Genomic DNA, 57671 nt, shown 5'->3' with positions numbered 1-57671 from the left:
AAAAGTCTGGCCTGAAGGGGTTGATATGGTGCTTGATATGGTAGGTGGCGACTACCTCAACCGTAACCTTAAAATACTGAAGCAAGATGGAAAAGTGGTTTACTTAGCGATGCTGGCAGGGAGATATGCTGATAACCTCGATATGGCTATGCTGTTAGGTAAAAGGGCGTCCATTATTGGCACGACACTTAGAAATCGAAGCGACGATTATAAAGCTGATCTAATTCGTGACTTTACTACCGTATGCTTGCCCGCTTTTGAGAATAAAGAGCTTAGGGTAAATATCGATACTCACTATAGCATTGAAGATATCGGCGAACCCCACGTGCGTTTGGAAAACAACGATACGCAGGGCAAGTTGGTTCTTTCTTGGTAAATGAGCTTTGCAGTAAGCTTATCTAATTGCCAACGAAGCCTTCGTCGGGTTTCGTTGGATTGGCTTCTGCCGCATTGCGGGCCAGGTCGTCACAGCGCTCATTTTCAGGGTGCCCCGAATGGCCTTTTACCCAATGCCAGTTTACCTGATGCTTTTTTACCGCTTCATCTAGTCGCTTCCACAAATCTGCGTTCTTGACGGGTTTTTTATCTGCCGTGCGCCAACCGTTCTTGCGCCAGTTATGGATCCATTGATTAATACCATTTTTTACGTACTGGCTGTCGGTAGTTAATTCAACGTTGCACGGTTCGTTTAAACTATTAAGCGCTTCGATAGGGGCTAATAGTTCCATACGGTTATTAGTTGTGTGGGCAAAGCCGTCGCTCAACTCTTTTCTATGCTGCTTGTAAATCAGTACAGCTCCGTACCCGCCCGGTCCAGGGTTGCCCAAGCACGAGCCGTCGGTGTATATATGAATGGTCTTTTGAGCCACAGCGTTTCCTTTGATTTAACTGGCTTAATTTATATTGCCTTTTCCCTTAGCGGATTGCGAAGGGGTTGATATACTATCAAAAAATGAAAGTGTAATTATAGTAGAGGTTCCATGCGCCAAATTGTTCTCGATACTGAAACCACAGGTATTGACCCCAAAGAAGGCCACCGCATTATCGAAATAGGGTGTGTTGAAGTTGTTAACCGCCGATTGACGGGGAATCACTTTCACGTTTACATCAATCCGGGCCGTCACATTGAACAAGAGGCAATTGAAGTCCACGGTATAACCAATGAATTTCTTGCCGACAAGCCTACATTTTCTCAAGTGGCTCAGGAGTTTGTGAGCTTTATCAAAGGGGCACAGTTAGTCATTCACAACGCGCCCTTCGACGTTGGGTTTATGGATCACGAGTTTGGCATGGAAGCGTCTACCAAAGGCGTTATTACTAACCAAATTTGCGATGTTCTCGATACACTTACTCTTGCTCGCCAAATGCACCCAGGCCAAAAGAACAACCTCGATGCCTTGTGTAAGCGTTATGGTATAGACAATAGTCATCGTACCCTTCACGGCGCTTTGCTGGATGCGGAAATCCTGGCAGATGTTTACCTGTTGATGACCGGTGGGCAAACTAAGCTTAAACTGGCGTCTAGCTCTGGCAGCGACGCAGACTCCACGGCAATTCGCAGGATTCAGCGAAGTGCAAATAAATTAAAGGTTATTAAAGCTACCGCCGATGAGATAACACAGCATGAGGCTCGCCTGGATATTGTTGAAAAGGCAGGAGGCAAATGCTTATGGCGCCCTCAACCTGAAGAGGTGCCTTAGCAGAACATAATCAAACAGAACTAAAATAGCCAAACAATGCAGGAGCAGCGTAGCGTGAGAGTGTGGTTTTATTGGGTAATTTTTTTATCATTGTTTATACACTTAAGCGCTAGCGCTCAGTCGCAAGAAGACGAACGCGACGCTGCAAGGCAGCTTGCTGATAGCGCTGTACAAAATGCTCAATCAAGCAACACAACAATAGATACATCTCCTCTTACAGAGCTTGGTGATGAATACACCAACTCCATTCAACTGTTACAAAACCGCTTTCGCGTTGACTATAACGTTAAAGAAATCACCATGGTTTTCTTTAGGGAGTACGGTTCTGCCCCTGTAGTGCTGGTTAGACCCGATGGTTCAAAGCTATTTCAAGGGCGCGTCGACGAAGAAAAGGTGCAGTGGTACGACGCTGATACCTTTGACATGATCACCATCAAAGATCCTGTGCCAGGACCTTGGCAAGCTGTAGGTCAAGTATTACCGCAAAGCCGTGTAATGGTTTTGTCTAATGTTGAACTTCATGCTGAGCCGTTACCGAATGTGCTGTTTGCCGGCGAAATACTTAAATCCACAGCCTATTTAACCAACAACGGCAAGCCTATAGAAAACAAACAGTTCAGAGATGTCGTCGACTTAGAGATTGAGTTTAAGAGTACCAATAACCCTAACTACGGCAACTTTGGTACAAATGACCAGCGCATAGCGACATTTAAAGACGATGGGCGAGGGATGGATGAGCGACCAGGAGATGGCGTTTTTACTGGCCAGTTCAACTTGAAAATACCGGCTGGTGAATGGAAGCCTATTTTTCGCGTAAGCACACCAATGTACACCCGCGAGCAAATAGGCGAACTTATCGTCTTACATGAAAATCCCGTGTCTATTGATGTTGAAATGGATGGAGGCGGAGAGGGATATCATAAAATTATCATTGATGTAGACCGTGAATTAGTCGACATCGAGTCACTGTTAGTCGATGGCAAAGTGAAGTTTCCTAATTCCGATATGCAGAATTTTTCGCTAACAGAAGGCGGTGTGGATCCTCGAGAGCACTTAATTGTCGCCTACGAAGAAGGAATTTTTAGGGTAAAACTCACTGCTTACGGCACGACAATGGATGGGCGCGATTTTATATTAGATGTCCCTGAATATAGTTTTGTGGCAGAGGGACCTGCCGAGCCTGAGGTTGAAGACCCTTTAATCAATGGAAAAGATCCTATCGTTGATGGCAGTGCACCCTCAATAACGCAACCTGAAGTGCCACAAGACGATATGCAGCCAAATTCGGTAGAAGATGAAATGGATGATGGGACGCTAACCCTCATTCTGGTGGCCGTAAATGGGTCTATAGTGCTCATCGGAGTAATCGCTGCTGCTGTAATTATTATTATGCGAAAAAAGGCGTCTGCGCCTAAGCAAGCAAATAGTATTGCAAAGCCATCCGGAGAAACCACCGATGCTGACCTTACTATGGAATCTGAACCTAAGGGGTTTAAAAAACTGTTAGGGCTATTCAAAAAGCGTGAAAAAGCTGAAAAGGAATAGCAGGGAGACCAGCGCTTCAGTTTAAGGCGTCGCTAATTTGTTCAGTTTGAATTTTATTTCGACATAATGCCTATTTAACAGGCAAACAAACCGCAGATGACAATTTTATTAATAAAAAGCGTTGACTCCACATAGGGGAATACGTATTATCTGCGCCGCAGTCAGGGGACAGGGCAACAACAGCCAAGTCAACTCACTGATAACATTGAAGATGTGGAGCGGTAGTTCAGTTGGTTAGAATACCGGCCTGTCACGCCGGGGGTCGCGGGTTCGAGTCCCGTCCGCTCCGCCACTCTTTCAATGGTATAACTAAAAGGTCTTCGGAGCGGTAGTTCAGTTGGTTAGAATACCGGCCTGTCACGCCGGGGGTCGCGGGTTCGAGTCCCGTCCGCTCCGCCATTTAGTTATACAGCGCAATCTCGATTATTTGGAGCGGTAGTTCAGTTGGTTAGAATACCGGCCTGTCACGCCGGGGGTCGCGGGTTCGAGTCCCGTCCGCTCCGCCATTAATCGAATAAAGCGCGCTTCCCATTATGCGGAGCGGTAGTTCAGTTGGTTAGAATACCGGCCTGTCACGCCGGGGGTCGCGGGTTCGAGTCCCGTCCGCTCCGCCATTAATGATAAGCTTTTCTTCTTAGATAATTCCCCCTTCTGGGGAAATTCAAAAAGTTCTCTTTTTACTCTGTCGTTAAAATTGCTATTCTCGCAATCGCACTTTATTTATCCTTACCCTCTTGTCAGTTAGCCATTCAAGAAATTGCTCCATTTCCCAATTGCACAATGTAACACTAGAAACATTATTCCTCTTCGATTAATAGTCTTCTATAAAGTAAAAAAACACCCAACAAACAGTAACATGCCCTAAAGTCGTAGTGTCTTTTTTTTAATTTGTACTAAAGTTAGGTCGTTCACGCTAAAAAAACACGGAAATTATGAATAAAAGCGACCAAAAACAGTACTTTCTTGCTGATAATTTAAAAGCAATTGGGGTGTCATTGCTAAGCGTAGTGGGTGTGACCCTATTACTCGCTATCGTTATGTTTGTGTTTATTCGAGAACAAGAGGAGAGTCGCGCTACAGAAATACTAGATAATGTGCGCGTAGTATTTAGAGATGCTGAGATCACGCTCGATTACCTAAATGCGCTTCCGTATCAAACCTGTGAAATGGATAACTTAGCGGAAATGCGAAAAACCTTGTTTCGCTCTCGATTTGTAAAAGAGATAGGTTTTTATCAAAATAACGAGCTATTGTGCAGTACTTATTTGGGCATTCTAGAAGAGCCCATGAAAGAGGTTAAGCCTGATTTTTATACTCAGCTTGGCGACGCTTTTTGGATAAATACTCCTCTTCAGCTTTTCGATAAACAAGCTACCGGTACTATAGTACAGCGCGGACGTTACAACGCAGTATTGGATATGGATAGTGTCATTGGTTACAGCTACACGCAAGATTGGCAGCTGTTCTACAATGGCGATCAGTTTTATCATATGGCAGGTAATCCTAGCCTTGTCGGTTCTACCCTCAGCCAAGATGACATGGACGCACGCACTGGCTACTTTTCCTTACAATTTATCCAGTGTGATGAACGCTACAATCATACCTGCCTAAAAGTGAAATCTGATCACGGTCGCGTACTAGATTTGCACATGGGCAAGCTGGTGTTGTTTGTGTTTGCTATGTTAATGACAGCAGCGTTGACGCATATGCTTACCTTTAACTATTTAAGACGACGACGTTCACTTGAGTCTCGCGTCAGTAAAGGGCTAAAAGAGCATAAGTTCTATTGCTTGTACCAACCTTTTGTAAACTTGGAATCGGGAAAGGTCATTGGGTGCGAAGTATTGAGTCGATTTGAGGATGAATTTGGGCCGATTTACCCTGACGAATTTATTCCTCAGGTAAAAGAGCAGGATATGACCTGGGAATTTACGGTTGATATGATTATCACCGCCATGAGAGAACTCAACGAAAACCCAGAGATCCCCGAAGGCTTTAAGGTATCGTTTAATCTATTCCCCTTCGATTTTACCCGCGAAGGTTGTTTGGACCTAGACTTTGTACTAGATATGAACGTGAAGAACTTCAAGTTAGTATTAGAGATCACTGAAGATGAGCAAATCGCCACTCATAGTGCGGTGAAGCATATTAAGTCACTGAAGAGTAAAGGCTTCTTATTTGCAATTGACGACTTTGGAGTGGGTTATTCAAATTTAAGCCAGCTTAAAACGCTAAACTGTGATTACCTTAAAATTGACCGCAGCTTTGTTATGGATATGGAAGATAACAGCATTCGTTCATCACTCATCCCTCACATTGTGAGTATTGCCGAAGGACTTAATGTTGATTTGATTGCAGAAGGGGTTGAAAACATTGATCAATGCAATGAACTGAAAGGATTAACCATTGGCTTTGGTCAAGGGTGGTTATTTGGCAAGCCACAGTCTGCGGATGCGTTGGCCAAAAGCGTTCAAGGCACGCAATAATACAGATTCATATTTACGTTTTAGCGCTGTTATTTTTCAGTTGGTGTTGGTAGTGTTTAACGCTACCATTCACCGTCTGGAAATTAAAGAAGAATACTCGCATGCAGGACGTGCTAATTTGCCGCAATATTAATAAAACCTATCAAGATGGCAGTAATGCTACCCCCGTTTTACACGATGTCTCTCTTTCAATAAAAGCTGGCGAACATGTTGCTATTTTAGGTAGCTCCGGCTCAGGTAAAAGCACCCTTTTACATATTCTTGGAGGGTTAGATAAACCTTCTAGCGGTGAAGTCGAATTCAATGGAAAATCACTCGGTCAATTATCTGGAAATGCATTAGCAAAGCTTCGCAATGACGAAATGGGCTTTATCTATCAATTTCATCATTTACTCGGCGAATTCACAGCGTTAGAAAATGTAGCAATGCCGCTAAGAATTAGAGGGCTCTCGACCAAATTGGCCCACGGCAAGGCTCGTGAAATGTTAGATGAAGTTGGGCTTTCTCACCGCGTCGACCATTTACCATCGACCATGTCAGGCGGTGAACGACAGCGTGTGGCAATAGCACGAGCTTTAGTTACCGAGCCATCAGTGGTACTGGCCGACGAACCTACAGGAAATCTTGATGACTCGACGGGTGACCAAATTTATAAACTGCTTACTAGCTTAAGTGATAAAAAAGGGACAGCGTTTGTTGTCGTTACCCATGATATTACCTTGGCCGGGAAAATGGACAGGGTGCTGAAGATAAAGGACGGCAGATTAGCGAGCGATACGTTATTCAAGGAGAGCCAAGATGCTCGCCTTTGAATTGGCCCAACGCTTCAGAAAAACACGTTCAGAACAGCGTTTCATCTCTTTTATTTCGATGTCATCCACCATTGGGATTGCCCTTGGTTGCTTTGTACTAATTGTGTTGCTGAGCGTAATGAACGGGTTTGAAAAAGAGCTTACAAGTCGTATTTTGAGTGTGGTCCCTCATGGTGAATTATATAGCAAGAGCGAAAGCGGAATAGAAAATTTAGACGCGCAGCTCTATCGTTTGTCTCAAGATAGCCGTATTGCCTCTGTCACGCCATACACAGGGATAACCGGAATGTTGCAGTCAAAGGGGGAATTGAAGGCAATTAGCGTTACTGGTATTCCGGTTAACAGTGTTAGCGACAAATATGCTGAAAGAGTCACAAGTGAGGATTGGCAACGTTTTTCGACGCAGAAAAATGGTCTCATTGTAGGAAAGGGTATTTTCGCTTCCATGGACCTTAATATTGGTGACATTGTTCAAATACTCATTCCTCAAACAACTCAGGATCTAACCTTCAAAGCCCCACGTTCAATTACGCTTTCTATTTCTGGAGTGCTATCTGTTGGCGGTGAACTCGATAACCAACTGGGTTTAATGCACTTGGAAACAGCGTCTGAAGCTATTGGTATTTCATCTAAGTCACAAGGAATTCAGTTTACACTTATCGACCCATTTTCATCTTACGACACGATGCGAGATATAGGTTACAGCTACCCTCAGGGTGTTTACATGTCTGACTGGACACGTACCCAAGGCCACTTATATAACGATATTCAGCTAGTTAGAGCTGTGGTGTATATCGCCTTGACGCTGGTCATTGCCGTTGCTTGTTTTAACATTGTGTCGTCACTGGTTATGGCGGTTAGAGACAAACAGGCTGCCATCGCAATATTAAAAACCATGGGAGCGACGGATCGTTTAATTCGCAATACCTTCGTGTTGCAGGGCGTTATCAATGGCGTTATAGGCATTACTGTAGGTGTGGTTTTAGCGCTACTGGTAGCACCTAACCTCTCTGAGATTGTTCGCTTTATTGAGGTGGCGATAGGCATAGAAATTCTATCAGGCGATATATATTTCATCGATTTCCTACCATCTGATCTACATTGGCAAGACGTTGTAGTAACCGTGGTTGTTGCTATGTTCTTGAGTGTGGGCGCTACTATTTATCCAGCGCAAAAGGCAGCCAAGGTATCACCTTCATCAGCGCTTCACTAACTTTAAGCTCAACAGGGTAAGTAATACCAGTCAGCATAGATCATTACCCACTCAGCGAGAGTTAAAATGTTCGTAATCGCGGCGTGTTACCGCAGGTATAGTGGTTCTACATCAAGGTGACACAACAAAGAGTACGGACATTTTAAACTCGCCCTTCGGGAAGGTCTGGCAAGCTTCCTAGCTTCATTCTGGGAATTTGAAAGGGTACAGCCATTCCTGCATTCCCACGCTTTGCTAGGAAGCTTGCCAGCGCCTTCTGAGTGGGCAATTATCTATGCGGATTGGTATAACGGAGCAAGCAACTAACTAAAAAGGCCAGCAATTGATGCTGGCCTTTTTTAGTTTGCGACTGCTTCTGTAAACTCATATGTAAATCGAGCTACAGAAGCTTTTGTAGTCGTTATTTATTCTTTTCAAAATGTTCGAAGTCCACATCTTCCTGCTTCAAACCGGCTTTAGGATCGTTATAAACGCTTTCGTCCAATGCTCCTTCGCTTTTAGCTACAATGCACGACACCATACAGTCGCCTGTAATGTTTACCGCAGTGCGTGTCATATCCAGCAGTCTGTCTACACCGATAATAAGTGCGATCCCTTCAACCGGTAGGTTCACTTGCTGCAATACCATAGCTAGCATGATAAGGCCCACACCTGGCACACCAGCGGTTCCGATAGAAGCAAGGGTGGCGGTAAGTACTACCATCATATAGTCGCCAAGGCTTAAATCGACAGCGTAAACCTGGGCAATAAAGACCGTGGCAACACCTTGCATTATGGCCGTGCCGTCCATGTTAATTGTTGCGCCTAGCGGCAGGGTGAACGACGATACCGAGTTACCTACGCCAAGCTTGTTTTTCGCCGTTTCCATTGTGACGGGCAAGGTAGCGCTACTGCTTGAGGTACTAAATGCGAATAGCGCAGCGTCACGCATTTTCTTCATCAAGATAACAGGGTTTAATCCCGATAAAGCTTTTAGCAGCACTGAGTAGGTTACCAGGCCGTGAAGGATTAACACGCCAAATACTAAGAAGAAATATTTCGCCAGGCTCAGAATTGTTTCGCCACCAATAGTGGAGAAGAGTTTCGCCATCAACACGTACACGCCGTATGGCGCTAAGTTCATGATGATGGTAACAAGACGCATGATTACCGTATTAATATCTTCAAAGATAGCGGTAAGACGCTTGCCCGCATCACCTGTCATCGCCATTGCTATACCAAACAGTACGGCAAACACAATGATCTGTAGCATGTTGCCCTGTGCCATTGAGTTAATTGGGTTGCTTGGGAACATGTTAACGATAACGTCAGACAGGCTAGGGGCCTCTTTCGCTTGGAAGGTAGTTTCTGTTGTTAGATTTAGCCCATCACCCGGAGACACCACTAAAGCTATACTCATGGCTAGTGTTATGGCAATGGCGGTTGTGACAACATAGAGTCCGACTGACTTTGCGCCAAGTCTTCCCAATTTACTAGGGTCAGACAGTGTGCTGGTTCCGCAAATTAAGGAAACAAACACAAGAGGAACCACAAGCATTTTTAAGCTGGCAATAAATATTTGGCCGAGAGTGGAAAATATACCTTCTACAAGAATGTTATACGTTGAGAACTCTAAACCGAATATCGAAAAAGTAAAATCTCCGCTATCATCAAACAATAATTGGAGAAAGACACCAGTCAAGATACCGGCAGCCATGCCGATAAAGATGCGGGCGGTTAAACTATATTTATGTGCAGATGAAGACATTAATGTTCCCTGTGCATTTTTATATTTTTAATCTTTCGTAGTGTGCCAGATTCAGTTGATTTTTAAACATAAAAAACGACGCAATTGTCAATAAAAGAGGTTCAGGAACGAATTATGTCGACATTAGCGAAAACGCTAAGCCTAATTAGCGCATTATTTATGCTAACAGCATGTGGTGGGGGCGGTTCATCAGTCTCTCGAGATAACACGGACAACGGAAGCGGAGACGGCGGTACCACATCACCAACCTATTCAATCGCTTTAACACTGGAAAATGAAAGTGGAGCAAGCGACAACAGCCTTTCTGAAGACAATAGTCTGTTTGTTGTTGCGACCGTGTCAGATCAAGATGGCAATCCGCATGCAGACGCGTTACTAACCTTTACGCTAAGCAATGAACAACTAGCCGAGTTTGGCAACGACACGGGAACGGCGCGTACAAATTCAAATGGTGTAGCCCGATTACGTCTTAATGCCAGCACGGCTTCTGGAGATGGCGAAATTACCGCTGCGCTTGGTAGCGGCGAAACGGGAACTACTACGTTTTCAGCCACAGCGGTGACAAGCACCGACCCAACCACAATAAGTGTATCGCTAGCCCTACAAAATGCAGCTGGGGAAGCAGACAACAGCTTATCTTCTAGCAACGCATTGGTTGCACTGGCAACCGTGACCAATTCTGAGGGTGAGCCTCAAGCCGATTTGCTCCTAACTTTCTCATTGAGCAACGATGATTTAGCGACGTTTTCTAACGATACTGCCACTGCACTGACTAATGCTGAAGGCGTAGCGTCGATCGGTATGTCGGTGGGAAGCGCATCAGGGGATGGTGAAGTAACGGCTACTTTGCCAACGGGTGAAGCGGATTCAACTACATTCAGCTCTACGGGCAGTACAACGGTAAGTGAAGAGCCCGCGTCACTGGAGCTTTATGCTAACAGTATTCAACTCGCCTCAAGCGGTAGTGATGAAGTTGAGTTGATAGCACTGGTTAAAAATGAACAAAGTGTGCTGATGGAAGGGGTAGAAGTAAGCTTCTCTGCCGCATCAGGCGATGGGGTTGAACTTCAATTAACTCAACCAGAAACCGCCGCAGATGGTACAGCGCGCGCAATATTAACGTCTCAAAACGATGCGTCAAACCGCACCGTCACCATTACAGCAGGTGCAGGCAGCCTTACGCAAACAGTTGAAATTACCATTGCTGGTACAGAAGTCACCATCAACGGTGCATCGTCAGTTATTTTGAACGACAGCGTAGATTATACAATTCGTGTTCAGGACTCTGACGGAACATCAATTCTCAACCAAGACGTAGTGCTAAGTGCGGTTAACGGAACGCTTAGCAGCACGACTGTTAATACGGGCGCAAACGGACAAGCGACAGTGTCTTACACTGCATCAACGTCTGGCGAAGATACTATCACTGCGGCAGCACTTAATGCTGAGACAAGCTTTACGGTGCAAGTTCAGCAAGACGAATTTAACTTTGTCAACTTGCCTACAGAGGAAGTGCCGCTAGGGCAGACTCAAACTATTACGGTCCAGTGGCGTCAAGACAACACGCCTGTGGTAGGTCAGAATGTTACTTTTAGCGCGTCACGTGGCGTTATTGCGGGCAACGCAACTGTAGTGACCGATGCAGAAGGGCAAGCAAGTATTGATATCAGTGCGAATAATGCAGGTATCTCTTCAATTACTGCATCAGCGAGTGACGGAAGTGGGAATGTGTTGGTTTCAGCACTCACTCAGATTGAGTTTATTGCTACCACACCTCACACACTGATTGCCGATGCATCACCTGACATCATTGGCCCTGACGGTCAAACCAGTACCATCAGTGCAGTTGTTCGCGACGTTGATGGAAACTTGGTCAAGAACAGTGTGGTTAACTTCTCTGTATCTGACGTATCGACCGGATTTGTATCACCTTCTCAGGCAACCACCGACAGTAAGGGGATAGCGACCACCGTCTTTACTTCAGGCTCGGTATCGACTCAAGACGCAGTAGTGGTTACCGCTTTTGTTGCTGACGACCCAGCCATTGACGACGAGGTTGTGTTAACAGTGGGCGCACGTGCTTTTGATATCTCGCTAGGAACGGGTAATGAGCTTGAAGAAGCCACATCGACTTCTTACCTAAAGCGCTTTGGTGTGTTTGTATCAGATTCTGCAGGTCAGCCAGTCAGTGGCGTCAACCTGACTGCGTCAGTTGCGCCGGTAAAATACGTAAATGGCGGTGAGTATAGAACCGGCTTTTGGGTATTCGACGATGATGCTTCTCAATGGGTTGCAATAGTAAATCAAAACTGTGAAACCGAAGACGTTAACGACAACGGTATTTTGGATACAACACCAAGAGATGAAGATACCAATGAAGACGGTATGTTAACTCCTGGATTAATTGGGACCATCGCGTTTGCCAACGGTGCAGCGGTGACAGATGAGAATGGCTACGCGGAATTGGAATACCGTTATCCTCGCAGCTATGCAATCTGGTATGACGCCGTCATTTCAGTGTTCGGGCAGTCTACAGGCAGTGAAGCAAGTGCGAAGATGCGTTACACCCTAAGTATTTCTGCTGACGACGTGACGGATGAAGGGGCGTCACCGCCGGCTAATCCATTCGGCGTAACTGATCAGTGTACGCTGGTCACACCATAAAGAGTTTATACTTAACAAGTAACAAAAAGCCGGCTTATAGCCGGCTTTTTTTTTCGCTTAATTTTAATCAGACTTAACTTACGCCTGTTGGAATGGGTAAACCGAACCAATTTTAAGGATTTGTGTAAGCTCATCAAGCGCAGTACGAGATTCAATGAGAAGCTGCGGATCGCGCAAGTCATCTTCACCTAATTCATCTCGATAGTGCTTGTCGACCCAAGCGTTTAGGCGAGCGAACTGTGTATCGTTGATTAACGTATTTTGATTAACTGCGGCAAGTTCTTGGTCATTCATCGCAACGCGCAAACGCAAACATGCCGGACCACCGCCATTACGCATGCTTTGTTTAACATCAAAATAATTAACCGACTTAATGGGCGTACCCAGAGTTACCAGCTTGTCTAAATAGCGCTTAACGGCTTCATTTTCCTCACACTCAGTTGGCGCGATGATGGTCATATCACCACTTGGAAGCGTTATAATTTGCGTATTGAACAAGTAGGTTTTTACTGCGTCTTGTACAGAGACTTCAGCGGTCGGCACTTCGATAAAGTGAAGCGGTTCGCTACCGAATTTAGCTTGAAGCTCTTTAAATCCTGCGTCTTTTTGATAAAACGCTTGCTCGTGGAAAAACAACACATTTTGGTTACCAACAGCGATCACATCGTTGTGAAATACGCCCTGGTCGATAACGTCTGGGTTTTGCTGCATGTAAACTACGCCATCGTCGTCTAGACCGTGTAAGCGAGCTACTGCTTGGCATGCTTCTAGCGTTTGGCGAGCAGGATATTTTTTCGGTGCTGGTTTGCTGGTATCAAATGCATGACGACCATAAACAAACAACTCTACGCCTGCCTGACCATAGTTGCGGCAAAGTCGCGTGTGGTTGGCTGCACCTTCGTCACCAAAATGCTCGTTATCTGGCAGGTGCTGGTGATGAGCAAAGTGCTTTTCATTGGCAAATGTACCGCGCAGGATATTGCCTGTAACCTGAGGCTCTAGTGAACGATGGAACTTGTTGGTTAAGTTTGCAGGGGTAAAGTGAACGCGACCATCGGCAGTATCGGCACTAGGAGACACAGTGGCGGCATTTGCAGTCCACATGCTACTGGCAGAACAACAAGCAAGGAAAATCTCGCGAGATTGCTTTGCAGCGCTTTCTAGCACGCGAGCATCAGAGCCTGTAAAGCCTAAACGGCGCAGTGCGGCGATGTCAGGACGCTCTTGTGGGGCCAACACACCTTGAACCATTCCCATATCGGCCAACGCCTTTGCTTTGGCTAAGCCTTGCTTTGCAGCTTGTTTTGGACTGCTCTTTGCGTTTGCGTTGTTCAGGGAAGCGACATTGCCAAACGACAAACCGGCATAGTTATGGGTAGGTCCTACAAGACCATCAAAGTTAACTTCAAACTGCTTCATACTTTCCCTCATTCTTGGAGTTTTGGCGCTTGACCCTATATGTTACTTTTCCATACGCACTGCGATTAATTTAATAGCAGCGGCAACGCTTTCGTTCTTTTACAGGGGCAAACGATGCACTTCTTCACACCTGAACAAGTTGTCAGGCTAGGTTGGAATGGCTGGCATTATACGGCTTTTAAGGCCAATGCCAATCGCACCGCTTATTTATTGTACAGTTTTTGTGCGTGTTTAAAGCAAAGGAAAGAATAAGTATGAAGAAGATCTTGTTTTCCATTCACTTTGTAGATATATGTTAAAAAAGAGCGAGTACCCTATATATAGTGCAAGGTTGCTCCAATTTTCAGAATTTGACGTAAATAGTCATTAAAAATCAATAGGTTTAGTTCAATTATATGGCAAAATCACTGGTCATAGTCGAGTCACCAGCCAAAGCGAAAACGATAAATAAATATCTCGGTAAAAATTTTATCGTAAAAAGTTCGGTTGGCCACGTGCGAGATCTTCCGACGAAGGCTTTAGGCAAAGTAGAGCCTAAAAAACCGGCTAAAGAACTCAAAACTTTAAGCGAAGAAGAGCGTCAAGAATATCTTCGCCGTCACGAATATTTGAAGCTTGTAGACAGAATGGGTGTGGATCCAGAGAAAGACTGGAAAGCCCACTATCAAGTGCTGCAGGGTAAAGAGAAAGTCGTTAACGAACTTAAAAAGCTTGCAAAAGATGCTGACACTATCTATCTCGCGACCGATTTGGACCGCGAAGGGGAAGCGATCGCATGGCATTTACAAGAGCTGCTAGGTAAAAAAGACAAAACTTACCAGCGAGTGGTGTTTAACGAGATTACTAAAAACGCGATTCAAGATGCGTTCTCAGATCCGGGCGAACTAAACATCTCTCGCGTCAACGCGCAGCAGGCTCGTCGATTCCTAGACCGTGTTGTAGGCTTTATGGTATCGCCACTTTTGTGGAAAAAAATTGCGCGAGGCCTGTCAGCTGGGCGTGTTCAATCGGTAGCAGTTAGGCTTGTTGTAGAGCGTGAGCGAGAAATTAAAGCGTTTGTACCTGAAGAGTTTTGGGACGTACACGCAGATTTAACTAGCCAGCAAAAGGCGGCACTACGCATGCTGGTAGCAAAAGACCAGGGCAATGCGTTCAAGCCTAAAAACAAGGCCGAAACAGATAAAGCGCTTGCTGACTTAGAAGGGGCTAACTACACGGTAGAAAGCCGCGAGTCAAAGCCTACACAAAGTCGTCCTTCTGCACCATTTATTACCTCAACGCTACAACAAGCGGCAAGTACTCGATTGGGCTTTGGTGTTAAGAAAACCATGATGATGGCACAGCGCCTTTATGAGGCGGGCTACATCACCTATATGCGTACGGATTCAACCAATTTAAGCCAAGAGGCCTTGGACAGTGCTCGTGCGTACATTTCAGATAATTTTGGTGACAAGTACCTGCCTGATTCGCCAAATCGCTACGGCAGTAAAGAAGGTGCGCAAGAGGCGCACGAAGCGATCCGTCCTTCAAACGTGAGCATAAGTGCTGCAAGTTTGGGCGATATGGAGCGCGATGCACAGCGACTTTATGAGCTTATTTGGCGCCAGTTTGTGGCCTGTCAAATGACTCCAGCTAAGTACGATGCAACCACTATCAAAGTGGCGGCTGGTGATTACGAGCTGACGGCGAAAGGCCGCGTACTTAAGTTCGATGGTTGGACTCGCGTTCAACCTCAGCTTCGTAAAAAAGGCGAAGAAGAGCTCATGTTGCCTGATGTACAAAAAGGCGATCTGCTTGACTTAAAAGCGCTTGATCCTAAACAGCACTTCACCAAGCCTGTAGCGCGGTTTAATGAAGCTTCGTTGGTAAAAGAGCTTGAAAAACGCGGTATTGGTCGTCCATCGACCTACGCCAGTATTATTTCGACGATTCAAGATCGCGGCTATGTGCGCTTAGAGAATAAGCGTTTTTATGCCGAGAAAATGGGCGAAATCGTAAACGATCGTCTGATGGAAAACTTTGACGATTTAATGAGCTATGACTTCACTGCCAACATGGAGCAACATCTTGATGATATTGCTGAAGGCAAGAAAGATTGGAAGGACGTGCTCAACGACTTTTACAGCGGCTTCTACGGAAAACTCCTAAACGCTGAGAAAGACCCTGAAGAGGGCGGTATGCGCTTGAATCAGGCAGTACCTGCAGGTGTTGAGTGCGATAAATGCGGCCGTGAAATGAACGTGAGAACCGCATCAACCGGCGTATTCTTGGGCTGTTCAGGCTACAATTTACCGCCGAAAGAGCGCTGCACAAACACCATGAATTTAACGCCTGGTGATGAAGTCGTGAAAGTGGACGATGAAGAAGAGCTCGAAACGGAAGCGCTTCGTTCTAAAAAGCGTTGTCCTAAGTGCGGCACGGCGATGGACAGTTACTTGGTTGACGAAACCCGTAAACTTCATGTGTGTGGTAACACACCAACATGTGATGGCACCTTAGTTGAAACGGGCACATTCAAGATAAAAGGCTATGACGGCCCCATTATTGAGTGTGATAAATGTGGCAGCGATATGGAGCTTAAAAACGGTCGATTTGGTAAATACTTCGGCTGCACCAACGAAGAGTGTAAGAATACTCGTAAGCTGCTTAGAAACGGCGAAGCTGCGCCGCCAAAAGAAGATCCGGTAGATTTACCTGAGCTTCCGTGTGAAAAGTCTGACGCGCACTTTATGCTACGTGATGGCGCTTCGGGAATTTTCTTAGCGGCGCACAACTTTCCAAAGTCGCGTGAAACTCGTGCACCGAAAGTAGAAGAACTTGCTCGCTTTAGAGATAGAATTTCGCCGAAATTCTACTATCTTGCTGATGCGCCACAAACGGACCCTGATGGTAACCCTGCAATAGTTCGATACAGCAGAAAGACCAAACAGCAATACGTGATGTCTGAAAATGACAACGGTAAAGCAACAGGATGGTCTGCGTGGTACGACAATGGCAAATGGCAGGAACAAGCCGCTAAAAAGCCAGCGACCAAAGCCAAGAAGAAGTAACGCCGTTACATCGGAAAAGGTAAAAATAGTCCTTTAATTGAAATTCACAAGCCCGGCATTGCTCGGGCTTGTTACGTAGTTAAAAGACGGTAAACGTCTGCAAAGCGTATCAATAGAAACAGAGTAACAGAGAGTAATTATGGCCTCCTTACAAGACCAACTACTGAAAGCCGGTTTGGCCGATAAAGCATCTGCAAAGCAAGCGCGTGCAGATAAACGCAAAAAACAAAAGCAAAAGAATAAGCAAAAACAACCTGTCGTTGATGAAGCGACTATTGCTGCTCAACAAGCAGCTGAAGAGAAAAAAGCGCGCTCACGCGAGCTAAACCAGCTTCAACAGCAAGAGCGAGAGAAGCGCTCAATTATTGCGCAGGTAAGGCAGCTTATTACTGTAAACAAACAACCGCGCAATGGCGAAACCTTACTTAACTTTACGCACGACAACGTAGTAAAGCGTCTGTATGTAAGTGAAGAGATGCACAAGCAAGTGACAAAAGGTCGTTTGGCTGTTGTATTGTTAGATGACGCTTATGAACTAGTACCAGCCCCCGTTGCTGACAAAATTGCGCAGCGCGACGAGGCTTCAGTTATTTACCGTGCTGATTTAGATAAGAGCGGAGCCGATGGTAAAGATGAAGAAGAAGATGATTGGTACGCCGATTATGAAATTCCAGATGATTTAACCTGGTAGGCCCTCTAATTCATTCTCGCAGCCGCGCTCTGTATCACAGAGCGTGGTAAGCGGGAAAGTAGACGTAAAAAATTTCAATAATTCGCCCCCTCCCAATACGTCATTGTGCCAATGGCGAACGACTTACGGTTAAGCATTCTCTGTTAAAAAATTCAACACGTTGATCTTTAGTAATTTTTACTTTTGCCGTTAACAAGCAATCTTTCTCATACCTACATACGGTTTTCTCTACTATAGTTTTTTTAGTTCTTACCCTGTTGAGCTTTGAAATACAGCAAAGATAAACAGGCCTACGTTACTCATTTTATTTGCATCGAACGTTTTTTCTTAGTTTTGGAGGGGTGCCATGGGTGTCTCAATTAAGTGGTTCTTCAGTGTTGTGGTGTCGTTGTGTGTGTCTTTTTCAGCAAATGCAGGACTATTCAAAATTTCTATTAACGATCTTGGTGGTTTAACACTTTCACAATCCAGCGTTTTTGATGATGCAATCGCTTATTGGGAGTCTTACTTAATAGGCGTTCAAAGCGAGTTTAATCACAATATTGTTATAGATGCGAGTGGCGTTGCACTTGATGGTGTGGGTGGCGTATTGGGTAGTGCTGGCCCAACGGGTATCACTCAGCTACCAGACAGCACTTTTGTTTATGCAAATAAAGGCCGCATGCGTTTTGATACGGCAGACCTTGCAAGCTTAGAAAGTCGCGGTACGCTTTTTGATGTCATCGTACACGAGATGGCCCATGTTATTGGATTTGGAACATTGTGGACAACCGACTTTTTTATTGCGGGCAGCCAATCTAACTACGCCAGCGGTTCAGGGCGTTACACCGGAGAGTACGCTTTGGAAATTTATCGCCGCGAGTTTGTTGAAAACGCCACATTTATTCCTGTGGAACTAGGGGGAGGAGGCGGCACTGCCAACAGTCACTGGGACGAACCTTGGCCTGGTGGTTCATCAGACCTAATGACAGGGTATTTGGGGCCATATCCAATTTCGTTAAGTGATACCACTGTAGCGTCGTTTGCTGATATTGGCTATTTGACTACGGTTACTCATGCAGTAAGTGAAGCCGCAACGGTATGGCTATTTCTATTTTCAATGGGACTTGTTGTAAGAAGGCACCATCAAAGGTCAACAGGCGCTAGTACACGTCGTCTACAAATTTTTCAGGCGATGTCGGTCTAGCAGCGTTGCAGCGCTTGCGCAGAACAAAATGCTAAATCTATGCTGGGCGAATAATGTTGAGTGATAGTTTCTATCAATCAGCATGTACACATATTTTTGGAATTTTTGGCTTATTCTAAAAACATGCGTTTAATGTACTTACAAGTCAAGCATTCCGTTGGTAGAATCATGATAGAAGCTATCTATCATGATTAAGGTATTGGTCTTTGGATATTCGTCAGCTCCGGTTTTTGGTCGCGTTAGGTGAGACGCAGCACTTCGGTAAAGCGGCTAAGTCGTGCAATGTTACACAACCCACGCTTTCTTCACGTCTTCATAATTTAGAGGATGAGCTTGGCATTCAGTTGGTGGCTCGCAACCACAGATTCCAAGGCTTTACGCCGGAAGGTGAAAGAATTTTGGCATGGGCAAGGAATATCTTAGCGGCGTGTGACGGATTACAAGCGGAAGCTGCATCGTGCAAAGGTGCCTTAGTTGGCCGACTTCGGATCGGTGCCGTTCCTCTAGCGAGTGTCGATCCTATCGACATTATTGACACCCTCTCAAAACAGCACAGTGCACTACAGTTTTCCTTACAAACACATAGTAGTGAGTATATCGTTAACGCGCTACACCGTAACGAACTTGATCTGGGTCTTTGTTACCTTGAAGGCATGAGCGCGCAACACTTCCATATTTTGCCGTTTAAAGCTACACCAATGGTGTTGCTGTATAACCCAAATCATTACTGCTTTGAGCAAGATACCCTAAGCTGGCAGTCTCTTTCATCACTGCCACTTGGGTTATTAACACCTTCAATGCACTTTAGGCAGTCAATCACGTTGAACATGGCAAATGTAGGCGTGAACAATGAACCCGTTATTGAATCAGACTCGGTTCATTGTTTACTTCAAGCAGTGAAAAAGGGGATGTGTTGTACGATCCTTCCAACCAACGTCGCAAAGGCCAATGATGATTTAGGACTCGCCTATGTTACTGTTGACGATGGTAAAACCATTTCGCCTCTAGGGCTCATCATGCGAAAAGGCGAACCCAGCTCTCCCATTGCCAAGCAATGCTTTGAGTTTTTAAAAGGATATGAGGAGATTTTCAATAAAGGAGGCATACGCAGTGAGTAAAGTGAATACGACACTCATCGGTTTAGTGCTTGCGGGTGGCCAATCGCGCAGAATGGGGCAAGATAAAGCACTTATGCGTTATCAGGGCCGTACTCTCATCGATAATGCTTCGTTACTTTTACAGGCAGCGAGTTGCGATAAAGTGTTAATTAGTCGTAACACGCCAGGCTTTTTGAATGACAAAATTGAAGATGCAGGTCCGCTTAGCGGAGTACATGCTGTTTTAGACGCACTATCTCAATCTGATAATCACAATGGCAATCCTTGTGAACTGCTTGTTCTTCCCGTTGACATGCCGCAGATGACGCCCGAGCTTTTGAGAATATTAGTTTCGCGAGGGCGAGAGGCTGAAAAGGCATGTTATGTGGAAAAACGCTTTTTGCCTTTCTATTTACCCGTTACTCAGGACACCAAAGCCCTCTTAGCCAACTATCTAGTTGAGCAAAGTAAAAGACGAGTGGTAGGATTTTTAGAAATTCTCAATGCAGTTTCTCTTAAAGAAGCCGGCCTCAAAAAAACAGCGCGTAAAGATGAAAGCGACAACAAAAAGCGTCTCGCAAATATGTCTAATGAAGATGACGTAGAGTGGTTGAACGTGAATACTCCAGGTGATTGGCCGCATGAAAAGTAACACTGAACAGCACGCATTGGTTTTAGATGCTGCACCCTATACTCAAAAGTTTGCCCTTGCCGAAGAAGTCGCTTTAAGCATTAGTTATAACGGTATTAATTATGCCGTAATGCTGATAACCCCAAACGATATTGAAGATTTCATTGTGGGCTTCAGTTTAAGTAACGACATTATCGAACATCCCCGCCAGCTTTACGGTATTGAATTGACGCATCACAAAGAACACATCAATGCTGAAGTTGAAATTGCCAATCAGGCGTTCTGGAAGTTAAAGGAAAATAAACGGCAATTGGCGGGGGCGTCGGGCTGTGGGCTCTGCGGTGTTGAGGCATTAGACAACGCTTTGCCTCAATTGACGTCTATTAATGTATCGCCTTTGCCTGATGTGAGCTGGTTTAAAGGATTGCGAAGCCTTATATCTAATGCGCAAGCATTAGCTCAGCAGAGCGGTGCAGTGCATGGAGCGCTTTACATTGATGCTAAGCGCAATGTGCTGGCATGCCGAGAAGATATAGGAAGGCATAATGCTTTTGATAAATTAATTGGTGCTATCACCACCCAAAAACTCTTTCAACCTGAAGGTATTGTTGTGCTCACAAGCCGCTGCAGTTTAGAGTTGGTTCAAAAAGCGATAAGAGCTAAATTACCTTTGGTAGTGACGCTATCTGCTCCTACAGCCTTATCAGTAAAGTGGGCAAGCCGTTACGGTCTCACCCTGATCCATGTACCTAAGTATGACCCTCCAAGAGCTTACGCACCGCAAGAAAAGTAGTGCGCAGCGAGCCAGTTAAAAATAAAGGGCCTGTACTGATAAGTACCGGATAAGCAAAGAAAAACTTACACCGCAGAGACTGCTATTCGGCCATCTGATTCAGATTTCGAAAGTTTGATCGCGATAAATTTTGATGTTGGTGTGAACGTGCCATCACCGTAGCTTTCTAGTGGTACTAACGGATTGGTTTCGGGGTAATATGCTGCCGCTTGACCTTGCGGGATGTCGTAAGCCACCAACATAAACTGTTTAACTTGACGTGTTTTGCCGTCGTTCCACATTGACGTAATGTCGACTTTATCGCCATCGTTAAAACCCAGCTTCTTAATGTCACGTTCATTGACAAACAGAACGTCCCGCGCGCCAAACACGTTTCTGTAGCGGTCATCCATACCGTAGATAGTTGTGTTGTACTGATCATGAGAGCGCAGTGTTTGTAAAATGAGGTCCGGCTCTTCACCTTTCGCAACGAGGTCAGCATTTAATAGTGAATCAGGCAGGCCGTTAGCAGCAAACTCGGCTTTGCCCGATGGTGTTAACCAGCGTCTCTCACTTGCTGCATTACCTAAATGAAAACCACCTGGTTGAGCGAGTTTGGTGTTAAAGTCTTTAAAACCGTCTATGGTGTCGGCAATGAGCTCTCGAATATTGTCGTAATCGCTTATTAAGAAGTCCCAGTCTACCGGCGTGTTGCCTAACGTCGCCTTCGCAATACCAGCAATAATAGCGGGTTCAGAGCGAAGTTCGGGCGAGCTTGGCGGAAGTTGGCCATAAGAGATATGGACCATAGAAAACGTATCTTCCACAGTCACGCCTTGTTGCCCGCTAGCCTGCATGTCAATTTCAGTACGTCCCAAGCAGGGTAATATAAGCGCGTCTTTACCTGTGGTTAGGTGGGAACGATTTAATTTGGTGGCGATATGAACGGTTAAGTCGCATTGTGACAGCGCAGCATGAGTACGCGGCGTATCTGGCGTCGCCTGGGCGAAATTACCGCCTAGGCCGATGAAAACTTTGGATTCACCACTTTCCATAGCCTGGATAGCTTGAATCGTATTGTGACCTCTTTCTCGTGGAACGGCGAAGTTAAACTTGTTCTCTAGTGCGTCAAGCAATGCTTTAGGCGGTACTTCGTTAATACCCACGGTTCTATCCCCCTGCACATTGCTGTGGCCACGAACGGGAGAAAGCCCTGCACCAGGCTTGCCCACGTTTCCTCTCAGTAGTTGAACGTTCACTATTTCCTGAACCGTAGCGACTGAGTGCTTGTGTTGGGTGATCCCCATTGCCCAGCACATGATCACCCGTTCTCCACGTTTGTACATGGTTGCCGCGTGACGTATTTCGTCTTTTGATAAACCGCTCTGCGCTTCAATATGCTCCCAGCTCGTCGCTTCAACGACACTCAAATAGTCGTCCATTCCATTGGTATGTGTGTTAATAAAGTCGTGGTCGAATACGGGAGGAGCATTGTTTGCTTTGGCTTCTTGTTCCCAAGTTAACAACCATTTTGCGATGCCGCGCATAACCGCCATGTCACCACCAAGAGCAGGCCTGAAATAGGCGGTATTAGTTGGCTCAGAGCCATTGGTTAGCATTTCAACGGGATGCTGCGGGTTTTGAAATCGTTCAAGGCCACGCTCTTTTAACGGGTTGAAGCATACCACTTGCGCCCCTCTTCGTACTGCTTCACGAAGAGGTTCTAGCATGCGAGGGTGGTTAGTTCCCGGATTTTGGCCGATAACAAAAATGGTGTCTGCTTTTGCAAAATCATTGAACGTAACTGTGCCTTTGCCCACGCCTATCGTAGGTTTCATACCTTGCCCCGACGCTTCGTGGCACATATTTGAACAATCGGGAAAATTATTTGTGCCAAATGCGCGTACGAATAACTGATATAAATAGGCGGCTTCGTTACTCGCCCGCCCGGAGGTATAAAACTCCGCCTGATGAGGGGAATGTAAACCCTTCAAGTGTTTGGCAATAAGTGCGAAGGCATCGTCCCATGATACTGGTTCGTAATGGTCTGCTTGAGCATTGTAGCGCATAGGGTGGGTGAGTCTCCCTTGTGACTCTAGCCAGTAGTCGGTGTGCTTTTTCAGTGAGCCGACCGAATACTTTGAGAAAAATGTTGGGTCTACATAGCGACCGGTAGACTCCCAGTTCACTGCTTTAGCACCATTTTCACAAAACTTCACTAAACCACTTACTGGTGATTCACCCCACGCACAGCCTGGGCAGTCAAAGCCTTTGTCTTGGTTCGTCTTGAGCATGGCTCGTAGATTCTTAAGTGGCTTTTCGCTTTGGATCCAGCTCTGGGTTACACTCTTTAGTGCTCCCCATCCGCCAGCGGGTTTGTTGTACATTTTGATGTTACGCTTATCACTCATGTTCTGCCCCTGTGTCTACGCGGGCATTTGCCCTTGTCTACAAAACCTAACCAAGACTTTTTGTCTAAACAGCGTAACCATTCTGGTTACGGTATTCCAATTGATTACGCTAACTAGATGATAGGGTTCATCAATTAACCGCTTATTTCCAGTCGCCTGTCTTTAGTGCATAGGGGGACATGTCTGTGATCTCATGGGAGTAGGGATACACACCCGAAATATGTGTTACCGAGAGTACCGAAAGAGACACAAAGCGCTCAGCACCTTCAAATGCGGTTATATTCGATTCGAGGGATTCGATACTCGCCTTTGCTTTAATAAACAGAAGGTCGCCTGTTTCATTATCCCAAAAACATAGACCGACGCGTGGGTCTAGTAGGATGTTGCCCAAGGTATTAAAGAATTTATTACCGCTAAAATCGGGAAAGATTAACGAATTCCCTTCCACTTTAACAAAGCCTGCTTTGCCCCCCCTGTGAGAAGCGTCTAGACCTTCATTCGCTGCATGGCCTAAAGATTTATGTCGTGAGGCAATAAAAAACGTTTCAGCCCTTGATATTAGCGAGTGTGCGCTTGGGGTGAGCACATTCGATGTTGAAGTAAAAAATGTAGAATCACCGGCACCTACTGTGGTTTTCATTGGGGCAGTCTGAACGGCACGTTGTTTTTTGACTGTGGTTCGTTTGTGAATGTATTGGGGGCAGTTACCGAAACTTTGATCTACCAATACCGTAAGGTTTTCATTAGTTGCGTGACTTATCGTACCGTTCAACCGATTTCTTCGCCTTGTAGCGTATTCAATGCCGACGATTCCAACTTTGCTGCCTGAAGTCACGTCGAGATTTAACGAGTGTTGCATCATATTCCAAACTTCTACTGGTAGGCTAAAGCGCAATTGGGTAGCAGAGGGACTTTCTATGAAATCTCCTTCTCCCCAAACAGGCGTGGCTACAGGGTGGCCTTTTTCGTCTACCAAGGCGAAAACAGTGAACGGACTGGATGTAAAGAACTGCCTGTGTTGTTCCGGCATAAAGCTACGAATAAAACCATTCGTCCGCTCACCGATTTCCCTGTCAATTTCCAGCTTTTTTTGCAGTGCAATTTCGCCTTGATGAAACGCTGGGTTCAAGGATGATAGCTTAGGTAGAGACATAACGACCTCAATTAAATATGCGGACTGGTATTGCGCGCTGGTGCGATGTCAGACGCTGGCATTGGGACAAAATTATCCAGACTCTCAACCTCATTTATCCAGGCATTGATAAGAGGAAACTTGGACAGCGATATTCCTCCTTCAGGGGCATGAGCTATATACGAATACATAGCGATGTCTGCTGCGGTAACGTGTTCGCCAACCAAAAAAGAACTTACCGTGTTTCCTAGATGAGCCTCCATGTTTGCAAGTAAAGTCTCGCTGGTGGCTAGTACTGTGGGCACATGAATAGTTGCTCCAAATACGTATTCTAATCGCGCGGCGGCCGGCCCTTTAGCAAGTTCACCCGCTGAGACTGATAGCCAGCGTTGAATTAGCGCTTTTTCTTTGGCGTCCTTTCCTAGCCAATAGTCACTGTCTGCGTATGCGTGGATCAAATAAACCAGAATGGCATTGGAGTCAGCCAAAGTGATATCACCGTCTGTTATCACGGGGACTTGTTTAAACACGTTAAGTGAGCTGAAGCGTTCACTCTTGTGCTCGCCTTTGGCCATGTCAGGCTCAACGGTTGTGAAAGGGATGGCATTCAGTGCCATAAACAATGAAACCTTGTGGCAGTGGCCAGATTTAGGGTTTTGAATCAAAATAATAGGGCTTTTTGGCAATGTATTGCTTGTTGGATTTGTCATAAATTCATCCTCTCAATAGAAATGGTTTGTTGGGTGTTATTATCAACATTGTTTACAGCTCAAGCTCGGACAGAGTGGGAAAATCGTCAGGGCGTCGTTCGCCATCCCACGTGAACTTTCGGTCACTTTCTGAAATAGGATGTTCGTTGATACTGGCAATACGTTTTTCCATTAGGCCATCAAGGTTGAACTGCCAATTTTCATTACCGTAAGCTCTATACCATTGACCAGAATCGTCCTTGTACTCGTATGCAAAGCGCACTGCTATGCGGTTTGCGTTGAATGCCCATAGCTCTTTTACTAATTTATAGTTGAGCTCTTTGTTCCACTTTCTCGTCAAAAAACTCACTATTTGAGCACGTCCTTCAATAAATTCTGCTCGGTTGCGCCAACGGCAGTCAAAGGTATAAGCACCTGCAACTTTTACCGCATCTTTGGTGTTCCATGCGTCTTCAGCAAGGCGCACTTTTTGCGCTGCGGTTTCAGGTGAAAAGGGGGGAAGCGGTGGTCTCATAAATAACTCCTGTAGGCATTGGGCTATAGTGTAAAAACGTTAACCTGAACGAAAACGTGTAAAAGCTGATAGCGATATTAGAACTTTCCTTTTATTTAATAATTAGCTATTTTTGAAATTTATAATTTCATTGAGTGAAATAATATGGACAAGCTTTTGTGCATGAGAGTGTTTGCAGAGGCTGCTAAGTCGGGAAGCTTTGTAGGAGCTGCAGACGTGATGTCGATGTCAGCGCCTGCGGTTACTCGGTGTATTGCACATTTAGAGGCACAGTTAAATACTCGACTTTTTCATCGCACAACGCGACAAGTGAAATTGAGTGAGGTTGGTGAACATTACCTTATTCATGTTTCACGTATACTGGCAGATATTGAGCAAAGTGAAGCTGCTGTGTCTGGCATTGATTTAGTGCCCAGAGGTGAGCTTAATATCACGGCACCAATTTTGTTCGGCGAACGTTATGTAACGCCAATAATATCCCAATTCCTTAAGGACTATCCCGACATTAGGGTTAATGGGCATTTTCACGACGATGTGGTGAATCTAATTGATAGCAATATGGATGTAGCAATACGTATAGGTAACCCGAAAGACTCCTCGCTTTACGGTGTTACGGTAGGATACGTACGGCGTGTAACCTGTGCGGCGCCTAGCTACTTGGCGAGTAGCCCGGCCATAAAAAAGCCAGAAGATTTAAAACGGCATAGTGTGCTTTATCCGACGCGCTTTAACGAGCCAGCGGTATGGACGTATCACAAAAGCGGCAGACCTATTGCCATTAAGCTCACACCTCGTTTTCAATCCAACCAAAACAGAGCGGCTATTAACGCCGCCATTGCAGGCGTTGGGGTTGTTCGGTTGATGTCCTATCAGGTTGCTGAAGCACTTAGAAGTGGTGATTTGGTAAGTTTGTTAGAAGATGTGGAAGACAAAAAGTTGCCTATACAGGTGGTAAGTGTTGAAGGGCGTAAGAACCTTTCTAAGGTTAAAATGTTCATTGACTATGTAAAGGCAGGGTTGGCGAACAACGAGTATCTTAACCCTAGGGCCTGAATAATCCAGAGTATCTTGACCTACGCGTGTGGTGCTCAGGCTGTAGCATAAGTTGTGAGTAAAATGGGTTGCGTTACACTAAACCAATCGTTATCGTCGCAAAGATTTTAAAGTTAGCAATTTAAAGTTAGTATTTTAAAATTGGCATCTTAAAATTTGTATTTTGACATCTAAAACTTTAACAGGATCTGTTAAAGGCGCTACTCAAACGTTAATAATAAAAAATCATCGAGGCAACATGGTTTCCTGGCAATCACTTACATTTAATGAAATGACTAATCATCAACTCTTCGATTTGTTCAAGCTGCGTGTCGATGTTTTTGTCGTTGAGCAAAACTGTGCCTATCCGGAGCTTGACGAAAAAGACCGCCATCCGAAAACTCATCATTTAATGGGGTTTCAAGATAACAAATTGGTAGCGTGTGCACGATTACTTGGCGAAGGGGTAAGTTATCCATCGGTGAGTATCGGTCGAGTAGCTACCAGCGAAGCGTTCAGAGGTAAAGGGGCGGGCAGAGCACTTATGCGTGAAGCCATTGATCATTGTGAGGCGTTATGGCCAGGCTGTGATATTGAAATTGGCGCGCAAGAGTATTTAAAACGGTTTTATGAAGGTTTTGGGTTTGAAGCCACTTCGACTATGTATTTGGAAGACGATATTCCTCACATCGATATGAAAAGAGCAGGCACGGCAAAAGCGTAGCTCAGTGCCTAGCTCGAAATATTGGTTGGCATGACCTTTTATGGCCCAGGCGTTTGACCTAATAATTATGTTCACCCGTGCCAACCGATAAGCTGTGCTTTTATTTGCACCTAGATACCATCAACCCTAACGCTTATTTGGCATCGGGTAACTGGGAGACTAATTCATCTAGTCCGCTTACCACCGTGTCAGGCGCTATTGCTAACGGGTAAAGTACCTTGCCGGGGCGTGCAATGAACGCGGCTTGCCAGCCTGCCTGTTTTGCACCAGCAATATCCCAACCGTGTGCCGCCACTAACATAGCGTCTTCTGCTGCTATACCCATTTTTTCAATAGCCCACTCGTAAGTGCGTGTATCGGGCTTATATAAGTTAATGTCTTCAACACTTAGTCGCTCGTCGAAATAAGACAAAAGATCAGCATTCTTAAATTGGGTATAAACGCCTTGATTAGATGAGTTGGTAAGGCTTACGAGTTTATAGCCTTTGTCTTTAAGTGCCTGCAAGCCATCGCGCACGTCAGGGTGGGGTGGTAGGCTTCGCAAAGGGGTGACAATTGCCGTTTTGGCTTGCTCTTTGGTCAATTCAATACCTTCAATTTCAGCGACCATCAGCAAGGAGGCAACGCCAATTTCTCCAAAGGTATGAAAGCGGCCAGTCGTTGAATCAACCAGTGAATGATGCAGCATAGTAGAGAACCACAGTGGCAACAAATCATCTCGACCGCCCAAGGCTTCGCCTACCGAGCTGCGCATGGCGGTGAGGTCTAGCAAGGTCTCATTAACATCGAAAAAGATAACCTTTGGTGCTCGCAATTCCCGTGCAGACATTGCTGTATTCTTATCAGGCTGCGCGGCATCTCTGGTGTCTGTCTGAGCGAAGACTGGTGATGACAATAGACTAATGCCTACAGCGGTCGCGCAACATAGCCTTGAGAGTAATGAAGAAGGTGAGCGAGCCATAATTATCCTTTATATAAGTTTTGAACGAGTGTTCAAATTAGGCGGGATAACACATGAATGCAATAGCTAATGAGACGAAACGACTATTTTCTGGTGGTCAACCGATAGCCGTTGCCTCTCAGAGTTTCAATAAGTATGGCATCACTGCTGTGAAGCTTTTGTCGCAGCCTACTGATATACACATCAACAACATTAGTTAGCGGATCGCTGTGACTTCGCCATACTCGACTTAATATGCGTTCTCGAGACAGCACTTTTTCAGCATTTTCTGCGAAGTAGTAGAGCATGTCGTATTCTAGTTTGGTGAGTGAAATCTCTTCTCCAGACAATGTCGCAATACGTGACTCGTCATCGATGTTTAACGGTCCGATGGTGAGGCCTAATTGGGTAACCGGTGTATTCGTCACTCTTCGGCTTAAGGCCGTTATGCGCGCAAGTAGTTCGTCAAAGTCAAATGGCTTGCACAAATAGTCATCCGCGCCTTGTTTTAAACCATTCACGCGCTCGCGTACTTCGTCCACTGCGGTTAGCAACAAAACCATAGGGGCATGGGGAAGCGACTTGATTGCGGGCAGCAGCTCTACGCTATCTTCATCACCAAACATGCGATCAAGTACAATAATGGCAGGGGTTTCATGGCGAATGCGCGTGACTAAGTTGTGTAATGCCGACTCTTCGATGCACTCAAAACCTTCAGCGCTTAAGCCTCGTGATAGAAAGCGTAGCAAGGGGGCTTCGTCATCAGCAATAAGAATTTTCATTGTTGTTATGATCCTAGTCGTTCGATGTTACTTAACGGTTGTTATTAATCTAAGGGCGTCGCGTGGTCTTGTAAAACTGGCAGCGTCAACGTGAACTGCGAGCCTTTACCTAATGTGGAATGCGCACTCAATGTACCGTGGTGGGCTTCTGCTATCGCTTTAGCGATAGACAAACCTAGCCCCATTCCATTGCCTTTGCGCTTTAACCTAACGAAGCGTTCAAAAACGTGCTGCAAATCACTTGACGAAATGCCTTCACCGCTATCAATGACCGATACGTTGATATTCGGGCCTTCGCTCTCAACGCGCAGCACAATGGGCGTATCGGGATAAGAATATTTGTGCGCGTTTTCGATAAGGATGGTCAGTACCTGCGCAATTCTGTCTTTGTCGATGAGCACTTGGACCTCATTATTGGCAAGCCATTTAAGGTATAGGTCTCTTGGCTTTGTGAGCTTTTGCCATAACGCCATATTTTGTGTAAGCAGGTTATGTAAGTCAGATTTAACCAGATCTACAGTAAATTCGTGCATCTCGGCACGCGCTAGCAGCAGCAAATCATCAACCAACTTACTTAAGTTCACGGCTTGCTCAAGTATGGTTTCTAGCGTTTCTTTATAAATCTCGTTGCTAGCCGCAGCCTGCCTAAGGGTTACCTGCGCTTCGCCTCGAATAATGGTTAACGGCGTGCGCAATTCGTGACTTACATCAGCCATAAATTGTCGGCGCTTTGCGTCCAGCTGAGTGAGTTTATTGTTAGCTTCTTTTAACGCCCGGGTTCGGCTCTCCACTTCAAACTCTAAGTGCTTACGATGGGCATCAGCCTGGTCTTCGTGTTCTTGTAGTCGCGCTATCATGGAATTTAGTGCTTTGACCAAGTCAGTAAATTCGCTATCCAGGGTTTCAGGCAATCGATAGTGGTAGTTTCCCGAGGCAATGGCATCGGTACCCGTGCGAATAACTGTAAGCGGCTGATACAGGGCATTGAATAGCCAATAGCAACCCAGCAGAATAAAAGGACAGGTAATAAGACCTAAACTGATAGTAAACCACACAATGCTGGTGTTTAGCGTTTCAATGCTAGCGTTAATGCGCGATACAACGCCTGTCTGGCGGTTTACTGCAGAGTTGATGGCCTCCCTAAACTGGTTGTCGATTGTAACCTCTAGTAATGTTTGAAGGCGCTGCTGTTGATTAAGTGGAGTACTGTCGTTACTTAGCGCGATAGCTCTAAACTCTTCCACAATGCTTTGAATGAGCGCTTCAAGTTCATCAGTATCTTCAACGCTTCCTAGTGTTGCCTCAAGCCCTAGTGCTTCGCGTTGTGCAAGTTCCAGGGACTTTATACGGTTCAACGAGTTTTCTATTTGTTGTTGCTTATTTCTCACTTTCGCTTGGTTTGCATTCTTACCAAAAATAAGCTCATCGGTTAGCTGTTTGAAAAGCCTATAGGAAATACTTGATAACTGTTGGTGCTCTGACAGCAGCGATTGAGCGAGCTGTGCTTGCGCTAGGTTAGTGCGTGTTAAATGTGCAGAAATAGCTGCGCTGGCCAATGCTATCAACAAGATAAATGTGGACAGAAGCCCAAAAAGGTAGAGTTTACGTTTGTACATTGGCAGCAGCGTCATGATTATTTGTCACTATATACGCTAAATGTAATTTAATGGTGCAGTTTCACGGTAATAAAATAGCAAGTCTGAGCAGATGGGCTACCAGCGACATGACGGGGGAATTGGTGTAAAAATAGAACTTAACAAAGGGCGCGAGAGAGAGAAGAAAAAAGTGCGTTTATAAAAGGCATGATCACTATGAAAACGTGATCGTTTAAGCCGTGCGCTCAAGAATAGACAAGGCAATATCTGTTTGATATTGGAGCTCTTCATCTATTTTCCAGTGTTCGGGGCTCCAACCCGCTAAGAACCGATAAAAGTCAGCGCAGGCGAAGGGGTACAGGCACTTCCATTCAGCAATGATAAGCGCAATATCAGCACGCTTGAAACAAGCCGAACTATCATTGTTAGCCAATCGAGTGTGTAGCGCATCTTCGAGCGCTTGAAAGTAGGTATTGAGCAGTGCATCACGATGCTTCATGTGGGTTTGGGTTGATAGGGCACTGCCCAAAAAATACGCCACGTCCTTTATGCCTGCGCCATAACCCACGTACTGAAAGTCGACAGCTGCACAGTCAGAAAAATCTTCGGTAAAACAAAAGTTAGCCACTTTAGCATCGCCGTGCACCAAAGTGTGGTAGTGAGCGTCGCCTAACGTGGTAGATATATCGACAGCATGTTGCTTTAGTAATCCATCCGACATGGCGTTGAACTCATCTTCACGGGTTGCCAAGTGCCAATAAGTGCCTTCAGGCCATAATTGTAAACTTCGGCTATCAAATTCACCTCTTACATTGACAAAGCGCGCATGAAAGTTGGCAAGCCATTTTAAAACAGTGATGCATTGCGCAGCGGTAAGTGAAGAGGCCGTGCGAGAATAGCCGCTGTGTGCTAAGTCTTCCATAACAAGAAGGGAGGCTTCGCCCTGTTGGCTGTGCCCTAAGCATTTAGCTGTACGGCACGACGCATCAGTTTGGACTTGAACGTCGCTATAAAAACAGTTCTCTACCTTAAAAGATTGGCACTTACGGTTGTGGCTAGCTTCACCATTCCAGCCTTTAGGGTGTGAGAGCCTGCGTGGCGGAGTGGCGCATTTCACGACTACTTTTAGCGCTGCTTCGTCTCCACCTTGTTGCGCGCCAAGTGGGTTTTGTTGAGCTTGGTGATACTGGCTTTCTTGGGAAGGGCTACTCTCGTCCTGGTTCTTTGAAAAAGTACTATTGGGATAGCCCAAAGTGGCACGAAAGCATGCACCGTAGCCACTCCAAAGAGGTTGAATCATTTGTGTGTCTAATACTTGCGCGCTACATACTTGGCTTAACCAATCTATATACTGCTGGTTTACCGTATCTGACATTTTATTCTCAACTCGGACTCGATGTTAAACGTACACTAACAAACAAAAAAGCCGCTCGAAAGCGGCTTTTACGTCAATTAGCTATTAGCGCACTAGCGACTGAAAATTATTCAGCCACTGCTGCTACTTCGGCAACGTCATCTACCGACTGAGGAAGCGTTGTTACTGCTGATGCACGTGACGTTACGTGCGACATCGCTGCAGTTTTACCCGATACTGCGAGTGCAGGTCGTGTGTCGTCAGCTTTAGCGGTAAGCGCTACATCAACAAACGCGTCGTTTACTGCTGCAGGCAATGCCATAGGGTGCGATGCACCACGCTTTCCTTTGCCGCTGGCTGCTAGGCTTGAAGAAGGCGCTGCTGTTTTTTCAGCTTCTTCTTTAGCCGCTGGCGCCTCTGCTTTAGCTTCTTGTGCTGGTGCTTCAGGTTCTGCAACTACAGGTGCGTCAGCCAAGTTTATTTCAACTTGCTCTGGCGATGCTGCTGCTCCGTCTTTAGCTTCTGGCGCCGTGGCTTCTTGCGCAGTATCAGCTTGTGTTGCTTTACCTTCAACTGCAGGTTCCGTCTGTGCCTTTTCTTCGGCGCGGCTTTCTTGCACCGAAGTTTCGGTCGCTTGAGCAGACTCGACTTCAGTCGTCGCGTTGTCGCCAGCTGACGTTACCTTTTCAGTTGAATCAACAGGTTCTTCTGAAGTTACTTCTTCCGCAGAAACTTTATCGTCAGCTGAAGCTTTATCGTCAGCTGAAGGCTCTGTACCCGCTGAAGGCTCTGTACCCGCTGAAGGCTCTGCATCAAACTGAAGTTCGTCTTGAACCGCTTCAACATCAAGCTTAGCTTTTTCTTGCTTATCTTGTTTAGAAACAGGTTGCTCGTCGGCCGGCGCTAGTTGTCCAGGCTCTTGCGCTTGTGTTTCTTCAACAACAGGTGCCTCGGTTTTAGCTGTCGCTTCAACTTCAGTTTCCGCCTGCTGTGGTGACAACTCACCAGGTTGTTTAGCTTGCGTGTCTGTATCGTCAACTTGCTGCGACTCTTTCTTACGACGTTGACCTGCTGCTCGAACATGACGTGGAGAGCGGCGTGAACGGCCACGGCCTTCACGTTTCTGACCTTGCTCTTCACTATTAGCGTCGGTACTTGCATCAGTATTTTCAACGGCATCACTAGTTACCGCAGATGAGTCATCTTCACCCTTAACAGCATCCGATACTGGTTTCGCTTCAACAGGTTTTTCAGCTGATTTTTTCTCTGCCTTCACTGTTGGTTTTTGCGCATCCGGCTTCGGCTCTGCCGTGTTTTCAACTGGAGTCTCTGCTTTCGGCGCTTTCGGCTTAGTGTCAGCTTTAGCTTTCTGCTGCACTGGCGTTTCTTTGGCTACTGGTGCGGCCTGCGCTTCGTTTTGTTCAGCAGTATTTACCGCGTTGTCATCTTTCTTCACACGAACGCTGCGGCGTTTATCACGACGTTTTCTACGTTCAGCAACTTCACGTTTCTTCTGCGCTTGGTTCTCTTGCTGCTCGCCATCTTGCTTTTCGTGCTTAGGCTTTTGTTGCTCATCGCGTGGTTGCTGTGCCTTACGAGGCTTACGACCTTTGTTATTGCGTTTATCATCTTGATCTTGACGATGGTCTTGTCTCTGGTCTCGTTGTTGTTCGCTGCGCGGTTTGCGATTATCCTGCTGCTCACTATCGCGGTTTTGGTCTTTACCTTGAGACTGATTGCCACGACGATTATTCTTATTACGCGGCTTGCGACGACGATCGTCATTGTTGCGGCTGCGGTTGTTTCTATTTTTATTACCAGACTGTGGATTCTTGTCTTTATTGGTTTCTTCTTCGCTTTCGCTACCGAACAAATCACTAATCCATTTACCAAATCGTGCAAATAGCGAAGGCACATCGTCGGCTTTCTTCGCTGGCTCTTCTTTTGGCGCTACAACAGGTGCAGCCGTTGGTGCGACAAGGCCTTTAAGTGCTGGCTCTTCACGCTTAACCGGTGCAGAAGTCGTCGTTTCCGTCTCAGCTTCTACCGCAGGCATTAACTCTACGTCATAACTCGCTTCCGAAACAACGTCATCCGGGCGTCTGCGTAATACCTGGTAATGCGGTGTATCTAGATTCGCGTTAGGAATAAGTAACAAGTCAACGCCGTGGCGTTTTTCTAGAAGCTGAATAGACTTACGCTTTTCGTTAAGTAAGTACGTCGCTACCGGAACAGGTAATTGCGCTTCAATTTGCCCCGTATTCTCTTTAATGCTCTCTTCTTCCAGAATACGAAGAATAGACAGCGCCAAAGATTCGGTGCCGCGAATAGTTCCGTGACCAGAACAACGCGGGCACACATGGTGAGCAGATTCACCTAGAGAAGGGCGTAAACGCTGGCGAGACATTTCCAAAAGGCCAAAGCGAGAAATGCGACCAAGTTGTACTCGTGCTCTATCGCTTCTTACCGCGTCTTTCATGCGGTTTTCAACTTCACGTTGGTGACGTACTGGCGTCATATCAATGAAGTCGATTACAACCAATCCGCCTAGGTCGCGAAGGCGCAGCTGTCGGGCAATCTCGTCTGCAGCTTCCAAGTTAGTGTTTAGTGCTGTCTCTTCAATATCACCACCCTTAGTTGCGCGGGCTGAGTTAATATCGATAGAGGTAAGTGCTTCTGTTGGGTCGATAACGATTGAGCCGCCAGAAGGCAAACGCACTTCGCGTTGGAATGCAGACTCAATTTGGCTTTCGATTTGGTAGTGACTAAATAAAGGCACTTCACCACGATAAAGCTTTACGCGGTTTGCAAAGTCAGGGCGCACTAATTGAATGTGCTGTAACGCTTGCTCGTAAATACTGGTTTTATCGATAAGGATTTCGCCAATATCGCGACGTAGGTAGTCGCGGATAGCGCGTACAATAACGTTACTTTCCTGGTGAATTAAGAAAGGTGCTTCGCGCTCTTCAGCTACCTCGGAAATCGCTTCCCAGTGCTTGAGGAGGACTTTTAAATCCCATTCTAATTCTTCGTAAGATTTACCTACACCCGCAGTACGGACAATAAGACCCATACCGTCAGGAAGATCTAACTTGCTTAGTGACTCTTTAAGTTCTGTACGCTCATCACCTTCAATACGGCGAGAGATACCGCCAGCGCGTGGGTTATTTGGCATAAGTACCAAGTAACTGCCCGCAAGCGATAGGAATGTAGTCAAAGCCGCGCCTTTTTGACCACGTTCTTCTTTGTCAATTTGAACAATAACTTCTTGGCCTTCTTTGATAACATCTTTGATGTTTGGGCGGCCTTCGAATTTATAACCTTTAGGGAAGTAAGTGCGGGCAATTTCTTTAAGGGGAAGGAAACCGTGACGCTCTGCGCCGTAGTCAACAAAAGCAGCTTCTAAGCTTGGTTCAACGCGGGTAATTTTACCTTTGTAGATGTTCGCTTTTTTCTGCTCGTGCCCTGGGCTTTCAATATCTAAATCGTACAACCGTTGCCCATCAACAAGGGCAACACGCAACTCTTCTTGCTGAGTTGCATTAATTAACATTCTTTTCATTGTATCTAACTCTGTTTTAGTACAGCCGTTAAGACACAAAATTAAAGTGACATGTGCAAACCCTCACCGCGCAACCTCACGGCTGGACGGGGACCTTGTTGTATCGTCGCATTATCCCTGGTGGTTGGCCATGTTAGCGCCGTTTTTAGCACTCAAATTCAATTGAATTCGCTTATGTCTTATTTTCAGACAAATTCTCAAGCAAATTACTATGGCCACACTGCTTTAAGGATGTCGGGAGCGACTAGCCCTTATTACTGTATTCTTTTTTACAAGCAATTTTATTTGCTTGCGTGTCATTTAATTCTGTTAGTTAACGGCAAACTTATTTTATGTTCGCAAGCAATGGCGATTGCTTTATCACGGCAGTGTAGTCGTTGCCTCTCTAGCTTGGTTGGCCTGAAAAATAATTTTCATTGCGGATGCTACCAACGCGAACGCCATACTTTTTCGTTTTACAAGTTTGAGCAGCATCGTCATTCTTTATAGATTGCTATCTCTTTCTTGATTGTTGTTTTTATAACGCTTGGTTTCACGCTTTTGAGAGGGGCTTTACTTACCACCTGACATCAAAAACTTATGTGTGAATTGTACCGTCCAAAAAACGTCGTTAATTATCGCACCAAAAACGCTTTTTTAGCAAGGAAAGCAAGTGAATAAATTGTGTATATCTCAATATGTGGGCTGGTAACGAAGGCTAGAGACTTAAAGAAAAACTGCCTTTGTTTAAAATTGCATCGATAAGGGCTTTTTTCAATTATTTCTCACTTTCAATTGGCAGAGAGAAATAGCAATGGGGTATACTCAGAACATGAAAGAAGAAGCTCCCCAAAAAGTTCGTTTTGTAACGGTTGAAGCCGACTTGGCTGGTCAACGTATCGATAATTTTTTGCGCACCCAGCTAAAAGGCGTGCCCAAAAGCATGATCTATCGCATTTTACGCAAAGGTGAAGTGCGGGTGAATAAAGGTCGTGTTAAGCCTGAATATAAGTTACAAGCCGACGATTTAATCAGAATTCCACCGGTTCGCGTGTCGGAAGGTGCTCCTGCGCCATCGCCAAAGCTCGATAAAATTGCATCATTAGAGTCGCATATCCTTTTCGAGGACGACCGTATACTTGTTATCAACAAGCCATCGGGAATGGCCGTTCACGGAGGAAGTGGCTTAAGCTTTGGTTTAATCGAAGGCTTAAGAGCCTTGCGTCCTGATGCCAAATTTATGGAATTGGTACACCGATTAGACCGTGACACGTCGGGCTGCATTTTAATTGCTAAAAAACGTTCTGCCCTTCGCCACATGCATGAGCAGCTTCGCACTGGCAAAATGGACAAGCGATATAATGCGCTAGTTGCAGGTGAGTGGCCTAAAACCCGATTTAAAGTTAAAGCGCCGCTTCGTAAAAATGTGCTGCAATCGGGTGAGCGCATGGTAAGCGTAAGCGACGATGGTAAACCGTCAGAAACTCGCTATCGCATATTAGAGGAATACGCAGGTGCAACCTTGGTTGAAGCGTCGCCTATTACAGGTAGAACCCACCAAATTCGCGTTCACTGTTTGCATGCGGGTCATCCTATTGCTTGTGACCCAAAATACGGTGATGCGGATTTCGACGCGGCAATGCGCCAAAAAGGACTGAACAGACTGTTCCTTCACGCTCGCAGTATTTCACTGCTGCACCCAGCGACTGAAGAGCGCGTAACATTTACCGCGCCGTTAGACGACACTCTCTCAAATACACTTAAAGCGCTGTAAGTTATGCATTCAAAAAAGCAGGCTGTGGAAACACAGTCTTTCACTTCGTTAGATAAAACACTGCCTAAGTACAAACTTGTTATCTTTGATTGGGATGGCACGCTCATGGATTCGGCGGCAAAAATTGTTAGCTGCATGCAGCTTGCCGCAAAGCAGTGTGATATGCCTGTTCCTACCTACGACGAAGTAGGCCACATTATTGGTATAAGTTTAAAGCCTGCCATTAAACAGCTTTTTAATATCAAAGACGATGAGTTAGCCGAACGTTTGGTCGCCGCCTATAAAGAGGCATTTGTCACTCGCGATACAACGCCGTGTCCTTTGTTTGATGGCGTTGAACCGTTACTTAGTAATTTGAAAGAAGCGGGGTGCACATTGGCCGTTGCGACAGGTAAAGCGCGCCGTGGTCTTGATCGAGCGTGGGCACAAACAGGGACGGGACCTTTCTTCAGTGCGTCACGTACCGCCGATGAGGCAGAATCAAAGCCTTCGCCCGACATGCTCCTACAGTTACTTGATGAACTTAGTGTAAAAATAGAAGACGCCGTTATGATTGGTGACACAACCTACGACATGCAAATGGCGAAAACGATTGGTATGGATAGGATAGGTGTGTCATATGGCGTTCACGCGCAGGTTCATTTAGAAGCGTTGTTACCTGTTGCACTTGTACACTCTATAAGTGAACTAGAAACAGCGCTATTCAAATAGCGCTGGTTTGTAGCGCTGGTTTGTAGCACTGCTTTGATACAACTGCTCTGACAGAATTAGTGGCTTACTGTGCAGCCATTGCTAATAAATCCACATCGAAGTGTGCGTCCAGTAATTCATTTAGCAGCATTATAGGAAGACCGATTAAACTGTTAGGGTCGCGGCTTTCTATTTTATCGAACAGTAATACACCCAAACCTTCGCTTTTAAAACTGCCGGCGCAATCAAGTGGTTGCTCTTTATCTACATAGGCGCGAATGGCAGCCTCACTGTTAAGGCGAAAGAAAACGCGTGTTTCATCTACCTGTGTTATCGTTTTATTAGCGCTAGGTTGGTGAAGGCAAAGTGCAGTATAAAATGACACTTGCTTACCTTGGCATGCCATTAGCTGGTTTACTGCATTTTCAAACGTACCGGGCTTGCCAAGTAGCTGCGGGCCCGCATCGGTTTGGACCAAAGCTACTTGATCACTCCCTATAATAATGGTGTCGTTATTTATCTTTTCTAATTCAGCGGCAACCTTGTGCGCCTTTTGTTCGGCTAAACGTAAACTCAATGCAGTAGGGCTTTCGTTCGCAAAGGGCGTTTCGTCAATATCTGGTGCGTGGGTGTCTACCTGAATACCAATGTTGGCGAGCAACATTTTTCGGTATTGCGATGATGAGGCGAGAACAAGGGAGGCCACAATTACTCCTTTTATAAAATCAATATGTTGCGTACTTTTAGTTAGTAGTACAATGTTACATTATCACTGCGCACCACATACAGCGTTTTATTGTAGGTTAAAACGCAATTTTGCTTTGACAGGAAGGGGTTGACCCTATATCATGCGCGCCCTATGCAGAAAGTGAAACTCCCTCATTCGGTTGAACCGACTAAAAGTGCCATGAAACGTTCCGATTACCGGGGCGTGATTGCGTCTAAAGATATGGAACGATTGAGTGAAGCAGTTGTCCGATGCAGTGACTATGTGGACGCAGAAGTGCAGTTCGAAAAAGACGCGCAGGGTCTTACTGTTTTTCACGGTCATTTAGCCACGCAGGTAACACTTATCTGTCAAAGGTGTAATGGTGAACTCGATTATCCCGTGGAAGCGGAATTCTGTTTTACTCCAGTGCAGGGAGAAGAGCAGGAAAGCGACGACATCATTCCCGAGGCTTACGAACCGGTAGAGGTCAACGACCACGGAGAAGTCAGTCTGCTTCAAATTTTTGAAGACGAGCTACTGTTATCTTTGCCAATTGTACCCCTTCATGCAGAGTCGGAGTGTACGGTAAAGCGAGACGACATGTCGTTTGGAAAGATTGAACCGGAACAAGAGCGACAAAACCCTTTCGCGGTTTTGAAAGAACTTAAGCGAGACCAGGAGTAAGTTATGGCAGTACAACAAAATCGTAAAACGCGTTCTAAGCGCGGTATGCGTCGCTCACACGATGCATTGACAGGCGCGACTTTGTCTGTCGATTCAACGTCGGGCGAAACTCACCGTCGTCACCACGTGACCGCTGACGGTTATTACAAAGGCAAGAAAGTAATCGGCGCGTAATACGGCGACTACATTTTGTCTAAACTAACCATCGCGTTAGATATCATGGGGGGCGATCATGGTCCCCCTGTTATCCTTCCCGCAGCCGTAAAGGCTATTCAATTTCACCCAGACGTGCACTTCACGCTATGCGGTGATGAAGATACCATCAAAGCAGGTATACAGCCCCTTACTGATTCTGAGCGCAACCGCGTTACTATTGTGCATTGCTCACAAGTCGTTGAGATGGGCGAAGCGCCTACGTCAGCGCTACGAAATAAGAAAGATTCTTCTATGCGTCGCGTTATTGAGCTTGTCGAAAGTGGCGAGGCTAACGCGTGTGTAAGCGCAGGTAATACCGGTGCATTGCTTACCTTATCGTTCTATTTGCTTAAAACCTTATCAGGTATTGACAGGCCCGCACTCATTAATATGATGCCTACAACAGGGCACCATAACGTTTTTCTTTTGGATTTAGGCGCTAACGTAAACTGCACGCCTGAAATACTTTTCCAATACGGCGTTATGGGCTCAGTGCTTGCGCAAGAGGTGGCGGGCATAGCATCGCCACGGGTTGCCTTATTGAACGTAGGCGAAGAAGATATTAAAGGTAACGCACAGGTAAAATCTGCCGACCAGCTTTTTAAAGACGCGCCAGGCATAAACTATATTGGTTATGTAGAAGGCGACGACATTTTCACCGATCATGCCGATGTAGTGGTAACAGACGGTTTTACCGGAAATGTAGCGCTTAAATCGAGCGAAGGGCTGGCTAAGTTAGTGATAAACGAAGTAAAACGTCAGTCACAGAAGAACTTTTATACCCGATTATTGGCAAAAATTGCCTTCCCATTACTGAAATCTATCTATAACAGCGTGAACCCCGACCAGTATAACGGTGCGAGTCTGATAGGATTGCGCGGCATTGTTATCAAGAGTCACGGAAATGCACAAAAAGACGCCTTTTATTACGCCATAGTGCAAGCAATGAAAGAAGCAAAGATGCATTTACCTGAAAAGATAAAGACAAAGATAGAAACGGTATTGTTGGAGCAGCTTTGAGCAAATATTCACGCTTTATAGGAACAGGTAGCTATTATCCCAGCGACGTGCGTACAAACGCAGATTTAGAGCAAATGGTGGACACCAGTGACGAATGGATCACTGACCGTACCGGGATAAAAGAGCGACGTATTATTGGAGCAGATGAAACCGCTGCTACCATGGGGGCAGAAGCCAGTAAGAAAGCCATTGAGATGGCTGGCATTGACCCGAAATCTATCGACATGATTGTGTGTGCCACCACAAGTGGTCGCTATGCGCTTCCAAGCACAGCATGTGAAATTCAACGCATTCTAGATATTGACGGTATTCCTGCTTTTGACGTAGCTGCTGCGTGTGCGGGTTACTGCTACGCGTTAAGTGTTGCCGATCAATACATTAAGTCTGGAATGGCGAAACGTATTCTTGTAGTCGGTACCGACTGTTTAAGCCGCTTGATAAACCCTGAAGACAGAACCATGGTTATCTTGTTTGGCGATGCGGCAGGCGCAACGATTATTGAAGCAAGTGATGAACCTGGAATTCTTTCCACACATATCAACGCATCAGGCTCTCACGGCGATTTGCTGTACGTGGGTAATCCAACCCGTGGTGACGAGCAGTCGGTTCACGAGAACTGGGGTGTGATGCGTGGAAATGAAGTCTTTAAGGTGGCGGTAACCAAGCTTTCAGAAGTGGTTGAACAAACCCTTGCTGCCAACGGTATGCAAAAATCTGATCTTGACTGGTTAGTACCTCACCAAGCAAACTTTAGAATTATTAAAGCGACAGCTAAAAAGCTGAATATGTCTCTTGATCAGGTAGTGCTTACGTTAGAGCAGTATGGTAATACCTCTGCTGCTACTGTGCCTACAGCGCTTGATACCGCTATCAGAGACGGGCGCATTCAACGCGGACAGCATTTATTACTAGAAGCATTCGGAGGCGGATTTGCTTGGGCATCGGCGCTTGTACGCTATTAGCCTTGCAGATATTTGCCTTGGTGATTTTTGCCTCGATAGGGGCACTCCAACTCCGACGTTTTCTCGTTTCTAGTAAATTAAAAATAATAAGGAATCGACATGACAAAGACAGCCTGTGTATTTCCAGGACAAGGTTCTCAAAGCGTAGGTATGCTAAAGGAACTTGCTGAAATTTCTCCTATTATCGAAGCAACGTTTAAAGAAGCCTCTGACGCGCTCGGCTACGATCTGTGGGATTTAGTCCAAAATGATACAGACGGTAAACTTAACGAAACGCATATCACTCAGCCAGCGTTGCTTGCTGCTAGCGTAGCAATTTGGCGTGTTATTCGCGAGCAGGGCATCGATGTTGATTACCTAGCGGGTCACAGCCTTGGTGAGTACTCAGCATTAGTATGTGGCGGCGCCATGGATTTTGCTGATGCTATCAAGCTTGTGGAAGCCCGTGGTAAATACATGCAAGAAGCTGTACCAGCAGGTGCGGGTGCCATGTATGCCATTATCGGACTAGACGATGCCGCCATTGCTGATATTTGTCAGCAAACCGCTATTGCTACAGGCGATGTGGTTGCGCCAGTAAACTTCAACTCTCCAGGCCAAGTGGTTATTGCAGGGGAAAAGAACGCCGCAGAGCAAGCTGCTAATGCGTGTAAAGAAGCGGGCGCAAAGCGCGCACTTCCTCTTGCGGTAAGCGTTCCTTCACACTGTGAGTTAATGCGTCCTGCAGCAGATAAGTTGGAAGACGCGTTATCGTCATTGAACGTTAATGAGCCTGCAATTAATATCGTGAATAATGTTGATGTCACTATTGAAACCCAAGGTGATGCAATCAAGAACGCATTAGTGAGACAACTATATTGCCCCGTTCAATGGACGCGTACCGTTGAATATTTGGCGGCAGCGGGCGTTGAGCGCGTTATTGAAGTAGGTCCAGGTAAAGTACTTACTGGATTGAACAAACGTATCGACAAGAGCCTAGAATCTCTTGCAGTTAATACACCTGATGGTGTTGAAGCATTAAAACAATAAGGAAACGCAATGAGTCAATTAGACGGTAAAATTGCGCTTGTTACCGGCGCAAGCCGAGGTATAGGCAAAGCGATTGCCACGCAGCTTGCTCAGCAAGGTGCTACGGTTATCGGAACCGCAACCAGTGAAAATGGTGCGCAAGCGATCAGCGATTATCTTTCTGAGTTCGGCGGCAAAGGCTTTGCACTAAATGTCACCGACAAAGAAAGCGTAGATACCACGATTAAAGCGATTAATGAAGCACATGGTGGTATCGATATCTTGGTCAATAATGCAGGCATCACACGTGATAATCTGCTAATGCGCATGAAAGATGACGAGTGGCAGGACATTATCGACACCAACTTAACTTCAATTTTCACACTGTCAAAAGCGGTGCTTCGCGGTATGATGAAGAAGCGTTTTGGTCGCATCGTGAATATTGGTTCAGTGGTGGGCAGTGCAGGTAACGCCGGACAGGCAAACTATGCTGCAGCGAAAGCAGGGGTCATTGGTTTTTCTAAATCAATGGCTCGAGAAGTGGCTTCTCGTGGTATTACCATCAACGTTGTAGCGCCTGGTTTTATCGATACCGATATGACAAAAGCGCTGACCGATGACCAAAAAGAAGCCATTTTCAAAGATATTCCGGCTAACCGATTAGGCGAGCCTGATGAAATTGCAGCCACTGTTGCCTTTTTAGTAAGCGATGGTGCAGCCTATATTACAGGCGAAACTATCCATGTAAATGGTGGTATGTATATGGGGTAAATTCGCAAAAATTGCGAATTTTCCTTAGTTTGGGGTGGTATTTACCCGAACTTGGATGTAAAAATAGTATTTTACGAATTTCGAATGTCGCTGGTTTGACCAGAAAATTTGTTTAAACTGGTGCTTGCAAGGATGCACCTTGCAAAATAAACTAGCGGCACTTTTATTATCTAGTGACGTTTAAGGGAAACCTAGAATTATGAGTAACATTGAAGAACGCGTTAAGAAAATCATCGTTGAACAACTTGGCGTGAAAGAAGAAGAAGTAAAAGCAGAAGCTTCATTCGTTGACGATTTAGGCGCTGATTCACTTGACACTGTTGAGCTAGTAATGGCTTTGGAAGAAGAATTCGATACTGAAATTCCTGACGAAGAAGCAGAAAAAATTACTACTGTTCAATCAGCAATTGATTACATCAACGCTAACAAAGACGCTTAAGTCTTAAGTAGCGACAAAACGGCTCTTCTAACAGAGCCGTTTTTGTATCTCCTACCTTAGTTCCAAAGCGAGGGCTTTTTGTGACAAAACGTCGCGTAGTGGTTACTGGTCTTGGAATGCTTTCACCATTAGGTCTTAATAGCGAAGACACATGGCGCAAATTGCTCGCGGGCGAAAGCGGCATCGGTGAAATCACCCATTTCGATTGTAGTAACTATTCAACCCGTTTCGCAGGTCAAATTAATGATTTTGATCCGCAGGAATACATTGAAAAGAAAGAAACCAAGAAAATGGACCGCTTTATCCAGCTGGGTATAGCAGCAGGCAAGCAAGCCTTGGTCGATTCTGGTTTAACTATTTCACAAGATAATGCGCATCGAGTAGGTGTAGCTATTGGTTCAGGTATTGGTGGTTTAGAACAAATTGAACAAAACCATTTGAAACTGACAAATAGCGGTCCTAAGCGCGTATCGCCATTTTTTGTACCTTCAACCATTACCAACATGATCTCAGGCTTTTTGTCTATCATGGAAGGGTTGAAAGGACCGAATTTAAACGTTGTGACTGCTTGTACAACAGGCGTTCATAACATTGGCATTGCCGCAAGAACAATTGCTTATGGCGATGCTGATGCCATGTTGGCCGGAGGCGCAGAAGCGTCTATTACTCCGCTAGGCATGGCTGGTTTTGCCGCAGCACGTGCGTTGTCATCTCGCAACGACAACCCACAAGCCGCAAGCCGCCCATGGGATAAAGACCGCGATGGTTTTGTCATGGGTGAGGGCGCTGGCGTGGTAATGCTAGAAGAATATGAAGCAGCAAAAGCGCGTGGCGCGACCATTTATGCAGAACTGGTTGGTTTTGGCATGAGCGGCGACGCATACCACATGACTTCTCCACCTGAAGATGGAGAAGGTGCGGCTGCGTCTATGCAAAACGCGATAAATGATGCGAAGTTGGATGCAAGCGAAATCGGCTATGTTAACGCACATGGTACGTCTACGCCTGCAGGTGACATTGCAGAAGTGGCAGCAGTAAAACGCGTGTTCAATGACCATGCTCACAAGCTACTTGTTAGCTCTACCAAGTCAATGACAGGCCATTTGCTAGGGGCCGCCGGTTCAGTTGAGGCAATTTTCACTATTTTGGCACTGCGAGACAAAATGGCGCCGCCAACCATTAACTTGGATGAACCAGGTGAAGGCTGCGACTTAGACTTTGTTGCACACAAAGCGAAAGCATTCAATGAAGACTACGCACTGTGTAACTCATTCGGGTTTGGCGGTACGAACGGCTCATTGATTTTCAAGCGTATCTAATACGGCGTGGCTAACGCTGTTTAAGTGTAATTCACGTATATTTAAAAGGCAGCTTCGGCTGCCTTTTGTTGTTTATACAGTTAAATCTCACAGTGAATATCATAAAACTCAGGTCTCTTTGAACACCGCTACAGCCAAATCAATTCAGCTAGACGTTGTCTGACCAACGCAAGTTGGTATACTTCCAACAACCACAATAACGGCGAACAAGAGTAGGCAGTGAGAATTATTCCTAGCGCTACGCCTATTTCATCAAGTGACAGGGCGTTTAATTATGGCGACGGTGTGTTTACCACATTGTTGGTAAGTGAACATCAAGTAGAATTATTGCCTTATCATATTTCACGTTTAAAGCACGATGCGGCAGCCATCAAGCTCAATATTGATATCCGCGCGCTTGAAGCCGCAATTGCTGAACAAGTTAAGGCGATAAAGAACGGCTCAGGTGGTAACGCTTCTCCAAAATATGTACTAAAAGTTCACGTGTCGGGAGGTCAAGCCGGAAGAGGGTATGCGCGAAGCGAAGACAGTGAAGCATTAATCAGATTTAGCCAGCACCCTTACCCTGTCCATTACGATAGTCTTGCGAATGAAGGGGCAACGGTAATTTGCGCTCAAACTCGGTTAGCCATTCAACCATTGCTTGCGGGTGTAAAGCATATGAACAGGCTAGAACAAGTCTTAATTAAGCACGAAGTAGACGACGCTGGCGCACACGATGCTATTGTTTGCGATACCCAAGATAACATTATTGAAGCGAGTGCTGGCAATGTATTTTTCTACCTCAATGAACAATGGTATACCCCGTCTTTGAAAGGAAGCGGTGTCAATGGCGTAGTCAGACAGTGTCTTATTGATTCGCTGTTAAACGACAATTGTTCGCTTCACGTGGGGGAATATGACCTTTCTTATTTGCGAAAAGCGAGTGCAGTGGTAATTACCAATGCACTAATGGGCGTAATGCCGGTACAGAAAATACAAATGCCGGATTTCTCTTATGTCGATTTTGATGTAAGAAGCGATGCGATTGTAGCACTAAAGACACGGCTTCAGACTGCGCTTCAAAATTAATTAAAACGCACTTCTTACAACGGGGTTCGTCAACGTTTTACGAGCTTCACCAGATTAGTAGTAAAAAGAAATAAAATGGAATGTAAAGCAATGAAGAAAGGGGAAGTTCAAGCATGAAGCGGGTAATTGTTATTCTATTATCTCTTGTCATGCTTGCCGTTGTTGGGGCAGCCTTTGGCGTAATGTATGTCTCGAGCAAGGTTACCGATGAACTAGTGTTAAAAAGTGAAACCTTATTTACGATAGCGAGCGGCAGTAACGCTTATCGTACCGTGAAACACTTGCGTAAAATAGGCATGACCGATGTGTCGCCCTTTGTTGCTAAGGTGTGGCTCAAATTCTTTGCAGGCAGTACGTCTGTTAAGTCTGGCACCTACATGCTGCGCCCAGGGCAGTCACTAGTAGATGTGTTTACCTTGTTTACTGAGGGCGATGAGCATCTCTTCGCAGTGAGTTTAGTCGAAGGGCTAACCCTTGCACAGTGGCTTGAGGCGCTTAAACAAAACACTGATTTGGTGTTTGATTTAAACGAAGGGAAATTAAACCAGCTCACTCAGGATAATGGCGTAGATTGGTGTTGCGAAAACGTTTCGCAGACAGAGGGCGTATATTTGGCTGATACGTATTTCTTTACCAAAGGCACAACCGCAAGCGAGGTATTGAAAAGAGCACACCGCGCGCTAATTGACTTTGTCTCTAGCGAATGGGAGTTACGGGATGCCGAACTGCCGTTAGCCACACCTTACGAGGCTCTTATCTTGGCGAGTATCATTGAAAAAGAAACGGCTGTGCCTGCGGAACGTGACATGATTTCAGGCGTTTTCGTCAATAGGCTAAACAGAAATATGCGTCTTCAAACTGATCCCACCGTGATTTATGGTATCGGTCCTACGTTTGACGGAAACATTACCCGTAAGCACTTGCGAACAGCAACGCCTTACAATACCTATGTTATTAAAGGGCTCCCACCTACGCCTATCGCGATGGCAGGCAAGGCCGCCATTCACGCTGCTTTGCACCCACTGACAACGGATGCACTCTATTTTGTAGCGAAGGGCGATGGCAGCCATCAATTTTCTACGACACTAGCTGAACACAATGCAGCTGTGCGAAAATACCAGTTAAAACGATAGCCGTATTGATGCAGACAACCGATACGTTATAGCTAAATAAAAACAGAGTTTAAAAAGTAATGCGCGGAAAGTTTATTGTAGTTGAAGGCCTTGAAGGGGCAGGAAAAAGCTCAGTGATTGGGCTGATTGTTCAAGCATTAAAAGGTGCAGGAAAGCGCGTTGAGCAAACTCGTGAGCCAGGCGGCACACCGATGGCAGAGGCCATTCGAGAATGTGTAAAACACGACTGGGATGAGACCGTGAGTGAGGAGACTGAACTACTTCTTATGTATGCGGCGCGTGTGCAATTACTTACCAATAAAATCTTACCTTCACTTGATACTGGTGCGTGGGTGGTAGGTGACAGACACGACCTGTCATCTCAAGCCTATCAAGGCGGTGGTAGGGGCGTCAGTGGAAAAACAATGTCGGCCATCAGCGATATCGCCCTTAAAGGGTTTAAGCCAGATTTGACCCTATATTTGGATGTCGAGCCTGCGGTTGGACTAGAGCGCGCCCGTGGGCGAGGGGAGCTTGACCGCATTGAGCAAGCGGGGCTCGCCTTTTTCGAGCGAACCCGTGCTAAATACTTGTCTCTTGCTAAGCAAGATGAATCTATCGTCGTGGTTAGTGCAATGCAGCCTATGGAAAAGGTTCATCAAGACGTGATTGCGGTTATCAATGACTATGTGACGAACACAAGTAGCGAAAGCAGTAACATGGCGCGAAACGAAAGCCAGCAGGGGAAAGGCTAATGCAAGTAATGCCTTGGTTTGCTACAACGTTCTCGACGTTAATGTCGCGATATATGGCAAAGAAACTACACCATGGTTTATTGCTGACAGGACCAAAGGGAATTGGAAAATACCAACTCGCGTTAGGGTTAAGCAATGCGCTATTGTGTAAGCAGCCAAGCATAAATGGGCCATGTGAACAGTGTCAAAGTTGCCATTTGAGGCAAGCTGGAAACCACCCAGACTTTCATGTTTTAGAAAGTGAAAAGCAATTAGGGGTGGATAAGATTCGTGAAGGCATAGCCAAGCTTTCAGGTACTGCGCAAATGGGAGGCAATAAAGTGTTGTTGATCCCTCGTGCCGATACCATGACGGAAGCGGCAGCTAATGCACTGTTGAAAACCTTGGAAGAACCCACAAATAATACCTTCTTGCTGCTGATCACTGACAGTATCAATAAAATTATGCCGACCATATTAAGTCGATGTGAACGGCAGATACTCTCGCTCCCGTCAGTGTCAGACAGTTTGAACTACTTAAACACTAAGGGCGTAGAAGATGCAAGTGAGGCATTGCTGGCTGCCTATGGCTATGCCCCACTTCGCGTAGAAGAGGCCCTCAGTGGTGAAGAAGACATTAGCTATCGCAATTTTAGCGATGGTATGCAAGCGCTCTTAGCAGGCGATGCAAATTTGCAAGTACAAACGCTTGCGAATAAGTGGCAGGACAATGCGCCTCAAATCGCATTGTGGTGTCAACAGATGGCCCATGACGAATACATGAAACGTCAACAGGCTGTTGATTTTAAACGCTATGAAGCGTGTGTTGATGCGGTAAAAACGCTGCAGCACGCTGGTGTAAACAAATCAATGGTACTTTTTGGGTTACTAAAACAATTTCAACGTTAATAGGCAAACGCTGGCTTGTCGAAGCCCTTTTGTCCGACAGCAATTTTTTAAAACAGGTGTAGTTTGTTCGTAGATTCTCATTGTCACTTAGACCGACTTAAGCAAGGGCCAGAAGAGCTGGCTGAAACCTTAAATTTCGCAAGAACCCGAGGTGTTGAACACTTCCTTTGTGTGTGCGTATCTGTTGGTGATTACGACAGCATGTTAGCAGCTGTAAGTCAGTTTGAAGATGTATCAGTATCTTGTGGGGTGCACCCACTACATCAAGATGAAGCGTGTAGCTATGAGGAACTGCTAGAGAAAGCGCAGCGTGAAGAAGTTGTAGCCATTGGCGAAACTGGGCTGGATTATTTTTATAGCCCGGAAAGTAAAGAAGTCCAGCTAACATCTTTCGTCGACCACATCAAAGTAGCTAACGAAACTAAAAAGCCATTAATTATTCATACGCGGGATGCAAGGGAAGACACCATTAACTTACTTCGCCAACACAAAGCTGCGCACACCAAAGGTGTTTTGCACTGCTTTACTGAGTCATTAGACATGGCGCTGGCAGCAATAGAGATGGACTTCTATATCTCTATTTCAGGCATCGTAACCTTTAATTCAGCAGATGAATTGCGTGAAGTGGTAAAAGCGATCCCTTTAGAGCGACTACTTATTGAAACTGACTCACCATGGCTTGCGCCAGTTCCACATCGAGGTAAACAAAACCAACCAGGTTACGTGGTAGAAGTGGCAGAATTTATTGCTGAGCTTAAAGGCGTGACGGTAAAAGAACTAGCGAAAATTACCACGCAAAACTTCTACTCCCTGTTTTCTTTAGCTGCGAAGAAGAAAGCCGCGTAGCGGTAAGTATAGGCGATTTTACTCTCGGAGGTGGTTATGCCCCAGTGGCGACAAGGGTTGACAAAGAGTCTTCACCAAACCCGCAGTATGCCAGAAAGTCGTTACTTTCAGTTAGCTACTGTGGACGGTAGTGGTGTACCGTACTGCCGTACCGTGGTTTTTAGAGGGATCACCGACGACAACCAACTGGTGGTTATTTCTGACACCCGCTCAGATAAATATGACCAGCTTGGCCAGAATCCTCACTCGCAGGTTTGTTGGTATTTTTCTAAAACCAGGGAGCAATATCGCTTCTCTTGTACTGCAACAATAATAACGTTACATCAAGATGCTGACTTAGTTACTCAGCACTGGAATAAATTGTCAGATGCAGGCAAAAAGCAGTTTTTGTGGGGCGAGCCTGGCACGCCAAGAAACGATGGTTCGGCACTACAGGTTGAAGGGGATTTTGGTGTAGTTCCACCTCACTTTTGCGTGATCATGCTGGCTATTGATAGCGTAGATTACCTGAATTTGAGAGGTAACCCTAAAAGTCGAGAGTGGCACCAAAAAGACGGAAATGGCAACTGGGTTAGCCAGTCATTGATACCGTAGGTAACCACCTCTAGTCTCTAAGTAGGCACATATTGAGTGCATGATACTGCCTATTCTGGGCACCACCTAAGTCAGCAGTATACAAACCGGCGACCTAAGCAAAAAGTAAGCCCTCTCTAGCTTAAATATACGCGATAACGCATTGGCAAATGAGAGGGCGTCGATCACCTAGAAAAGTCGATCACCTAGAAAATATGGGAAATTGGTGTATCACCTTTAAATAAATAGGTGATCAAGTCAGCATTACTTTCTCTTGCAACGCTTTCGACAATAGCTGTCGCTACATCTTCTCTTGATATTACAGCATCGTCCCTATTGTTTGGCATATCGGTTCGTACTAAATGCGTGCCCGGTTCATTTAATAAAGTGCCAGGTCGAAGAATTACGTGATGTAAGCCGCTATTAATTAGATGCTCGTCAGCCATGTGTTTGGCAACCAAGTATGGTTTTATTGCTGACTCCACGGCGTCAGGATCGTCTGCACCAATAGAACTAACCATAACAAATTTGGGTGTCCCCGCCGCTTTTGCATAGTTAACCGCGTTGCGGGCCGCCCAAAGATCAATCATAAGTGTTTTATCTGCGCCGGTGCTACCGCCTGAACCTGCTGTGAATACCGCAATGTCCACACCTTCAAAGTGTGCTGAAAAATCTTTTTCTAAATCCTGCTCAACCACTGTGAGGTTGGCATTTTGGATATCTGACAGTTTGTCTGGGCTTCTTACTGGCGCTACGACTTTGTGACCAGCATCCAACAATTTTACTGTTGCTTGCTTACCAATTTGGCCTGATGCGCCGATTACTAATACATTTGCCATGTTTTCATCCTCCTTGTGGGTGATTTCGCTCATCTTAAGCTACTTAAGAATTCACAATACATAGGCGGGTAAAAAGGAAAGCGATCAATTACTGCGATAAAATGCATGACAAAACGTTTGCCTGCATGCATTGCCGTTTAAACGGCAATGCAATGGGGGGAAGAGAAACTAATGGCTACGATGATCAGCCTGCGGCTATTTTATCACCGCATTTCGGCCTGATTCTTTGCCGACATATAACTTTTTATCGATAGCGTGAATGCAAGCCTCGACGCTATCGTAATCTCGTATATCCGCTACACCACAGGTTATGGTAGCCGATACAGAGTAGGGGGGAGCATCGATTTCGTAATCCGCGACAGTTTTACGTAGCTTTTCTGCCACCCAAAATGCTTCTTGTACCTTTAATGAAGGCAGCAATATAAGAAATTCCTCACCGCCCCATCGCGCAATAACGTCACTTTCTCTTAAACTATCTTCCAGGATCCTAGCTATTTTGACCAGTACTGTGTCACCCACATGATGACCGTATTCATCGTTAATACGCTTAAAGAAATCAATATCAACAATTAGCAAGGAGAAAGTATGATTATGGCGTTTATAATTTTGCCATGCTGCCTTGGCTCTTTGTGTAAAGTAGCGACGATTTTTGAGACCCGTCAATGCGTCCTGAGTTGAAAGCTGCGTTAACTTTTCTACGACCGCTTCTAAGTCTCGGGTTTTTTCCTCAACTTTTAGTGCAAGTTCAGCAGAGCGCTTTTTCAACGACGCTATCCTCAGCCACACCATCGATGAAATTAACAGCATGCCTAGCAGGGTAATCGCCACACGCCATATAGGCTTATCCCACCACGGTGGAACTACAACTATTTCAAGTTGCGCTGCATTGGTGCTCCATTCATTCTCTTGATTTATAGCTTTAACAGTGAAGCGGTAGCGTCCTGGGTCCAAGTTGGTGTAGGTGGCCGTTCTTGTCTTGTAGTCAGTAAAGCGCCAACTGTTCTCAAAGTCTGCGAGTTTATAGGCGTACCTAAGTTCGTTTGCATTCATATAATCAGTGGCGGCAAATTCAATCGTGAGCGCAATATCGTTATGTTTAAGTTCGATTGCCTCGTCTAGGCGCTGTCTTTGCTGATAGGTTGTTCCGTTTTGCTCGTTCCTACTCACCGTTTCAACGTTTGTGAGGTGCACTCCAGGTGACCACTTTACATTTGCCACTTGTGAAGGGGTAAATTGTGTTACGCCTTCCGCTCCACCAAACATTATTGTGTTATTTTCAGTTACGGTGACAGAGCCAATATAGTAACCCGTAGATAGTGCGCCGTTTTCTGCACCGAAATAAGAAAGGGTAGACAAGTCAGGTGCTAAATACGCAATTCCTTCAATTGTAGAGATCCAAAGCCCATATTCATCATCTTCAATAATTGCCCCAATGGATACATTGCTCAATCGACTTTCAGGCTTAATTTGTGTCACTTTAATCGTTGACAAATCACTGCCTTCTTTAGACATAAAGAAGAGTCCAGCTGCTTGCGTTCCTACCCAATAACCACCGCGTTTCGACTGAGAAATCCACGTCACTACAGTTTGATCTGAAATCTTGTCCGTAAACTCACTGACGCTGGTTAAGTCTCCAGTCAGTTTATTCGCAACAAATAAACCGGATACCGTACTTAACCATGCGTTTTCATTGTCGTCCAAAACAATTCTCGTTGTCAGCGACAATGGCCATTGCTTTATTACCCTATCTTCTGACGGGCGATATACAAACAGCCCATCGCTGTAGCCGCCATACCAAATGTCTCCGTCATCATCGATATTAATGCTGTAACCCGACTTACCATTCAGCGCAACAAATTCTAGGTTTCTGGTCTGGGGGTTCAGTTTGGCGAGGCCTGTGCGTGTGGTTACCCATAATGCATCGCTCTTTGTATGATAAAACACGCTTAACAGCTTATCGTTAGTGTCTTCGCTACTCGCTATTGCACCATTGGAAGTAAATGGGCCTTGTTGAGTTTTACTTATCGTGTCGTAAAGCCAAAGGCCCTTTTCGTTCGCTACCCATACTTGGTTATCTTTGTAATTCGATAAAGAGGAGATGATTCGTCCTTCGCCTATTTCCTGAGAGTAGAAGTTGCTAAGCAGAGGGTTACTGATCGCAAACCCATCGTCTCTGGTACCAACGACAACCAGCCCAGCTTTCGTTTGATAAAGGCTTGAAATTCTCTCTTTGGCCGCATCTTTCTCGTTAATCGGGGCACGCAGCACAGAGTTAGGGTTATGTGACGTTAAAATATTCAGCCCACGCTGAGTAGAAACCCATATATCACCGTTGTCCTTTAATAAGATGTCTGTAACGTAGTTATCAGATAATCCGTGAGTTTCAGAGGTACAGCTTTTGTCGATGATAGTGCTTTGCTCGTCGGGATTGAACAAACATGCGCCGTGGGTAGCGGTACCCAACCAGAATTGAGATTTTTCTGCTGCCACCAGTCGAGTAAAGTTCATGTTTTCAAAAGCCACTAACTCAAGAGACTTCTTAAACGGATCAAGTTTATAAAGGCCTGAGGTGGAAGTGACATAAAGCGTGTTACCGATAAGTTCTATGTCTGTCAGCGTACTCGTGGTACTGGGAAGGTAGCTGACCAGTTCTACACTGTCTGATTCTGGAGAGTATGTGTAAAGGTTTCGCTCAGAGACTATCCAAAGCTGGCCATTGTGGGTGGTCTTGATCCTATTAATTACCTGTTTATTGAAAGGCTCTGACGCCGGTAACGTGTAGTGCTTGAACGACTCAGTATCAACATCTATACGGCTCAGCCCGCTGTATGTCCCCACCCACAGGTATTGACCGTCTAAGCTTGCCTCTATCTGAAGGGCGAAGAGGGTTTGGAGGCCTGTTGACTTGTCTTCACCCCACAAGCCGAAGTTTCGAAATGTATAGCCGTCAAATTTATCGACACCAGACTGCGATGCCAACCACAGAAAACCATACTTATCTTCCGCAATATCTGAAATGGATACGTGGGCGATACCACTATCCATATTGTAGGAATGAAACGCTGGGGCAATAGGTTGCGCGCGTGCAGATAGGCTGCAAGTTGCAGCAAAAACTATGAAAAGCGAAAGTACCAACAGGGTGCGCATAATATAATCAAAAATTACATAAAATTTATACACTAACGTTACGCTAATCTACCGCTCTTACAATGGTACAAAAGTTTAAAAAAAAGCCTCGAAATTCGAGGCTTTTGGGACTGCATAAATTATGTTAGTCAGTGACTAATCATAACGGGAGATAGTTACCAGCCGCACTGGCGTGTAGCATTTTGCTCATCTAACCACGTTTTTAGTGGCGCAAAGTAGTCAGCGATAGTACTGGCATCCATTTGCGGTGAGCCTGTCAGTGTTTCTAACGCATTTTGCCAAGGTTGGCTCATACCCATCTCTAGCATTTCGTTAAGTGCTTTACCGGCTTCTTCACTGCCGTAGATAGAACAACGGTTAAGCGGGCCCTCATCACCTGCAATGTCACACAGTGCTTTATGGAATTGGAATTGAAGGATATGCGCTAGGAAATAGCGTGTATAAGGTACGTTAGCAGGCACGTGATACTTTGCACCCGGATCAAATGCGTCGGCGCTGCGCTCAACAGGAGCCATCACACCCTGATACTTTTCTCTCAATTCCCACCATAGTTGATTGTATTGTTCAGGTGTTACTTCACCTGACATCACTTTCCAGCGCCATTGGTCAACCATCAGACCAAAGGGAATGAAGGCAATCTTGTCTAACGCAACTTGCATTAACATACCGATATCGTTTGATGCGTCTGGGATCTCATCAATTAACTCGATTTGCTTAAGGTACTTAGGTGTTATTGATAAAGCGATGGTGTCGCCAATAGCCTCGTGGAAGCCGTCGTTTGCCGAACCACGGTAAAGAAGTGGTTGGTCTTTATAAGCGCGTTGATAGTAGTTGTGACCTAATTCGTGGTGAATAACGTTAAATTCTTCGCCAGTCTTTTGAATACACATCTTTATACGAAGATCGTCTTTGTCATCTAAATCCCACGCAGAGGCATGACACTGAACGTCACGGCCTTCAGGCTTTTGAAACATAGAGCGTTCCCAAAAGGTATCTGGAAGTTCTTCAAAGCCAAGCGATGAGAAAAATGATTCTGCTTGTTTAACCATGGCGATTTCGTCATACCCCTGTTCAGCTAATGCGCCTGTAACATCAGGAACTTTCATTTCTTGCTGAGGTTTAACGATATCGTAAATATTCCCCCACGACTGTGCCCACATGTTACCTAATAAATGGGCTGGGATCGGTTTGTCTTGAGGTACTACGTCTTCGCCATAGTGTTCACCTAGCTTAGCGCGCACATGGCAATGTAGTGACTCGTAGAAAGGCTCTACTTGCGTCCATAAGCGATCCAATTCCTTGGGAAATTCATCTGCTGGCATATCGTACTTTCCACGCCACAAGGCGCTGACGTTTTCAAAACCTAGCTCTTCAGCGCCTTCATTGGCAAGCGATACTTGTTCTGCATAGAGTCCTGCCATTGGTTTAGATACTTCACGCCAGCCTGTCCAATATTCTAGTAGCTTGTCAGCATCGCGTAGGGTGGCCATTTCAGAGCTCATTTCAACCAAGCTTTTGCACGTACCATCTTCGCTGCAATACTCACCAGAGCCGTACATGGCACTTAAGTCAGAACCAATTTTTGCAAGCCGCTCTGCTTTTTCCGCATCTGCCGGCGGCGGCATTGTTAAACTATTTTTTAGTAGATCAAGCTGTCTGCGGGTGTCGGCATCTACGTCTACATCGTTAAATTTCGCCGCTTCTTTAGCTAACTTTGCAACCTTGGTAGAAAGCACTTCATTAAAGTAAGCACTGACTGCTGCTGTATCGAAATTGATATTCGTGGCGTAGCTCCACTCGGCGTGCGCGGCAGGAACTTGCATTTTTGCAATATCATTTTGCGCCTGTGTTAAAAACTGCTTGGCGTCTTGTGCAGTGAGTTGTGGTTTAGTTTCTGTCTGTGTTGTACTTTCGCCACACCCCATAAGCGAAACGCTTACCAATGCTGCTATCAGAGTACGTTTGTGATTGAGCATACTTTGTCCTTTAATTATTGTGTTTTTTACGTGAATCGACGTTCACATAGACATGCTCTAGCATTGTGTAACGCTATGTTGCTTTTGTAAAACAAATTTGAAAGTCCCTCCATTTTAATCAGCGATAATTTCACCTCTCGCCTTATAAAATGTTCGTACTCTTTGTTGTGTTGCCTTGATGTAGAACCGCTATGCCTAGGGTAACACGCCGCGATTAGGAACATTTTAAATCTCGCTGAGTGGGTAATTAACTATGCGGACTGGTATTACGTTTTTGATAACACGAACGTTGAGGTGTGGTCTGGATATTCGAAGGTTTGAGAAATTTAATTAAAGCCAGATGAATTTTGGGGCGAACAATACGAACATGTTGATGTTTCTGGTACATTAGGCTCCGGTACGGCGATAGATGCTTACATCTATCAAATTAAACCTGTGTAGATTTTAAGGAATAGTAATGTCAACGGAAGAACCACTCTACTGGGGCTTGAACGCTCGAAGCTACTGTACACTCATTCATGTTTCTCAGTTATCCAGTTTCATTATACCTGGCTTAGGTATCATATTGCCTATTGTGCTATGGATTGCTCACAAAGATCAAAATGAAGACATCAATCAGCACGGCAGGGTGACAGCGAATTGGTTAATAAGCTTGCTCATTTACTCTGTTATTTGTTTTGTCTTGACGCTGATTATCATAGGAGCCCTAGGCTTCATCGCTCTTGGATTAATGAACATCGTCTTTGCTATCGTGGCAGCAGTCAAAGCGAACAAAGGGGAGTTGTGGGTGTACCCGCTAAGCTTTGAGTTTTTTAAACGTTAACCTAACGGAATCCTACGTTACGTTTAGTAAGAAAAACTACTACTGACGAGCGCTTTCGAAGGGCGTTTCCATGTTGAAACGCCTTCGTGCTTATCCCATTGCAGATACTGCAATTGCCAGCGTGAACAATAACGCGATGTGTTTTGGTTTTAAAAGCATGTTCACCTCTTTCCTATGACTTCTTCTACCTGTGGTAATCTTGAAGATAGTTTTCAAATAGGTGTCGCGCTATTCACAATTAGTATAATTAACTCATATGTCGCTAATGTCGTTACGAGGGCACTACTTTTTCAAAAGTGCTATGTCGTCGGTTAGCACTTATC

48 protein-coding genes and 4 tRNA genes (1 of these 52 running past the window's edge) are annotated in these 57671 nt (G+C 45.5%); 36 read left to right on the top strand and 16 right to left on the bottom strand.

Annotated features, from left to right (window positions below):
* Nucleotides 1-376 carry the end of an NAD(P)H-quinone oxidoreductase gene (locus tag ACFI6J_RS02780; protein ID WP_075176404.1) on the top strand. Its footprint begins 602 nt before the window's first position, so the window shows 376 of its 978 coding nt (coding positions 603-978); the start codon falls outside the window, past its left edge; its stop codon occupies nucleotides 374-376.
* 22 nt (nucleotides 377-398) lie between these two features.
* Here ACFI6J_RS02780 and rnhA read toward each other — a convergent pair whose 3' ends face one another.
* Nucleotides 399-869 carry a ribonuclease HI gene (gene rnhA, locus ACFI6J_RS02775; RefSeq protein WP_014979088.1) on the bottom strand — a complete coding sequence of 157 codons (471 nt, stop codon included), beginning with the start codon at nucleotides 867-869 and terminating at the stop codon, nucleotides 399-401.
* A 111-nt stretch (nucleotides 870-980) separates the two neighbouring features.
* On the opposite strand from rnhA, the gene dnaQ reads away from it, so the two are divergent.
* The 9 genes from dnaQ to ACFI6J_RS02730 all read left to right on the top strand — a co-directional run bounded on the left by dnaQ (nucleotide 981) and on the right by ACFI6J_RS02730 (nucleotide 7756).
* The gene (gene dnaQ, locus ACFI6J_RS02770) at nucleotides 981-1700 is read left to right on the top strand and encodes a DNA polymerase III subunit epsilon (RefSeq protein ID WP_371341970.1); all 720 of its coding nucleotides are present in this window, start codon (nucleotides 981-983) and stop codon (nucleotides 1698-1700) included.
* 54 nt (nucleotides 1701-1754) lie between these two features.
* On the top strand, nucleotides 1755-3245 hold the full coding sequence (locus ACFI6J_RS02765; protein ID WP_371341971.1) for a TIGR03503 family protein: 1491 nt from the start codon (nucleotides 1755-1757) through the stop codon (nucleotides 3243-3245).
* Between the two features lie 215 nt (nucleotides 3246-3460).
* Nucleotides 3461-3537, top strand: a tRNA-Asp gene (locus ACFI6J_RS02760).
* A 30-nt stretch (nucleotides 3538-3567) separates the two neighbouring features.
* Nucleotides 3568-3644, top strand: a tRNA-Asp gene (locus ACFI6J_RS02755).
* A 30-nt stretch (nucleotides 3645-3674) separates the two neighbouring features.
* Nucleotides 3675-3751: transfer RNA gene (locus ACFI6J_RS02750), tRNA-Asp, on the top strand.
* Nucleotides 3752-3782: 31 nt separating this feature from the next.
* Nucleotides 3783-3859, top strand: a tRNA-Asp gene (locus ACFI6J_RS02745).
* Between the two features lie 318 nt (nucleotides 3860-4177).
* Nucleotides 4178-5731, top strand: a complete 1554-nt coding sequence (locus ACFI6J_RS02740; protein WP_462585676.1) for an EAL domain-containing protein — start codon at nucleotides 4178-4180, stop codon at nucleotides 5729-5731.
* A gap of 101 nt (nucleotides 5732-5832) precedes the next feature.
* Nucleotides 5833-6543, top strand: coding sequence for a lipoprotein-releasing ABC transporter ATP-binding protein LolD (gene lolD / locus ACFI6J_RS02735; RefSeq protein ID WP_462585674.1), 711 nt, complete (start codon nucleotides 5833-5835; stop codon nucleotides 6541-6543).
* Nucleotides 6530-7756: a lipoprotein-releasing ABC transporter permease subunit gene (locus ACFI6J_RS02730; protein ID WP_278346636.1), complete on the top strand. Its 1227-nt coding sequence runs from the start codon at nucleotides 6530-6532 to the stop codon at nucleotides 7754-7756. The genes lolD and ACFI6J_RS02730 overlap by 14 nt, the downstream gene beginning before the upstream one ends.
* A 400-nt stretch (nucleotides 7757-8156) precedes the next feature.
* Here the strand turns inward: ACFI6J_RS02730 and ACFI6J_RS02725 are convergent, their stop codons facing one another.
* Nucleotides 8157-9503 carry a dicarboxylate/amino acid:cation symporter gene (locus tag ACFI6J_RS02725; protein WP_014949187.1) on the bottom strand — a complete coding sequence of 449 codons (1347 nt, stop codon included), beginning with the start codon at nucleotides 9501-9503 and terminating at the stop codon, nucleotides 8157-8159.
* Between the two features lie 114 nt (nucleotides 9504-9617).
* Between ACFI6J_RS02725 and ACFI6J_RS02720 the strand changes: the two genes are divergently transcribed.
* A complete protein-coding gene (locus ACFI6J_RS02720; protein ID WP_061485672.1) occupies nucleotides 9618-12167 on the top strand; it encodes a beta strand repeat-containing protein in 2550 nt (849 codons plus the stop codon).
* Between the two features lie 78 nt (nucleotides 12168-12245).
* Here the strand turns inward: ACFI6J_RS02720 and astB are convergent, their stop codons facing one another.
* Nucleotides 12246-13586 (bottom strand): N-succinylarginine dihydrolase, encoded by a 1341-nt coding sequence (astB, locus tag ACFI6J_RS02715; RefSeq protein WP_069944148.1) that lies wholly within the window; start codon nucleotides 13584-13586, stop codon nucleotides 12246-12248.
* 395 nt (nucleotides 13587-13981) lie between these two features.
* Between astB and topA the strand changes: the two genes are divergently transcribed.
* The 6 genes from topA to fdhD all read left to right on the top strand — a co-directional run bounded on the left by topA (nucleotide 13982) and on the right by fdhD (nucleotide 21034).
* Nucleotides 13982-16636, top strand: a complete 2655-nt coding sequence (gene topA / locus ACFI6J_RS02710; protein ID WP_156086294.1) for a type I DNA topoisomerase — start codon at nucleotides 13982-13984, stop codon at nucleotides 16634-16636.
* 139 nt (nucleotides 16637-16775) lie between these two features.
* Entirely contained in the window at nucleotides 16776-17327 is a 552-nt protein-coding gene (locus ACFI6J_RS02705; RefSeq protein WP_014976306.1) for a DUF2058 domain-containing protein, read from the top strand.
* Nucleotides 17328-17673: 346 nt separating this feature from the next.
* Entirely contained in the window at nucleotides 17674-18513 is an 840-nt protein-coding gene (locus tag ACFI6J_RS02700) for a leishmanolysin-related zinc metalloendopeptidase (RefSeq protein ID WP_156086295.1), read from the top strand.
* Between the two features lie 206 nt (nucleotides 18514-18719).
* Nucleotides 18720-19631, top strand: a complete 912-nt coding sequence (locus tag ACFI6J_RS02695) for a LysR family transcriptional regulator (RefSeq protein WP_156086296.1) — start codon at nucleotides 18720-18722, stop codon at nucleotides 19629-19631.
* A complete protein-coding gene (gene mobA, locus ACFI6J_RS02690) occupies nucleotides 19624-20262 on the top strand; it encodes a molybdenum cofactor guanylyltransferase (RefSeq protein ID WP_156086297.1) in 639 nt (212 codons plus the stop codon). The genes ACFI6J_RS02695 and mobA overlap by 8 nt, the downstream gene beginning before the upstream one ends.
* Nucleotides 20252-21034: a formate dehydrogenase accessory sulfurtransferase FdhD gene (gene fdhD / locus ACFI6J_RS02685; RefSeq protein ID WP_156086298.1), complete on the top strand. Its 783-nt coding sequence runs from the start codon at nucleotides 20252-20254 to the stop codon at nucleotides 21032-21034. The genes mobA and fdhD overlap by 11 nt, the downstream gene beginning before the upstream one ends.
* Nucleotides 21035-21099: 65 nt before the next feature.
* Here fdhD and ACFI6J_RS02680 read toward each other — a convergent pair whose 3' ends face one another.
* The 4 genes from ACFI6J_RS02680 to ACFI6J_RS02665 all read right to left on the bottom strand — a co-directional run bounded on the left by ACFI6J_RS02680 (nucleotide 21100) and on the right by ACFI6J_RS02665 (nucleotide 25780).
* Nucleotides 21100-23424 (bottom strand): FdhF/YdeP family oxidoreductase, encoded by a 2325-nt coding sequence (locus ACFI6J_RS02680; RefSeq protein WP_156086299.1) that lies wholly within the window; start codon nucleotides 23422-23424, stop codon nucleotides 21100-21102.
* 142 nt (nucleotides 23425-23566) lie between these two features.
* On the bottom strand, nucleotides 23567-24577 hold the full coding sequence (locus tag ACFI6J_RS02675; RefSeq protein ID WP_156086300.1) for a pyridoxamine 5'-phosphate oxidase family protein: 1011 nt from the start codon (nucleotides 24575-24577) through the stop codon (nucleotides 23567-23569).
* Between the two features lie 11 nt (nucleotides 24578-24588).
* Nucleotides 24589-25266, bottom strand: coding sequence for a glutathione S-transferase family protein (locus tag ACFI6J_RS02670; protein ID WP_156086301.1), 678 nt, complete (start codon nucleotides 25264-25266; stop codon nucleotides 24589-24591).
* 52 nt (nucleotides 25267-25318) lie between these two features.
* Nucleotides 25319-25780 (bottom strand): nuclear transport factor 2 family protein, encoded by a 462-nt coding sequence (locus tag ACFI6J_RS02665; RefSeq protein ID WP_014979105.1) that lies wholly within the window; start codon nucleotides 25778-25780, stop codon nucleotides 25319-25321.
* Nucleotides 25781-25942: 162 nt separating this feature from the next.
* Between ACFI6J_RS02665 and ACFI6J_RS02660 the strand changes: the two genes are divergently transcribed.
* Together ACFI6J_RS02660 and ACFI6J_RS02655 are read left to right on the top strand one after the other, a co-directional pair.
* Nucleotides 25943-26833 (top strand): LysR substrate-binding domain-containing protein, encoded by an 891-nt coding sequence (locus tag ACFI6J_RS02660; protein ID WP_156087334.1) that lies wholly within the window; start codon nucleotides 25943-25945, stop codon nucleotides 26831-26833.
* A 238-nt stretch (nucleotides 26834-27071) separates the two neighbouring features.
* A complete protein-coding gene (locus ACFI6J_RS02655; protein ID WP_156086302.1) occupies nucleotides 27072-27536 on the top strand; it encodes a GNAT family N-acetyltransferase in 465 nt (154 codons plus the stop codon).
* A gap of 133 nt (nucleotides 27537-27669) precedes the next feature.
* Here ACFI6J_RS02655 and ACFI6J_RS02650 read toward each other — a convergent pair whose 3' ends face one another.
* The 5 genes from ACFI6J_RS02650 to rne all read right to left on the bottom strand — a co-directional run bounded on the left by ACFI6J_RS02650 (nucleotide 27670) and on the right by rne (nucleotide 35769).
* Entirely contained in the window at nucleotides 27670-28497 is an 828-nt protein-coding gene (locus ACFI6J_RS02650) for a haloacid dehalogenase type II (protein WP_156086303.1), read from the bottom strand.
* 83 nt (nucleotides 28498-28580) lie between these two features.
* Nucleotides 28581-29258 carry a response regulator transcription factor gene (locus ACFI6J_RS02645; protein WP_156086304.1) on the bottom strand — a complete coding sequence of 226 codons (678 nt, stop codon included), beginning with the start codon at nucleotides 29256-29258 and terminating at the stop codon, nucleotides 28581-28583.
* Nucleotides 29259-29302: 44 nt separating this feature from the next.
* Complete coding sequence (locus tag ACFI6J_RS02640) at nucleotides 29303-30874, bottom strand: sensor histidine kinase (protein ID WP_156086305.1); 1572 nt, start codon at nucleotides 30872-30874, stop codon at nucleotides 29303-29305.
* A gap of 211 nt (nucleotides 30875-31085) precedes the next feature.
* Complete coding sequence (locus ACFI6J_RS02635) at nucleotides 31086-32228, bottom strand: oxidoreductase family protein (RefSeq protein WP_156086306.1); 1143 nt, start codon at nucleotides 32226-32228, stop codon at nucleotides 31086-31088.
* Nucleotides 32229-32334: 106 nt separating this feature from the next.
* Nucleotides 32335-35769: a ribonuclease E gene (gene rne, locus ACFI6J_RS02630; RefSeq protein ID WP_156086307.1), complete on the bottom strand. Its 3435-nt coding sequence runs from the start codon at nucleotides 35767-35769 to the stop codon at nucleotides 32335-32337.
* 811 nt (nucleotides 35770-36580) lie between these two features.
* On the opposite strand from rne, the gene rluC reads away from it, so the two are divergent.
* Both rluC and ACFI6J_RS02620 read left to right on the top strand, forming a co-directional pair.
* Nucleotides 36581-37522 (top strand): 23S rRNA pseudouridine(955/2504/2580) synthase RluC, encoded by a 942-nt coding sequence (gene rluC, locus ACFI6J_RS02625; RefSeq protein WP_014979112.1) that lies wholly within the window; start codon nucleotides 36581-36583, stop codon nucleotides 37520-37522.
* 3 nt (nucleotides 37523-37525) lie between these two features.
* Nucleotides 37526-38233 carry an HAD family hydrolase gene (locus tag ACFI6J_RS02620; RefSeq protein ID WP_321825366.1) on the top strand — a complete coding sequence of 236 codons (708 nt, stop codon included), beginning with the start codon at nucleotides 37526-37528 and terminating at the stop codon, nucleotides 38231-38233.
* A 64-nt stretch (nucleotides 38234-38297) separates the two neighbouring features.
* Here the strand turns inward: ACFI6J_RS02620 and ACFI6J_RS02615 are convergent, their stop codons facing one another.
* Nucleotides 38298-38918 carry a Maf family protein gene (locus ACFI6J_RS02615; RefSeq protein WP_156086309.1) on the bottom strand — a complete coding sequence of 207 codons (621 nt, stop codon included), beginning with the start codon at nucleotides 38916-38918 and terminating at the stop codon, nucleotides 38298-38300.
* Between the two features lie 153 nt (nucleotides 38919-39071).
* Here ACFI6J_RS02615 and yceD point away from each other — a divergent pair, with 153 nt between their 5' ends.
* From yceD to ACFI6J_RS02545, 14 genes are all read left to right on the top strand, one after another.
* Nucleotides 39072-39605 (top strand): 23S rRNA accumulation protein YceD, encoded by a 534-nt coding sequence (gene yceD, locus ACFI6J_RS02610; RefSeq protein WP_156086310.1) that lies wholly within the window; start codon nucleotides 39072-39074, stop codon nucleotides 39603-39605.
* Nucleotides 39606-39608: 3 nt separating this feature from the next.
* Entirely contained in the window at nucleotides 39609-39779 is a 171-nt protein-coding gene (rpmF, locus tag ACFI6J_RS02605; protein WP_012518206.1) for a 50S ribosomal protein L32, read from the top strand.
* A gap of 15 nt (nucleotides 39780-39794) precedes the next feature.
* Nucleotides 39795-40820, top strand: coding sequence for a phosphate acyltransferase PlsX (gene plsX / locus ACFI6J_RS02600; protein WP_156086311.1), 1026 nt, complete (start codon nucleotides 39795-39797; stop codon nucleotides 40818-40820).
* Nucleotides 40817-41782, top strand: coding sequence for a beta-ketoacyl-ACP synthase III (locus ACFI6J_RS02595; protein WP_014949212.1), 966 nt, complete (start codon nucleotides 40817-40819; stop codon nucleotides 41780-41782). Before plsX ends, ACFI6J_RS02595 begins: the two co-directional genes overlap by 4 nt.
* A 99-nt stretch (nucleotides 41783-41881) precedes the next feature.
* Nucleotides 41882-42811 (top strand): ACP S-malonyltransferase, encoded by a 930-nt coding sequence (gene fabD, locus ACFI6J_RS02590; RefSeq protein WP_156086312.1) that lies wholly within the window; start codon nucleotides 41882-41884, stop codon nucleotides 42809-42811.
* A 9-nt stretch (nucleotides 42812-42820) separates the two neighbouring features.
* Nucleotides 42821-43561, top strand: a complete 741-nt coding sequence (gene fabG / locus ACFI6J_RS02585; RefSeq protein WP_014976326.1) for a 3-oxoacyl-ACP reductase FabG — start codon at nucleotides 42821-42823, stop codon at nucleotides 43559-43561.
* A gap of 199 nt (nucleotides 43562-43760) precedes the next feature.
* Complete coding sequence (acpP, locus tag ACFI6J_RS02580) at nucleotides 43761-44000, top strand: acyl carrier protein (RefSeq protein WP_012518211.1); 240 nt, start codon at nucleotides 43761-43763, stop codon at nucleotides 43998-44000.
* 80 nt (nucleotides 44001-44080) lie between these two features.
* Nucleotides 44081-45319 carry a beta-ketoacyl-ACP synthase II gene (gene fabF, locus ACFI6J_RS02575; RefSeq protein WP_014949215.1) on the top strand — a complete coding sequence of 413 codons (1239 nt, stop codon included), beginning with the start codon at nucleotides 44081-44083 and terminating at the stop codon, nucleotides 45317-45319.
* Between the two features lie 219 nt (nucleotides 45320-45538).
* The gene (gene pabC / locus ACFI6J_RS02570; RefSeq protein ID WP_156086313.1) at nucleotides 45539-46390 is read left to right on the top strand and encodes an aminodeoxychorismate lyase; all 852 of its coding nucleotides are present in this window, start codon (nucleotides 45539-45541) and stop codon (nucleotides 46388-46390) included.
* 113 nt (nucleotides 46391-46503) lie between these two features.
* Nucleotides 46504-47523, top strand: coding sequence for an endolytic transglycosylase MltG (mltG, locus tag ACFI6J_RS02565; protein WP_156086314.1), 1020 nt, complete (start codon nucleotides 46504-46506; stop codon nucleotides 47521-47523).
* 59 nt (nucleotides 47524-47582) lie between these two features.
* Nucleotides 47583-48257: a dTMP kinase gene (gene tmk / locus ACFI6J_RS02560; RefSeq protein WP_278344359.1), complete on the top strand. Its 675-nt coding sequence runs from the start codon at nucleotides 47583-47585 to the stop codon at nucleotides 48255-48257.
* Nucleotides 48257-49144 carry a DNA polymerase III subunit delta' gene (gene holB / locus ACFI6J_RS02555; RefSeq protein WP_278344358.1) on the top strand — a complete coding sequence of 296 codons (888 nt, stop codon included), beginning with the start codon at nucleotides 48257-48259 and terminating at the stop codon, nucleotides 49142-49144. The genes tmk and holB overlap by 1 nt, the downstream gene beginning before the upstream one ends.
* A gap of 63 nt (nucleotides 49145-49207) precedes the next feature.
* Complete coding sequence (locus ACFI6J_RS02550) at nucleotides 49208-49990, top strand: TatD family hydrolase (RefSeq protein WP_252118338.1); 783 nt, start codon at nucleotides 49208-49210, stop codon at nucleotides 49988-49990.
* 36 nt (nucleotides 49991-50026) lie between these two features.
* A complete protein-coding gene (locus ACFI6J_RS02545; RefSeq protein ID WP_458726336.1) occupies nucleotides 50027-50584 on the top strand; it encodes a pyridoxamine 5'-phosphate oxidase family protein in 558 nt (185 codons plus the stop codon).
* 185 nt (nucleotides 50585-50769) lie between these two features.
* Here ACFI6J_RS02545 and ACFI6J_RS02540 read toward each other — a convergent pair whose 3' ends face one another.
* From ACFI6J_RS02540 to ACFI6J_RS02530, 3 genes are all read right to left on the bottom strand, one after another.
* Nucleotides 50770-51402, bottom strand: coding sequence for an SDR family oxidoreductase (locus ACFI6J_RS02540; RefSeq protein WP_458726335.1), 633 nt, complete (start codon nucleotides 51400-51402; stop codon nucleotides 50770-50772).
* A 195-nt stretch (nucleotides 51403-51597) separates the two neighbouring features.
* Nucleotides 51598-54549 (bottom strand): ligand-binding sensor domain-containing diguanylate cyclase, encoded by a 2952-nt coding sequence (locus tag ACFI6J_RS02535; protein WP_458726334.1) that lies wholly within the window; start codon nucleotides 54547-54549, stop codon nucleotides 51598-51600.
* A gap of 155 nt (nucleotides 54550-54704) precedes the next feature.
* Entirely contained in the window at nucleotides 54705-56525 is a 1821-nt protein-coding gene (locus tag ACFI6J_RS02530) for a M2 family metallopeptidase (protein ID WP_156086318.1), read from the bottom strand.
* Between the two features lie 457 nt (nucleotides 56526-56982).
* Here ACFI6J_RS02530 and ACFI6J_RS02525 point away from each other — a divergent pair, with 457 nt between their 5' ends.
* A complete protein-coding gene (locus ACFI6J_RS02525; RefSeq protein WP_014949226.1) occupies nucleotides 56983-57348 on the top strand; it encodes a DUF4870 domain-containing protein in 366 nt (121 codons plus the stop codon).
* The last annotated feature ends 323 nt before the right edge of the window (nucleotides 57349-57671 follow it).

This window comes from Alteromonas sp. G4i13 (assembly GCF_054960505.1).
Note: the sequence above shows the minus strand (reverse complement) of the source record. Positions and strands in the feature narration are given on the sequence as shown.

Bases quoted from the DNA above. Each gene is read 5' to 3' on its own strand.
- ACFI6J_RS02530 (WP_156086318.1), bottom strand. From the start codon at position 56,525: ATGCTCAATCACAAACGTACTCTGATAGCAGCATTGGTAAGCGTTTCG.
- ACFI6J_RS02525 (WP_014949226.1), top strand. From the start codon at position 56,983: ATGTCAACGGAAGAACCACTCTACTGGGGCTTGAACGCTCGAAGCTAC.
- ACFI6J_RS02730 (WP_278346636.1), top strand. From the start codon at position 6,530: ATGCTCGCCTTTGAATTGGCCCAACGCTTCAGAAAAACACGTTCAGAA.
- fabG (WP_014976326.1), top strand. From the start codon at position 42,821: ATGAGTCAATTAGACGGTAAAATTGCGCTTGTTACCGGCGCAAGCCGA.
- tmk (WP_278344359.1), top strand. From the start codon at position 47,583: ATGCGCGGAAAGTTTATTGTAGTTGAAGGCCTTGAAGGGGCAGGAAAA.
- ACFI6J_RS02540 (WP_458726335.1), bottom strand. From the start codon at position 51,402: ATGGCAAATGTATTAGTAATCGGCGCATCAGGCCAAATTGGTAAGCAA.
- ACFI6J_RS02720 (WP_061485672.1), top strand. From the start codon at position 9,618: ATGTCGACATTAGCGAAAACGCTAAGCCTAATTAGCGCATTATTTATG.
- ACFI6J_RS02700 (WP_156086295.1), top strand. From the start codon at position 17,674: ATGGGTGTCTCAATTAAGTGGTTCTTCAGTGTTGTGGTGTCGTTGTGT.
- rne (WP_156086307.1), bottom strand. From the start codon at position 35,769: ATGAAAAGAATGTTAATTAATGCAACTCAGCAAGAAGAGTTGCGTGTT.
- ACFI6J_RS02705 (WP_014976306.1), top strand. From the start codon at position 16,776: ATGGCCTCCTTACAAGACCAACTACTGAAAGCCGGTTTGGCCGATAAA.
- ACFI6J_RS02740 (WP_462585676.1), top strand. From the start codon at position 4,178: ATGAATAAAAGCGACCAAAAACAGTACTTTCTTGCTGATAATTTAAAA.
- mltG (WP_156086314.1), top strand. From the start codon at position 46,504: ATGAAGCGGGTAATTGTTATTCTATTATCTCTTGTCATGCTTGCCGTT.
- ACFI6J_RS02640 (WP_156086305.1), bottom strand. From the start codon at position 30,874: ATGTACAAACGTAAACTCTACCTTTTTGGGCTTCTGTCCACATTTATC.
- ACFI6J_RS02620 (WP_321825366.1), top strand. From the start codon at position 37,526: ATGCATTCAAAAAAGCAGGCTGTGGAAACACAGTCTTTCACTTCGTTA.
- dnaQ (WP_371341970.1), top strand. From the start codon at position 981: ATGCGCCAAATTGTTCTCGATACTGAAACCACAGGTATTGACCCCAAA.
- rpmF (WP_012518206.1), top strand. From the start codon at position 39,609: ATGGCAGTACAACAAAATCGTAAAACGCGTTCTAAGCGCGGTATGCGT.
- ACFI6J_RS02635 (WP_156086306.1), bottom strand. From the start codon at position 32,228: ATGTCAGATACGGTAAACCAGCAGTATATAGATTGGTTAAGCCAAGTA.
- ACFI6J_RS02655 (WP_156086302.1), top strand. From the start codon at position 27,072: ATGGTTTCCTGGCAATCACTTACATTTAATGAAATGACTAATCATCAA.
- ACFI6J_RS02645 (WP_156086304.1), bottom strand. From the start codon at position 29,258: ATGAAAATTCTTATTGCTGATGACGAAGCCCCCTTGCTACGCTTTCTA.
- ACFI6J_RS02660 (WP_156087334.1), top strand. From the start codon at position 25,943: ATGAGAGTGTTTGCAGAGGCTGCTAAGTCGGGAAGCTTTGTAGGAGCT.
- fdhD (WP_156086298.1), top strand. From the start codon at position 20,252: ATGAAAAGTAACACTGAACAGCACGCATTGGTTTTAGATGCTGCACCC.
- ACFI6J_RS02650 (WP_156086303.1), bottom strand. From the start codon at position 28,497: ATGGCTCGCTCACCTTCTTCATTACTCTCAAGGCTATGTTGCGCGACC.
- ACFI6J_RS02545 (WP_458726336.1), top strand. From the start codon at position 50,027: ATGCCCCAGTGGCGACAAGGGTTGACAAAGAGTCTTCACCAAACCCGC.
- acpP (WP_012518211.1), top strand. From the start codon at position 43,761: ATGAGTAACATTGAAGAACGCGTTAAGAAAATCATCGTTGAACAACTT.
- lolD (WP_462585674.1), top strand. From the start codon at position 5,833: ATGCAGGACGTGCTAATTTGCCGCAATATTAATAAAACCTATCAAGAT.
- ACFI6J_RS02680 (WP_156086299.1), bottom strand. From the start codon at position 23,424: ATGAGTGATAAGCGTAACATCAAAATGTACAACAAACCCGCTGGCGGA.
- topA (WP_156086294.1), top strand. From the start codon at position 13,982: ATGGCAAAATCACTGGTCATAGTCGAGTCACCAGCCAAAGCGAAAACG.
- yceD (WP_156086310.1), top strand. From the start codon at position 39,072: ATGCAGAAAGTGAAACTCCCTCATTCGGTTGAACCGACTAAAAGTGCC.
- holB (WP_278344358.1), top strand. From the start codon at position 48,257: ATGCAAGTAATGCCTTGGTTTGCTACAACGTTCTCGACGTTAATGTCG.
- astB (WP_069944148.1), bottom strand. From the start codon at position 13,586: ATGAAGCAGTTTGAAGTTAACTTTGATGGTCTTGTAGGACCTACCCAT.
- ACFI6J_RS02670 (WP_156086301.1), bottom strand. From the start codon at position 25,266: ATGACAAATCCAACAAGCAATACATTGCCAAAAAGCCCTATTATTTTG.
- rluC (WP_014979112.1), top strand. From the start codon at position 36,581: ATGAAAGAAGAAGCTCCCCAAAAAGTTCGTTTTGTAACGGTTGAAGCC.
- ACFI6J_RS02675 (WP_156086300.1), bottom strand. From the start codon at position 24,577: ATGTCTCTACCTAAGCTATCATCCTTGAACCCAGCGTTTCATCAAGGC.
- ACFI6J_RS02725 (WP_014949187.1), bottom strand. From the start codon at position 9,503: ATGTCTTCATCTGCACATAAATATAGTTTAACCGCCCGCATCTTTATC.
- fabD (WP_156086312.1), top strand. From the start codon at position 41,882: ATGACAAAGACAGCCTGTGTATTTCCAGGACAAGGTTCTCAAAGCGTA.
- ACFI6J_RS02665 (WP_014979105.1), bottom strand. From the start codon at position 25,780: ATGAGACCACCGCTTCCCCCCTTTTCACCTGAAACCGCAGCGCAAAAA.
- ACFI6J_RS02535 (WP_458726334.1), bottom strand. From the start codon at position 54,549: ATGCGCACCCTGTTGGTACTTTCGCTTTTCATAGTTTTTGCTGCAACT.